The 57,671-nt window shown below is 40.2% G+C and carries 52 protein-coding genes (2 of these 52 cut by a window edge); 33 read left to right on the top strand and 19 right to left on the bottom strand.

Annotated elements, in window-relative coordinates:
- On the bottom strand, positions 1-692 hold the 5' portion of the coding sequence (locus AL038_RS07475) for an LOG family protein (protein WP_083991462.1). It extends 31 nt beyond the left edge of the window; the window shows 692 of its 723 coding nt (coding positions 1-692); it begins with the start codon at positions 690-692; the stop codon falls past the left edge of the window.
- 591 nt (positions 693-1,283) lie between these two features.
- On the opposite strand from AL038_RS07475, the gene AL038_RS07470 reads away from it, so the two are divergent.
- Both AL038_RS07470 and AL038_RS07465 read left to right on the top strand, forming a co-directional pair.
- Positions 1,284-2,354 carry an efflux RND transporter periplasmic adaptor subunit gene (locus AL038_RS07470; RefSeq protein ID WP_062151216.1) on the top strand — a complete coding sequence of 357 codons (1,071 nt, stop codon included), beginning with the start codon at positions 1,284-1,286 and terminating at the stop codon, positions 2,352-2,354.
- 21 nt (positions 2,355-2,375) lie between these two features.
- Positions 2,376-5,507: an efflux RND transporter permease subunit gene (locus tag AL038_RS07465; protein ID WP_062151213.1), complete on the top strand. Its 3,132-nt coding sequence runs from the start codon at positions 2,376-2,378 to the stop codon at positions 5,505-5,507.
- 75 nt (positions 5,508-5,582) lie between these two features.
- Here the strand turns inward: AL038_RS07465 and AL038_RS07460 are convergent, their stop codons facing one another.
- Positions 5,583-6,062 (bottom strand): hypothetical protein, encoded by a 480-nt coding sequence (locus tag AL038_RS07460; RefSeq protein WP_062151209.1) that lies wholly within the window; start codon positions 6,060-6,062, stop codon positions 5,583-5,585.
- A gap of 107 nt (positions 6,063-6,169) precedes the next feature.
- Complete coding sequence (locus AL038_RS07455; protein WP_062151206.1) at positions 6,170-6,658, bottom strand: DUF3592 domain-containing protein; 489 nt, start codon at positions 6,656-6,658, stop codon at positions 6,170-6,172.
- Positions 6,659-6,720: 62 nt separating this feature from the next.
- Between AL038_RS07455 and AL038_RS07450 the strand changes: the two genes are divergently transcribed.
- Positions 6,721-8,673 (top strand): TonB-dependent receptor plug domain-containing protein, encoded by a 1,953-nt coding sequence (locus AL038_RS07450; protein ID WP_062151197.1) that lies wholly within the window; start codon positions 6,721-6,723, stop codon positions 8,671-8,673.
- Positions 8,674-8,733: 60 nt separating this feature from the next.
- Here AL038_RS07450 and AL038_RS07445 read toward each other — a convergent pair whose 3' ends face one another.
- The 4 genes from AL038_RS07445 to mrcB form a co-directional block, all read right to left on the bottom strand.
- Positions 8,734-9,153, bottom strand: coding sequence for an RNA-binding S4 domain-containing protein (locus AL038_RS07445; protein WP_062151194.1), 420 nt, complete (start codon positions 9,151-9,153; stop codon positions 8,734-8,736).
- 21 nt (positions 9,154-9,174) lie between these two features.
- Positions 9,175-10,218 carry a tetratricopeptide repeat protein gene (locus AL038_RS07440; protein WP_062151191.1) on the bottom strand — a complete coding sequence of 348 codons (1,044 nt, stop codon included), beginning with the start codon at positions 10,216-10,218 and terminating at the stop codon, positions 9,175-9,177.
- Between the two features lie 124 nt (positions 10,219-10,342).
- Positions 10,343-10,765 (bottom strand): tetratricopeptide repeat protein, encoded by a 423-nt coding sequence (locus tag AL038_RS07435; protein WP_062151188.1) that lies wholly within the window; start codon positions 10,763-10,765, stop codon positions 10,343-10,345.
- Between the two features lie 223 nt (positions 10,766-10,988).
- Positions 10,989-13,388 (bottom strand): penicillin-binding protein 1B, encoded by a 2,400-nt coding sequence (gene mrcB, locus AL038_RS07430; protein ID WP_062151185.1) that lies wholly within the window; start codon positions 13,386-13,388, stop codon positions 10,989-10,991.
- Positions 13,389-13,800: 412 nt separating this feature from the next.
- Here mrcB and prmA point away from each other — a divergent pair, with 412 nt between their 5' ends.
- Positions 13,801-14,682 carry a 50S ribosomal protein L11 methyltransferase gene (prmA, locus tag AL038_RS07425; RefSeq protein ID WP_062151182.1) on the top strand — a complete coding sequence of 294 codons (882 nt, stop codon included), beginning with the start codon at positions 13,801-13,803 and terminating at the stop codon, positions 14,680-14,682.
- A gap of 147 nt (positions 14,683-14,829) precedes the next feature.
- A complete protein-coding gene (locus tag AL038_RS07420) occupies positions 14,830-15,651 on the top strand; it encodes a zinc-ribbon and DUF3426 domain-containing protein (RefSeq protein ID WP_062151179.1) in 822 nt (273 codons plus the stop codon).
- Positions 15,652-15,782: 131 nt separating this feature from the next.
- Here AL038_RS07420 and ptsP read toward each other — a convergent pair whose 3' ends face one another.
- Together ptsP and AL038_RS07410 are read right to left on the bottom strand one after the other, a co-directional pair.
- Positions 15,783-17,513: a phosphoenolpyruvate--protein phosphotransferase gene (gene ptsP, locus AL038_RS07415; protein ID WP_062151176.1), complete on the bottom strand. Its 1,731-nt coding sequence runs from the start codon at positions 17,511-17,513 to the stop codon at positions 15,783-15,785.
- Positions 17,510-17,779 (bottom strand): HPr family phosphocarrier protein, encoded by a 270-nt coding sequence (locus tag AL038_RS07410; protein ID WP_062151173.1) that lies wholly within the window; start codon positions 17,777-17,779, stop codon positions 17,510-17,512. Before AL038_RS07410 ends, ptsP begins: the two co-directional genes overlap by 4 nt.
- Positions 17,780-18,062: 283 nt before the next feature.
- On the opposite strand from AL038_RS07410, the gene AL038_RS07405 reads away from it, so the two are divergent.
- Together AL038_RS07405 and AL038_RS07400 are read left to right on the top strand one after the other, a co-directional pair.
- Positions 18,063-19,172, top strand: coding sequence for a S49 family peptidase (locus AL038_RS07405; RefSeq protein WP_062151170.1), 1,110 nt, complete (start codon positions 18,063-18,065; stop codon positions 19,170-19,172).
- A gap of 133 nt (positions 19,173-19,305) precedes the next feature.
- Positions 19,306-20,265: an ABC transporter ATP-binding protein gene (locus tag AL038_RS07400; protein ID WP_062151167.1), complete on the top strand. Its 960-nt coding sequence runs from the start codon at positions 19,306-19,308 to the stop codon at positions 20,263-20,265.
- Here AL038_RS07400 and AL038_RS18770 read toward each other — a convergent pair whose 3' ends face one another.
- Positions 20,266-20,400, bottom strand: a complete 135-nt coding sequence (locus AL038_RS18770) for a hypothetical protein (RefSeq protein WP_272898043.1) — start codon at positions 20,398-20,400, stop codon at positions 20,266-20,268.
- Positions 20,401-20,604: 204 nt separating this feature from the next.
- Here AL038_RS18770 and AL038_RS07395 point away from each other — a divergent pair, with 204 nt between their 5' ends.
- The 10 genes from AL038_RS07395 to AL038_RS07350 all read left to right on the top strand — a co-directional run bounded on the left by AL038_RS07395 (position 20,605) and on the right by AL038_RS07350 (position 29,923).
- Entirely contained in the window at positions 20,605-21,333 is a 729-nt protein-coding gene (locus AL038_RS07395; protein WP_236839493.1) for a vWA domain-containing protein, read from the top strand.
- Between the two features lie 6 nt (positions 21,334-21,339).
- Complete coding sequence (locus tag AL038_RS07390; RefSeq protein WP_062151164.1) at positions 21,340-22,161, top strand: protein phosphatase 2C domain-containing protein; 822 nt, start codon at positions 21,340-21,342, stop codon at positions 22,159-22,161.
- 283 nt (positions 22,162-22,444) lie between these two features.
- The gene (locus AL038_RS07385) at positions 22,445-22,720 is read left to right on the top strand and encodes a hypothetical protein (protein WP_066246108.1); all 276 of its coding nucleotides are present in this window, start codon (positions 22,445-22,447) and stop codon (positions 22,718-22,720) included.
- Between the two features lie 43 nt (positions 22,721-22,763).
- Positions 22,764-23,738, top strand: coding sequence for a DUF6976 family protein (locus tag AL038_RS07380; protein WP_062151158.1), 975 nt, complete (start codon positions 22,764-22,766; stop codon positions 23,736-23,738).
- A gap of 76 nt (positions 23,739-23,814) precedes the next feature.
- Positions 23,815-24,555, top strand: coding sequence for a pyrroloquinoline-quinone synthase PqqC (gene pqqC, locus AL038_RS07375; protein ID WP_062151155.1), 741 nt, complete (start codon positions 23,815-23,817; stop codon positions 24,553-24,555).
- A complete protein-coding gene (gene pqqD / locus AL038_RS07370) occupies positions 24,552-24,827 on the top strand; it encodes a pyrroloquinoline quinone biosynthesis peptide chaperone PqqD (protein WP_062151152.1) in 276 nt (91 codons plus the stop codon). Before pqqC ends, pqqD begins: the two co-directional genes overlap by 4 nt.
- Entirely contained in the window at positions 24,805-25,932 is a 1,128-nt protein-coding gene (gene pqqE / locus AL038_RS07365) for a pyrroloquinoline quinone biosynthesis protein PqqE (RefSeq protein WP_062151148.1), read from the top strand. Before pqqD ends, pqqE begins: the two co-directional genes overlap by 23 nt.
- Positions 25,933-26,432: 500 nt before the next feature.
- Positions 26,433-27,077 carry an MBL fold metallo-hydrolase gene (locus tag AL038_RS07360; RefSeq protein ID WP_062151145.1) on the top strand — a complete coding sequence of 215 codons (645 nt, stop codon included), beginning with the start codon at positions 26,433-26,435 and terminating at the stop codon, positions 27,075-27,077.
- A gap of 3 nt (positions 27,078-27,080) precedes the next feature.
- Positions 27,081-28,754 carry a tetratricopeptide repeat-containing sulfotransferase family protein gene (locus AL038_RS07355; RefSeq protein ID WP_062151141.1) on the top strand — a complete coding sequence of 558 codons (1,674 nt, stop codon included), beginning with the start codon at positions 27,081-27,083 and terminating at the stop codon, positions 28,752-28,754.
- A 5-nt stretch (positions 28,755-28,759) separates the two neighbouring features.
- Positions 28,760-29,923 carry a MalY/PatB family protein gene (locus AL038_RS07350; RefSeq protein ID WP_062151139.1) on the top strand — a complete coding sequence of 388 codons (1,164 nt, stop codon included), beginning with the start codon at positions 28,760-28,762 and terminating at the stop codon, positions 29,921-29,923.
- A 603-nt stretch (positions 29,924-30,526) separates the two neighbouring features.
- Here AL038_RS07350 and urtA read toward each other — a convergent pair.
- Together urtA and ispF are read right to left on the bottom strand one after the other, a co-directional pair.
- Complete coding sequence (urtA, locus tag AL038_RS07345) at positions 30,527-31,900, bottom strand: urea ABC transporter substrate-binding protein (protein WP_272898042.1); 1,374 nt, start codon at positions 31,898-31,900, stop codon at positions 30,527-30,529.
- 177 nt (positions 31,901-32,077) lie between these two features.
- Positions 32,078-32,560, bottom strand: a complete 483-nt coding sequence (gene ispF, locus AL038_RS07340) for a 2-C-methyl-D-erythritol 2,4-cyclodiphosphate synthase (protein WP_201800139.1) — start codon at positions 32,558-32,560, stop codon at positions 32,078-32,080.
- A 182-nt stretch (positions 32,561-32,742) separates the two neighbouring features.
- Here ispF and AL038_RS07335 point away from each other — a divergent pair, with 182 nt between their 5' ends.
- From AL038_RS07335 to AL038_RS07260, 16 genes are all read left to right on the top strand, one after another.
- Positions 32,743-32,934, top strand: a complete 192-nt coding sequence (locus tag AL038_RS07335; RefSeq protein WP_161575450.1) for a hypothetical protein — start codon at positions 32,743-32,745, stop codon at positions 32,932-32,934.
- Positions 32,935-32,999: 65 nt separating this feature from the next.
- Positions 33,000-33,950, top strand: coding sequence for a lipoyl synthase (gene lipA, locus AL038_RS07330; protein ID WP_062151129.1), 951 nt, complete (start codon positions 33,000-33,002; stop codon positions 33,948-33,950).
- Between the two features lie 244 nt (positions 33,951-34,194).
- Positions 34,195-35,421, top strand: coding sequence for a BtaA family protein (locus AL038_RS07325; protein ID WP_062151127.1), 1,227 nt, complete (start codon positions 34,195-34,197; stop codon positions 35,419-35,421).
- 52 nt (positions 35,422-35,473) lie between these two features.
- Positions 35,474-36,118, top strand: a complete 645-nt coding sequence (locus AL038_RS07320; RefSeq protein WP_062151124.1) for a class I SAM-dependent methyltransferase — start codon at positions 35,474-35,476, stop codon at positions 36,116-36,118.
- Positions 36,119-36,269: 151 nt separating this feature from the next.
- Positions 36,270-37,298, top strand: a complete 1,029-nt coding sequence (locus tag AL038_RS07315) for a DUF2157 domain-containing protein (protein WP_083991460.1) — start codon at positions 36,270-36,272, stop codon at positions 37,296-37,298.
- A gap of 3 nt (positions 37,299-37,301) precedes the next feature.
- Positions 37,302-38,117, top strand: coding sequence for a bifunctional DNA-formamidopyrimidine glycosylase/DNA-(apurinic or apyrimidinic site) lyase (gene mutM / locus AL038_RS07310; RefSeq protein WP_062151119.1), 816 nt, complete (start codon positions 37,302-37,304; stop codon positions 38,115-38,117).
- Between the two features lie 44 nt (positions 38,118-38,161).
- Positions 38,162-38,857 carry a phosphate regulon transcriptional regulator PhoB gene (gene phoB, locus AL038_RS07305; protein WP_062151115.1) on the top strand — a complete coding sequence of 232 codons (696 nt, stop codon included), beginning with the start codon at positions 38,162-38,164 and terminating at the stop codon, positions 38,855-38,857.
- 434 nt (positions 38,858-39,291) lie between these two features.
- Positions 39,292-39,882, top strand: coding sequence for a TOL_0243 family YfiR-like periplasmic protein (locus tag AL038_RS07300; protein WP_062151113.1), 591 nt, complete (start codon positions 39,292-39,294; stop codon positions 39,880-39,882).
- Positions 39,883-39,887: 5 nt separating this feature from the next.
- Positions 39,888-42,071, top strand: coding sequence for a TonB-dependent receptor plug domain-containing protein (locus AL038_RS07295; protein ID WP_062151110.1), 2,184 nt, complete (start codon positions 39,888-39,890; stop codon positions 42,069-42,071).
- A gap of 118 nt (positions 42,072-42,189) precedes the next feature.
- Positions 42,190-42,903, top strand: a complete 714-nt coding sequence (locus AL038_RS07290; RefSeq protein WP_161575449.1) for a class I SAM-dependent methyltransferase — start codon at positions 42,190-42,192, stop codon at positions 42,901-42,903.
- A gap of 80 nt (positions 42,904-42,983) precedes the next feature.
- On the top strand, positions 42,984-43,709 hold the full coding sequence (locus AL038_RS07285; RefSeq protein ID WP_062151104.1) for an SDR family NAD(P)-dependent oxidoreductase: 726 nt from the start codon (positions 42,984-42,986) through the stop codon (positions 43,707-43,709).
- Between the two features lie 57 nt (positions 43,710-43,766).
- A complete protein-coding gene (locus AL038_RS07280) occupies positions 43,767-45,590 on the top strand; it encodes a thiamine pyrophosphate-binding protein (protein ID WP_062151101.1) in 1,824 nt (607 codons plus the stop codon).
- Positions 45,591-45,736: 146 nt separating this feature from the next.
- The gene (locus AL038_RS07275; RefSeq protein ID WP_062151098.1) at positions 45,737-47,290 is read left to right on the top strand and encodes a SpoIIE family protein phosphatase; all 1,554 of its coding nucleotides are present in this window, start codon (positions 45,737-45,739) and stop codon (positions 47,288-47,290) included.
- 67 nt (positions 47,291-47,357) lie between these two features.
- Positions 47,358-47,987 carry a slr1658 family protein gene (locus AL038_RS07270; protein WP_062151094.1) on the top strand — a complete coding sequence of 210 codons (630 nt, stop codon included), beginning with the start codon at positions 47,358-47,360 and terminating at the stop codon, positions 47,985-47,987.
- A gap of 10 nt (positions 47,988-47,997) precedes the next feature.
- A complete protein-coding gene (locus AL038_RS07265) occupies positions 47,998-48,357 on the top strand; it encodes a slr1659 superfamily regulator (protein WP_236839491.1) in 360 nt (119 codons plus the stop codon).
- A gap of 49 nt (positions 48,358-48,406) precedes the next feature.
- On the top strand, positions 48,407-49,552 hold the full coding sequence (locus AL038_RS07260; protein ID WP_062151088.1) for an ATP-binding protein: 1,146 nt from the start codon (positions 48,407-48,409) through the stop codon (positions 49,550-49,552).
- 227 nt (positions 49,553-49,779) lie between these two features.
- On the opposite strand, the gene AL038_RS07255 is transcribed toward AL038_RS07260, so the two are convergent.
- The 7 genes in view from AL038_RS07255 to AL038_RS07225 are tightly spaced (at most 35 nt apart) and all read right to left on the bottom strand, a layout consistent with a single transcriptional unit that may run on beyond the window.
- Positions 49,780-50,799, bottom strand: coding sequence for an NAD-dependent epimerase (locus AL038_RS07255; protein WP_062151085.1), 1,020 nt, complete (start codon positions 50,797-50,799; stop codon positions 49,780-49,782).
- A 19-nt stretch (positions 50,800-50,818) separates the two neighbouring features.
- A complete protein-coding gene (locus AL038_RS07250) occupies positions 50,819-52,231 on the bottom strand; it encodes an undecaprenyl-phosphate glucose phosphotransferase (RefSeq protein ID WP_062151082.1) in 1,413 nt (470 codons plus the stop codon).
- A gap of 12 nt (positions 52,232-52,243) precedes the next feature.
- Positions 52,244-53,227: a TAXI family TRAP transporter solute-binding subunit gene (locus AL038_RS07245; RefSeq protein ID WP_062151079.1), complete on the bottom strand. Its 984-nt coding sequence runs from the start codon at positions 53,225-53,227 to the stop codon at positions 52,244-52,246.
- A 16-nt stretch (positions 53,228-53,243) separates the two neighbouring features.
- Positions 53,244-53,927, bottom strand: a complete 684-nt coding sequence (locus AL038_RS07240; protein ID WP_062151076.1) for a hypothetical protein — start codon at positions 53,925-53,927, stop codon at positions 53,244-53,246.
- A gap of 35 nt (positions 53,928-53,962) precedes the next feature.
- Positions 53,963-56,230, bottom strand: a complete 2,268-nt coding sequence (locus AL038_RS07235; protein ID WP_062151073.1) for a GumC family protein — start codon at positions 56,228-56,230, stop codon at positions 53,963-53,965.
- 33 nt (positions 56,231-56,263) lie between these two features.
- On the bottom strand, positions 56,264-56,830 hold the full coding sequence (locus AL038_RS07230; RefSeq protein WP_062151070.1) for a polysaccharide biosynthesis/export family protein: 567 nt from the start codon (positions 56,828-56,830) through the stop codon (positions 56,264-56,266).
- Between the two features lie 19 nt (positions 56,831-56,849).
- A protein-coding gene (locus AL038_RS07225; RefSeq protein WP_062151067.1) for an outer membrane beta-barrel protein crosses the window boundary here: on the bottom strand, positions 56,850-57,671 show its 3' portion. Its footprint extends 333 nt past the window's final position; only the last 822 of its 1,155 coding nucleotides appear in the window; its start codon lies beyond the right edge, outside the window; it ends in the stop codon at positions 56,850-56,852.

The following is a 57,671-nucleotide window of genomic DNA, read 5'->3' as shown; positions in this document are numbered from 1 at the left end:
GCATTTTCTGCGCGTTTTTCATAATAATCAAAGATGGTTTTTACAACGGTTTCAGTATCATCTGCAATCGTAATTAACTCTAAATCTTCGGGCGAAATAGTATGGTGTGTTACTAAAACGGTTTGTATCCAGTCTAATAATCCCTGCCAAAATTCACGATATACAAGGATGATAGGAATTCTCGGAATTTTATGCGTTTGTACAAGCGTAAGCACCTCAGCAAGCTCATCTAATGTCCCAAATCCACCCGGTAAAACGACATAAGCTGAAGAATAGCGCACAAACATCACTTTACGCGCAAAAAAATGCCGAAAATTAAGCGCAATATCTTGGTAAGCATTAGCCGATTGTTCATGAGGCAAGGAGATATTTAAACCAATACTGGGCGAGTTTCCTGCAAACGCACCTTTATTCGCAGCTTCCATAATACCCGGTCCACCACCACTGATAATGGCAAACCCCGCATCGGATAATTCTTTGGCAATTTTTTCAGCTAGTTGGCAATAAGGATGTTCAGCAGGAAAACGTGCCGAGCCAAACAGCGTGACGGCTGGAACAACATCTGATAGACGTTCAAAACCCTCAAGAAATTCCGACATAATTTGTAAAATTCGCCATGCTTCGCGTCCTTGAGAGACATCGCTACGATTGCGAAGCGGAGGACGCATTAATGGCGTTGGGCGTTTTGTCATAGTCTATCAATACCTTGCAAGTAAACAGCAATCACTAAATATAAAAATGGACGTATAATTGTGTCATAGTGTCGATAATCACGCCTAATATTTAATCTAATCCCATAATTAATAATGTATTTATCTAAATCAGAATTGACTGAATTGCGCGTAAATTTTCCTTTTTCTTAACTCAACGGCTAATAATTCAATCAAGTTAAACGTTGGCAGTGAATGCAAGACTCAAGGCTATAATTTTTGAGATTGCGCAATGTTAGAGAGCAACATTATCACCCTGATGTGGCGGCGAAAGTATTAATAATGACCGTGAAAAAATTTTATAAATCGAGATTTCTAGGATTATCAAAAATTAAATACAACTTAAAAGCCCTTCGTTTTATCTGTTAAATCACACAAATTCTTATTTTTACAGATTGAATTATTATAATTAATATATATTTACTATCAACTGTTGCATTGTAAAATCTATCCTAGTTAGGACAATAGGTCAATTTGACAAACTGCTTTAAGCAAGCGATAGTCATTCTTCAACTTGACGCTTCGTCATTTTTTATATTTACGCCAAATTTATACGATAGGAAAGTGTTTTGTATGTCTAGTTATCGTTATTTTCTTATAAGTTTGTTGGGGATAAGTGCGCTTATTTCGCCATTTTCTAATGCTCAACAACCGCCTCCTGCTATGCCCGTTGAAGCAACGCCTGTTCAAGTGGATACGGTTATTATTGATGCTACCGCCATAGGTACACTAAAAGCAGAAGAGAGTGTTGTTATCCGTTCAGAACTTGATGGCAGAATTCAAACCTTACATGTTATGGAAGGGCAGACTGTTGAAAAGGGAAAACCACTTGTTGTATTGGATGATTCAGAATATCGCGCTCAATTGGCAGAAAGTGCTGCAACCGTTAATTTAAATGCACTCAATTTTGAACGCTCAAAAGATATGCTTAACAAAAATTTAGGCAGTCGCCAAACTTATGATGAGGCAAAAGCTAAATTGGACGAGTCTCGCGCTCGACAATCATTAATTCAAGTCTCTTTGGATAAAACCCGTATTCCTGCACCATTCAGTGGAATATTAAGCCTCCGTAATATCAGCGAAGGCGCGTATATCAAAGCGGGGGAAGATTTAGTGACCTTAGTCGATATTAATACGATTAAAATCGATTTTCGTGTCTCTGAGCGGTACTTAACCCAAATTAAAAGCGGACAAGCGGTTAATCTACGGGTGGATGCCTACCCTAACGAAGTTTTTCAAGGGCAATTGTACGCATCCGACCCGCGTGTTGATGAGGATACACGAACGATTTTATTACGCGCTCGGGTTGCAAATCCCGCCCGAAAACTATTACCCGGTATGTTTGCCCGTGTGAGCTTGCTATTAGAAGAACGGAAAAATGCCATCGTCATTCCAGAACAAGCGATTGTTCCACAAGGAAATGATAGCTTTGTCTTTAAACTTGTTGATAATAAAGCGCAATTAACTAAAGTCATCTTGGGTAAACGTCGGACGGGTGATGTGGAGGTAGTAGAAGGCTTAACCACCAGTGATGTTGTTGTAACGGATGGACAAATTAAGCTCCGTAATGGTGCTGATGTTCGTGTTATCACCAAGCCTGTCGCCGAAAAACCAACGGCTGCACCTGCTAAACCCGCAAGTTAGTCTGTCTGGAGGGTTGCTTTTATGGTTTTGTCTGCTATTTCTATCCGCCGTCCCGTGTTAGCGACGGTGATGAGTTTAATTATTATTTTAATTGGAATTATTTCTTTTACACATTTATCAGTACGAGAATATCCGAATATTGACGCACCCGTTGTTTCTGTACGAACGGTTTATACAGGGGCAAGCGCGGAAATTATGGAAAGCCAAGTCACTCAGCCAATTGAAGACGCATTGGCGGGGATTGAAGGCATTAAGAAAATTAAATCTGTTAGTAGAGAGCAAGTTAGTGAAATTACTATTGAATTTGTATTAAAACGAGATGCGGACAATGCAGCGAATGACGTGCGCGACCGTGTCGCGCGGGCGCGTTCTGAATTGCCTGATGAAGCCGATGACCCTGTTGTTTCTAAAGTAGAAGCTGATGCACAGGCCGTGATTTGGATTGCTTTTTCCAGCGATAAGCATAGTTCATTGGAATTAAGTGATTATGCTGACCGTTTTATTATTCCGCGCTTACAGGTGTTAGAAGGTGTAGCGAGTGTGATTATTGGTGGCGAAAGACGCTATGCAATGCGGATTTGGTTAGACCGTGACCGTCTCGCAGATTATAGTCTAACCCCACAGGATGTAGAGTCTGCATTGCGCTTGCAAAACGTTGAAGTGCCTTCAGGACGGATTGAAAGCACGCAACGCGAATTTACAGTGCTGACGCAAACAGATTTACGGACAGTTGCAGAATTTAACCAATTAATTATTAAAGAAGTTAATGGCTATCCAATTCGTTTAAGTGATGTCGGTTATGCGGCAGTAGGTCCTGAAGATGAACGGCGGATTGTACGGGTTAATGGTCAGCCCGCTGTAGGCTTAGGCGTGGTTAAACAATCAACAGCAAATACGCTTTCTGTTGCCCAAGCAGTACGGGCAGAATTGCCCTATGTGACGGTTTTAGACGGTATGAAGTTGGAAGTGGTTTTTGACACTTCTATCTTTATTGAAGCCTCTATTGATGCGGTTTATCACACAATGGGCGAGGCTTTTGTGCTGGTTGTGCTGGTTATTTTTGCTTTTTTGCGCTCGTTTCGTGTCACATTTATTCCTTTCGTTACCATTCCTGTCTCGTTAATAGGTGCGTTTATTTTTCTGGATATGTTAGGATTTTCTATTAATATCTTAACGTTATTAGGGTTAGTCTTAGCCATCGGTATTGTGGTGGATGATGCTATCGTTATGCTAGAAAATATTCATCGTCACGTAGAACTTGGCAAACCACCATTGCAAGCCGCCATTGTAGGCAGTCAAGAAATTGGTTTTGCTGTTATTTCTATGACAATTACGCTTGCAGCCGTGTTCGTTCCCTTAACGTTTATGACGGGTAATACGGGGCGATTGTTTACTGAATTTGCCCTGACGGTGTCAGCCGCAGTTATTGTGTCTGGCTTTGTCGCTTTAACGCTCACGCCAATGATGTGTTCTAAAATGTTTAAAAGTCATGAGCATCATGGATTTTTATTCAATATTACAGAACAGTTTTTTGTTGGCATGAATAATGGCTATCGAGCGATTTTAAAAGGTATTTTAAAAGTCCGTTGGTTTATGATAATTATCTTTGGGGTAACTATTTACGGGGCGATTTGGATATATCCTCAAATTAAGCAAGAGCTTGCACCAACAGAAGACCGTAGTATTATGATTGGTGTTCTTAGTGCGCCTGAAGGCTCAACGCTGGAATATACGGATAAATATGCCCGCCAAATCGAGCAGATTTACGCAAAAGTGCCTGAAATTCGTAAATTTTTCGTTGTTGTCGCACCGGGGTTACAAAACCCAAATCCTGTTAATAGTGCATTATCTTTTGTAAGCCTTGTGCCTTGGGGAGAACGGACGCGAAGCCAGCAAAGCATTGTTGGGGAAATTATGCCAAAAATGCTGGGGTTGCCGGGTGTATTGGCTTTCGCGCTCAATCCGCCCTCGTTGGGGCAAAGTTTCCGCAATCCGCCTGTACAATTTATTATTCAGGGGGATTCTTACGAACAGTTGCAAGCTATGTCGGATAGGATGTTAGAAAAAATCCGTGCTTATCCGGGGATGACTAACGTTGATACGGACTTAAAACTCAATAAGCCACAATTAGTTGTGACCATAGACCGTGATAAAGTCGCCGCTGTTGGCGTGGAAGTGGAGGAAGTTGGACGCACGTTAGAAACTTTATTGGGCGGACGGCAAGTAACTCGCTTTAAACGTGAGGGGAAACAATACGATGTTATCGTACAGTTGAACCAAGAAGATAGAACTAAACCAACGGACTTAAGCGCGATTTTCGTGCGGAATAAAAACGGTAAATTAATTCAACTATCTAATTTAGTTAAAGTTACTGAGGCAGTTGCCCCTAAGGAACTTAATCGTTTTGACCGTTTACGCTCAGTTTTAATCAGTGCTAACGTTGCACCTAATTATAGTTTGAAACAAGCCTTAGACTTTTTAAACGAAACGGCTAAGGAAACGTTGGATGCAACCGCAAAAACGGGATTAGATGGACAATCACGGGAATTTATGGAGTCAGGCGAAACGTTAGTGATGACCTTTATTTTAGCCTTAGTCTTTATTTATCTTGTCTTAGCCGCGCAGTTTGAGAGTTTTGTGAGTCCGTTGATTATTATGCTCACTGTGCCATTGGCGATGACGGGGGCGTTGTTCGCGCTGTACTACACGCATGGTACGTTGAATGTGTATAGTCAAATTGGGCTGGTGATGTTAATTGGCTTGATTACACGACATGGGATTTTAATTGTAGAGTTTTCTAACCAATTGCAAGAGCAAGGAAAGTTAGTTAAAGATGCGGTTATTGAGGCAGCAGTATTGCGTTTACGCCCGATTTTAATGACCTCACTTTCTATGATTTTAGGAACATTGCCGCTTGCCATTTCTACAGGAGCAGGTGCAGAAAGCCGTCAACAAATTGGTTGGGTTATTTTAGGCGGTTTGATTTTAGGCACATTCTTGACATTGTTCATTATTCCTGTGGCTTATACCTTGTTAGCAAGACGTTATAATCCAGATAAAGAACATGCCCATAAACAGGGACAACGGAATACAACTTATCCAGCACATTCTATTGTAGAAACAGGTGGATATGGTAATTCAAAACACGATTAATTGTTTATAATTAGAACCTGCTAGGTATTGAAGACCTAGCAGGTTTTTTTTCGATAAACGTTGAGGCAAGACAGATTATCTATAATTATTAAAGCAATATTCAATAAACTGTTGTAATTCTGGCGACATTTCAGTAACAGGGATATTGATATAGCCCGAGCGGGCGTAAATCAGTAGCCATGCGTGTTCAAATTTTAATATTTCATCAAATGCTAACCATCTAAGCTCACTTTTTCCTAAGCAGGATTCTACGGTGACACTGCTTTCATTAAAGGTGATGTCTGCCGTTGGTGTGGACATTTTGGATAGAATAAGTTCACTTTGTCGTAATCGTATCCCGTAAATAATCCCCCATAGTCCAACGCCCATCCATAACCCAAACGCGAACATTTGTAGCGTAAATGAGTGAAACTTGATGGCAAGTAAGGGCATGAGTATTAATGCACAACCAGTGACAATAAGCGTAAATAATCCAATGCGTTGCAACATAAATTGATTAAGTGCATAACGAATGATGGGTCTGTTGTAGTGAACCGTTATTTGATAGGAAATCATGTTTTACTCAAGTTATTAATTAATTGATTTTTTAAAAAAATACGATTTGATATTTTTATATTGTCTCGCAATGGCTATAAATAGGCATATAAATTGCCGTTATAGATTTAAACCGTTTTTGGCTTTGGTTGTCTTCTTAATAAAACGATACCCAGTAATAATAAAACACCGCCAATTATTAAGGGTTCATAATTTTGTATCGTTGCACCTGTTTCTAATACTGCTATTTTTATGTCATCTGGGTTGAAATAGACCGTTACTATTTTGCCAATAGGATATTGTTTATTAACTGCTTCAGCAGCGGATTGTGTAGTTGCTTGGGGAAGAAAATTAACACGATCTGCTTGATAAATACGTCCTTCAATCGTGTATTCATAGCGAATATGAGGGCTGTAAATAATATGTTCCGTTTGGTCACGACTGGTCAATTTTTGGCTAATATCCGATTGAATAATCTTCCCCGTTGTTTCTAACCAGTGGGTGCTATGTTGGGCGTTATTAAATTCATTAGCACCAATAAATAGAAGGCTCATACCCATTATAATGATTAACCAAGCAAAAATTGAAAATAAACTGTTTTTCTGTATGCGTTGCATTTCTGATAATTCCGTAAATTACTGAAAGTCTATTCTAACCCTTTTCGTGAGTTGATAACGTTATGTTTAATCGTTTACCCATTGTTTGCGCCATTGGATTGATACCTCATTTAGTTATTGCTGATGTAAAGAGGGAAGCTATAGAGTTATCACTAGAAGAATTGATAAATCTGAAGGTGCAGGTTGCGACTAAAACGCCAGAGAAATCATTATCTGAGACTCCAAGTGTTGTTACCATTATCACGGCTGAAGAAATTGCGAACAGTGGCGCGCGGGATTTAATGGATGTATTGCGTTTAGTGCCTGGTTTTAATTTAGGGCTGGATGTTAATAATATTGTTGGTATTGGCGTTCGTGGCAGTTGGGCGCATGAAGGTAAGATATTGTTGCTTATTGATGGCGTAGAAATGACTGAACGACGTTTCGGAAATAATCCACTGGGTAATCATTATCCTGTCGCACAGATAAAACGAATAGAAATTATTCGCGGGGCAGGGTCAGTTTTATATGGTGGTTTTGCGGAATTCGGTGTGATTAACATTATTAGTAAAACCGTTGAAGAGTTACGAGGCGTACAAGCAACCGTTACCTATGGCAGAATGGAAGAGGCAACCGCACGCCAAACAGTGAATATTATGGCGGGGGAAACTATTGGTGCAGCTAAGTTTACTGCAATGGGTTATTTAGGACGGGGTAGGCGTAGCGATGGTTTATATGTAGATTCGAATGGTGATAGTTTATCGCTTGCAAATAGTAATGAACTGAACCCTGCTTTTCTTAATCTAGGAATAGAATACAAGCAATTAAGTAGCCGTTTATTAGTAGATAATTATCGGACAACTAACCGTGATTTATTCGGCACGATAGAGCCTTTAACCTGGCAAAATGATTTTCAGACGGTCGCTTGGCAAACACGTTATACACAATCGCTCACCGATAAGCTAACACTCGATAATCGGGTAACTTTATCTCATCAAGATACTTGGAATCAACGTGTTGCAGATGAGTATCAAACCCGTGCAACGGTGGATCGTTTAAGTATTAATCTTAATCCACACTATATTTTTAATGCGCAATTTGCAGTATCTAGCGGTGTAGAATTATTTTATGACCGCAATATTGACCATTCTACAGAATCTCGCTCTTTTTCTAATTATTATAATACGACAGCTTTTTTAGAAGGTGCGTGGCAAGCGGCATGGGGAAATTTAACACTGGGGGCGCGATATGATAAACATAGTGATTTTGGTGCAGATTTATCGCCACGCATTGCTTATACCAAACAATTTGATAAAAAATGGCATATCAAACTTTTGTATAGTGGCGCGTATCGTAGTCCAACGGTAGAAAATGGCTATTTAAATCCTGATATTAAATCAGAAAAAACAAATATATTTGAAACAGAAATGGGGTATGTTTTTAATAAAGATATTGCATTAACAGTCAATCTTTTTAAGATTAACACCAAAGATACCATTGTTTATGACGTTATCCCGAATACTATCACGCAAACTTATTTTAATGCAGAACAATCAGGTTCACAGGGAATAGAAACGGAGCTTCGTTTAGTTAAATCATGGGGTTATGCAACTTTAAACTATTCGTATGCCATACCAACAGATAGCGTTAGCACTTATAAAGCGATAGACCAACAAACAGGGGAAGAAAAAGACTTAAATCTTGCCTTTCCCGCACATAAATTGACGCTGAATGGACATTTTAAATTATCCCCCACATGGTCATTTAATCCCTCATGGTTATTGTTTAGCCATCGTTATGGTTATGCGCGTGTTGATGAGTTAGGCACGCCTATTTTGTATGAATCACCAACAACGCTATTAACCAATGTCTTTTTCCGCTATCAGCCAAACGACACCAAAAACTGGGAAGTCGGTATGGGTGTTTATGACGTATTTGCAGAAAATATGGAATTAATACAGCCCTATAATGGGGGACATTCTCCATTACCCATCACATCACGCGAGTTTTTAGTACAACTTCAATATCAATTTTAATTTGTAGTATTAACGGTAAAACTAGCAAAAAACGGAATAAATTCTATTTTTCTTAAAAATTCAAGTTTTTTTCCTATCATCATCTTGTGTAAAGTGATGAATTAAGCGTCTATCCCGCTTAGTTGGGCGACCTGCTCGTGTTGGGCGGGTTAATAATTCTAAATGATGATGTTCTTGCATCGTTTGACGTTTTTGTAAACTGTCGGCGGTTTCTTCATACAATAACACAGCCTCAGAAGCAGGACGGCGTTGTTTTAATAAGCCTTTAATAATAACCGTACGTTCTGCATAGCCCTGTTGAATACGCAATTCATCACCGATATGTACCTCTTTTGCAGGTTTTGTGCGATGTTGGTTAATATGGACTTTTCCACCGTTAATCGCTTCAATCGCTAAACTACGGGTTTTAAAAAAACGAGCTGCCCATAGCCATTTATCCAAGCGGACTTTATCGTCTGTCTCATCATCTTTATCGTGCATCTGTCTATCCAACAAAACGAATTACATATTATTTAACATAAATTGTGCTTGTGTATTATGCTGTTTAGCGGCTAATTCAAACCATTCTACTGCTTTATCATGACTTTGCCCTACACCATTACCCGTGTAATACAGTTGTCCAATTTGATATTGCGCCTCACTATGTCCTTGTTCAGCCGCTTTTTTAAACCAAGAATAGGCTGATTGTGGATTATTTGTGTGTAAATAGCTTGCGCCTAAATAAAACTGCGCGCTAACACCACCAGCCGTTGCCTCTTGTTGACAGACACTAATAGCCGTCGCAAATTGACGCGCTATATACAAGGCTTCACAGGTTTTTTTATCGGTTGTTGCTATTGTTTCCGATGTTGCGGTATTGGCAGGAACAGAAACCGTTGTAGCTGCTTTTTCAGTCAATGGGACAGGAGCGGAAACAGCCGTTGTTGCTAATGTTGTCTCTGGTGCATTGGCAGGAACAGAAACCGTTGTAGCTGCTTTTTCAGTCAACGGGACAGGAGCGGAAACAGCCGTTGCTGCTAATGTTGTCTCTGGTGTATTGGAAGGAACAGAAACCGTTGTAGCTGCTTTTTCAGTCAACGGGACAGGAGCAGAAATAGCCGTTGTTTCTAACGTCGTCTCTGGTGTATTGGCAGGAACAGAAACCGTTGTAGCTGCTTTTTCAGTCAACGGGACAGGAGCGGAAACAGCCGTTGTTTCTAATGTTGTCTCTGGTATTGCGGTATTCTTAGGCACTGTCGCGGAGAATTTTTCTACAAGAGCAGGGCAGGAGTATTGATAGCTGTTGGTTATTTTTTGTATATTTTCTGCGGTAGGTGGTAACTTAATAATATTATTTGCGACATGTTGACAGCGTTGTTCCCGTTCAATTTTTATTTTAGTAACGGCTTGTTTTCTCAGCTCATCATGTTCATAACGAACAATGTAATCGGTTAGTGGATCAAGGGCTGTCTGCTGAAACACTTGTTGATATTCTTCAAAAAGCATCGCTTGTTGTGTGGAGGGTGTCGGTGCTTCCGTTTCTAAAAGAATTGTTTCTGTTGGCATTCCCTTCGATTCGATCACATTATCACTACAACAAGCCCCCAAGAAACTTAGGCATAGTAGGGTTATCTGATGTTTCATCATTACATCCTTTTTTTATGAAGGCTTAAGACAGATAACACGCTGATTAATTAGCTAATGCACGTGCGCGGTTACGGGCTTCTTTTGTACAATCCACATCACGCAACCCCTCGCAAGCTAAGGCGATAACAATCCAATTACGTACCCGTAACAGTTTGTTTTCAACAGCTAAGGCGTTAGATTTTGCCGCTAAACTTGCCGCACGTGACCAATCTTCTTGTTGCAGGCGAACACCTGCTAAGTTGTGCCATAAAATAGGATTACGGGGGTCAATACGTAATGCACGTTCTAGTAATGCAGCGGCTTGTTCGCTTTGTCCTTCTTCAAAAGATTTTTTCGCTTCCATCAGTAGTTCAACAATCGCTTTTGTAGGGTCTGCTACGCTCAGCAATGCCCCCTGAGCAAAATTTTGTGATGCGACACAAAGCGTTAATACAAGCGTTAAACTAGATATTCGCAAACATTTCATAAAAAACAACCCCTATGATTCAACCAGTCTTTTGTGTTCTTAATTATTGATGAATAATTGTATAACAGCAATCTTTAGGTTGTATTTTTACATGGGGAGCTGTGAATAAATTTATCACTGTGGTGATGTTTTGGTAGTGCTAGATAAAGTAGGAAGGGGTAAGTGATAATGTCATCAGCATTTTTGCCTGTCTGAATTAGGATTCAAACAGGCTTTTGACGTTTTAAGGTGAACGGGTATTAGCAGATAAATCTTCTGTTTCTGTCGCACTACCTGTTTTTATTGTGCCGCCCGTGAGGGGAAGTTGCGGGAGGTTTGTATTATTAATCGTGGTATTATTAGCCATCGTGTTTGTTTCAGTATGATTGGTAATGAAAGGCACTAACAATGCGCCAGATGCACCGCGATTGCTCCAATTCCCTGCTGAATCTACCCATCGCCATTCGACATGATTGGGTGTTATCGGTGCGAGTGAGCGTGTGTTGGCAGATTGAATAAATTCACTCCAAATTCGCATCGCACCTGAAGAACCACTCAGTCCCATCGGTTTGTTATCATCACGTCCTATCCATGTTACTGTCATCAATTCGCTATCAAAACCCACAAACCAACTATCGCGTAATTCGTTTGTTGTCCCTGTTTTTCCTGCAACAATTAATTCTTTAGGGAGCGTTTTTGCGACTTGTCGCCCTGTTCCTTCGCGGACGGCATTTTGTAGCGCGTAGTTAAGTAAGAACACAGGAGCGGAATCAAAACGTTGTTCGACCGAAAGTGCATAGCGTTGTAAGGGTTTTGCATCGTGGGTTAAGACATTGCGAATTGAACGCAGTGGCACGCGAAAACCGCTACTCGCAAGGGTTTGGTACATTTGAGCAACTTCTAATGGCGTTAAGGCGACACTGCCCAGCAACATCGACGGATAAACGGTAAAATCTCGTTCTACCCCCATGCGTCGCAAGGTGTTGCGGATTTTTTCCAGTCCTAACTCCATCCCTAAATGCACGGTTGCTAAATTCAGCGAATTTGCCAATGCAAAATGTAATGGCACACGCCCACGCACGCGAAAATCATAGTTTTTAGGTGTCCACACTTGTCCTGTTTTACGGTCACGCCATTCATACGGTGTGTCGTTTAACATGCTTGTGAGTGAATAAGCACGGGTATCTTCTAAGGCAGTTAAATAAACCGCAACTTTTACTAAAGAACCTATTTGTCGACGCGCATCTAAAGGACGGTTAAACCCTGCAAAATCTGTTTTTTTACCATTGACAAGGGCTAATATCTCACCGCCTTCGCTACTGGTTACTACCATCGCCCCTTCTAACTCACCAAAACGGCGGTTAGTTTTTGCCAGTTTTTTAATCCCATCAACCATTGCTTTTTCAGCAAGATTTTGAATAAATGGGTCTAATGTTGTAAAAACTTGTAAGCCTTCATTGCGTAAATCTTCTTCTCGATAATCTTCACGCAGTTGACGACGAACTAGCTCTAAAAAAGCAGGGTAAGGAAAAACAGTGCCTTGCGCTTCATCCGTAATTTCTAAGGGTGAGCCTTTTGCTTGTTGTGCATCCGCTTGGGTAATCACACCGCGTTCTGCCATTAAGTCTAAAACCAGATTGCGTCTAACAACGGCTCTGTCGGGATGTTTACGCGGATTATAAAGTGATGCAGCCCTTACTAAACTGACTAATAAGGCAATTTCAGGTAATTTGAGCTGTTCTACAGGTTTATTAAAATAAAAAGACGAGGCAACCCCCATTCCGTGAATGGAACGATTACCATCTTGTCCTAAATAAACTTCATTAACATAGGCTTCTAAAATTTGTGCTTTGCTGTAATGCCATTCTAATAACAATGCCATAACCGCTTCATTCATTTTGCGGTCAAAAGTACGTTCAGCATTTAAGTACAAGTTTTTGACTAACTGCTGAGTAATGGTGCTTCCCCCTTGCACCCAGTCGCCCGCCTTTGCGTTTGCAACCATTGCCCGCATAATCCCGCGTATGCTCAAGCCGTTATGTTCAAAAAAGGTTCGGTCTTCAACGGCAACCAATCCTTTGACCAGTAGCGGCGGTAATTCATCATATTTCACAAGAACACGGTCTTCATTCTGTGTTGGATAAATCTTGCCGATCATTTTCGGCTCTAAACGTGCTAACGCAATGCTTTTCTTGGTACTCTCATCACGAATCCACTCTACTTTATTGTCTTTAAGAAAACGAATTCGCATTTTTTGTGCAGGTTCATTTGCATCCCAAAATTGGAAAGCCCGCGTCATAATGCTAATATCCGTCCCTACTCGATAAAACTGCCCTGACTCGTTCATATCCGTCGATTCTTTATAACCAATCGCCTTGAGTTCATCGACCAAACTATCAGGATTAAGTGTCATCCCTGCATAAATTTCAACAGGGCTTGCATATACTCTGGCGGGCAATGCCCAACTATGTCCGTCAAACTCTTCTCGCACTTTAACATCCAACCAACTGATATAAAACGCGGTTGGAATAAATACAAGAATCAGCACTAACCAACGCCAGCGAAAGCGAAAATTCCGATTTTGGGGGATGAAAGTGGTAGGACGACGACGATAAGTAGTTTTTTTCTTTCGTATGCGTGTCATTTAGTTATCCACTTTAAAAACAAAAATTTATAATCACAATGTTAAATTTAGTTTAAGTAAGTCATTCTTGACTGTTGATAATATTAGGCTTCCCTAAGCATACACTATAAGCAGTCAAAATGTTAAGCGTTCCTGTTGATTTTTTTATTCAAAAAATAACTTTTATTTCAATGAGATAAAATAGGCTTCTTAAAGTGATTTATTAAGTTTAATATTGCAACGCAATATAAGCCTTTCATGAATAAAGTAGAATTAATAAAAATAATGCCACTAAATTAATAATACTGAGTGACGTAAAGCAATATCGATAATGCAAGAGCATGTCTAGTGTGTATTGCATTAGCTGATTAATTCGTTATTTTGCAGATTATATGCCGTCCTTTTCCATTAGCCCTTTATACGAAATAAAACAATGTCTTGGTTACAATTATTAATTAATACTCCCGCAGAACAAGTTGACGCTATTTCTGACAGTTTGACCGAACTTGGCGCGTTATCTGTCACATGGCAAGATGCCGCAGATGAGCCTGTTTATGAACCGCCGTTAAATACAACGCCTATTTGGCAAACAACCCGTATTGTTGCGTTATTTGAAGAAGACACAGACCCAGAAAGTCTTTTATTACAACTTCATGCAATTTTACCCACTGATATTTCTTTATCTTATGAATTGCAACGTTTAGCCGACCAAGAATGGACACGGGTATGGATGAGTGATTTTCATCCTATGTGTTTTGGACAACGTTTATGGATTTGTCCTAGTTGGACACCGCCCCCAAACCCTGATGCCATTAATATTTTGCTTGACCCCGGTTTAGCGTTTGGCACAGGAACGCACGCAACAACCGCCTTGTGTTTAGAATGGTTAGACCAACAAGGTGATTTAACAGGGAAAACCGTGATTGATTATGGGTGTGGTTCGGGCATTCTCGCTATTGCTGCCGCTAAATTGGGCGCGTGCGAAAATTGGGCGGTTGATATAGACCCTCAAGCCTTGCTCGCAACCCGTGATAATGCAGCGCAAAATGGGGTTGCCGCTACGATTCATACTTGCTTACCCGAGGCGTTTAGCCCACTACAAGCAGATATTTTACTTGCCAATATTTTGGCGAACCCTTTGGTGAGTTTAGCAAGCACTTTTGCGAAATTCGTTAAATCAGGTGCGCCCATTGTGTTGTCAGGTATTTTGCAAGAACAAGCCGAGATGGTAAAAACCGCTTATGCTGTTTATTTTGACCAATTGAGCATTACTGAAAAAGCAGGTTGGGTTCGAATCGTTGGTTATAAACGCTAAAGACTACTTGCAAAGGAAATGCGGATAGCACACTTTAAATGCTGTTATCCGTCTTTTTACGCATAATTAAAACCCGTCAGAATCAGAATTCTTAGCATGTAAAGACAAGCATATTGTAAACCGTTGTAAAAAGTCTAACAGACTATCATGGCGAATTTATTCGTTATGATACGATTTATTCAATGGGTTATCTGCTTTACACTAGCACTTATTTATCCACTGTTTGAGAGCATTTCTATGTACACGCAATGTCCGCATTGTCAAACAATTTTCCGCCTCAACACTGCACATTTAAACGTTGCTCAAGGATACGTAAAATGTGTTAATTGCCAACATACCTTTGATGCCTCGAAAAACTTAATGAAAGAAATTCCAAAAGACTTAAAAAATAAAGCAATAACAGTAGTACCAGAGGCTTTAACAGAAGATGACATCAGTGAAGAAGAATTAGCTGAAATCGTGCAAGAAACCAAAAAAAGCCAGTTAGGTTCGGTTTTAAAATGGTCATTTGTTAGCTTATTACTGATGGGGCTGTTGGCGTTACAATATGTATGGTTTATGTACCCTGATATTATTTTGCAAAACGCGCAGTTACGTCCTTTGCTGTCACAAGCTTGTGAAATAGCAGGCTGTGAATTACCTGTTACTCGCAATGTTGACCTGATTCACATGCAAGAACGGGTTGTACAGATTCATCCTGATTCGCCTGATATGTTGCAAGTCAACGCAACATTTGTGAATGATGCAACATTTCCTCAGCCTTACCCCATATTAGAATTGACCTTTGAAGACCGACATGGACAGCCCATTGCACAACGGCGATTTACTCCAACAGAGTATTTAGGCGTTGATATAAAAGAAAAAATGCAAGCTGGTGCAATTGTTCATGTGCGCTTTGATTTGATAGATATGTCGTATGTGATTGAAGGGAATAGTGTGATGGAAGGTTATCACTTTGAATTTTTATAAATAAAGCGGAAATACCCAGCGTTTGGATTGACAGAATGAGCAGACACAAAAAAGCATTTATCATTCTGTAAATCTTAAAAACGCTGGTATAAACCATATTGATACGACAACAGTATAAATAAGTAATGATTCTAACGGTTAATATATTCTAACAATTCCACTATATCGACATGGGCAGTTAAACGAAGTAGCTTATTCGCACTGCGGGAGAGTCCTGTCATATCACTATTGATAATAATTTGTTTAATCTCTAATAAAGATTCTGGATTAACGCTAAACGACCGCAACCCCAAGCCCAATAATAGGCGAACATAACGGCTATCACTCGCCATTTCACCACACATACTAATAGACCTTTCGCTTTTGTGGGCAGCATCAATACTCATTTTAATAAGACGCAACACCGCAGGATGTAACGGGTCATAGAGATAATTGACGCTATCATCAACGCGGTCTATTGCCAACGTATATTGGATTAAATCATTTGTACCAATTGAAAAAAAATCAGAATACGGCGCGTACAAATCAATACAAGCCGCCACCGCAGGCACCTCAACCATTGCGCCAATTTGCATCGCCTGATCAAACCTAACGGCTTTGTGAGCCAACTCATTCTGTACTTCATTAACTAAACCACGAACTTGCAATAATTCTTGTATGCCAGAAATCATAGGGATCATCATGCGCACTTGTCCAAAAGCAGAAGCGCGAATAATCGCCCGCAATTGGGTTTTAAACATTTTTAAATCTTTTAAACATAAACGAATCGCCCGCAAACCTAAGGCGGGATTCGTTGCAGTAGAAATTTCTTGATAACGAACTTGTTTGTCTGCCCCTAAATCCAACGTGCGAATGGTCACGGGCGCGCTTTTTGCCGCCTGCAATACCCGTAAATAAGCATCAAAATGCTCTTCCTCTGTTGGCGGAGTGGGGCGATTCATATATAAAAACTCTGTACGGTACAAGCCCACACCCTCGCCACCAACCCGCCGCACGGCTGTCATATCTTCAGGAAATTCTATATTCGCTTGTAATAAAATCGGCGTACCATCTTTTGTCATTGTCGGGGCATTTTTTAGTTTACCCAAAGAAGCACGATAGCGTTTTTCATCACGTTGGCGATTACGGTAATAACGCAAAGCACGCTCATCAGGATCAGCAATCAACATTCCATGAATGCCATCAATAATGAGCGTTTCCCCATGTTGGATATAAGCACGGGCGCGACGTAGCCCAACAATGGCAGGAATCCCCAAACTTCGCGCTAAAATAGCCGTGTGTGATGTTGTCCCGCCAGACTCTGTTGCGAATGCAACCACACCGCGATGTTGCATTAATGCCGTATCTGCTGGACTTAAATCATCAGATAAAACAATTGCTTGTGCTAGACTTTCCGTAGATAAGTCTTCGGCTAAATCAGGATAACCCCGCAATACCCGCTGAATCCGATTAATCACCTGCGCTACATCATCTTTACGCGATTTTAAATACGGATCATCCATTTCATCAAAAACCTGAATCAGATAATCATGATGGAGCTTTAACGCCCATTCGGCATTACATTGCCGTTCACGAATCAACCGAATGGGTGATTCGATAAATACGGCATCTTCTAACATTAACAAATGCGTATCAATAAAAGCGGCGACATCTGTAGCGGTATGTTTAGAAACATATTGCCGAATTTTCTGCAACTGTTCGCGGGCAACATCCACCGCGCCTTCAAAACGTGAAACCTCCTCCTCCAGACTTTGCACGGACAAGGTATATTCACCAACCTCAATATGATCACGATTGATAATATGTACTTTGCCAATTGCAATGCCCTTAGAAACACCAATGCCATGTAGCGTTAAGCTCACTCCGACTCTCCAAAGCGACTTTCAATTAAATCAGCTAACTCTGCCATAGCGATTTCCTCATCAATGCCTGAAACCGTTATATCTACCTGTGTTCCCTTCGCAGCAGCTAACATCATGACACCCATGATACTTTTACCATTCACTTCACGTTGTTGACGCTTAATCTTTATGTCACTGTCAAAAGCAGATGCGAGTTTAACCAATTTCGCCGCTGCCCGTGCATGAAGTCCTAATTTATTCACAATTGTGAAAGTTTGTTTTAACACGGTTATTTGTTTCTCACTCCTTGTCTTAATTTAATAATAGCCAACTTTACGCAATACAGATTGCGCGTTTTGTCACGAAAACAAGCATTGCATTTTGACATTTTGTATAACTATTGAGCAACCAACGTATTTATCTAACTTCCCTAACTTAGCAAAAAAACCGTAAATCTATCGTTTCAATCCTTAAGTGCGAATGGTTTTCTATAAACCACGATATAATGCGGCATCACCCCTTAAAAACAGGGAAGGTATTTTTTATTATCGTTGCTATGGAGAATTATTAATGTCAATTATCATGGGCGCGTTTCGCCTTGTAGGACAAGTTGTTATTGCTTTATTGAGCCTCATTATTTTGTTCGTACTTGCCGTTTTATTTTTTGTCAGCTTGGGTGCGGGGCTTGGAACAGGACTAAAAAATAGCGAATTTTCTGATTTAGAAAGTGCAACACCGCAATATACTTATATTTCAGGTAGTCAACAAAGTAAACAATATTTATTAAAGTTATCTGTCAACGGTGTAATTTTAGGCAGTCCAACAACAAATTTGGATTCGTTCTCTTTTCTCAGTTCAGGCGTTACCTACGGTTATCAAATTCAAGAAGCACTGGAAGCCGCCGCAAAAAATCCTAATATAAAAGGGATATTACTGCACTTTCAAACACCCGGTGGGACAATCTACGGTTCTCGCGCTATTTTTGAAGGCGTTAAAACCTACCAAAAAGCCACTAATAACCCCGTATTAGCCTATATTGAAGGTTTTTCTGCCTCTGGTGGCGTAATGGCAATGGTTGGCGCGAATGAAATTTATGCCGATTATGGCAGTATGATAGGCAGTATTGGTGTATTAGGCGTTTCCTTAACGTACTTTAATAAACCTGTCGCGACCGATGGGGGATTGATGGGTGGGGGAATGGTGACACAGGGTGGAATTGAACAATATCAAATATTTGCTGGACGTGGTAAAGATTTAGGTAATCCTTTTCGTCGTCCAACAGAAGAAGAACTCAAAAACCTACAAGCTGGTGTAGAAACGGAATACAACAACTTTGTCCACCATGTGGCGGAAAATCGCAAAATTGATGAAACTGTCATTCGTGACAAAATGGGCGCGCAAATTTTTAGTAATGATTTAGCAAAGCAATACGGCTTAATCGATGGGACACTCAGTCGGCAACAAGCAATTGAAAAATTAGCTGAATTAGCGCATGTTCAAGACGATTATCAACTGGTTTACCCACAATCATCTACAGATAGTTGGTTAGGACAATTATTAGCGTGGTCAACAGGTCATGCACCGCAAGTAACAACCAGCAATCCACAACAACAACTTTGTGCCACCATTTTACATGTTCCTTTGGTTTATCACGGTAATATAAACAAAGTATGTCAATAATTAAGTAAAGATGTGCGACGGATACCACGGTTTAGAGCCATGTTATCCGTTTTTACAAACAGTCTGAATCAGCGTTTTCAGGATTGCCAGACAAAATTCTGCACGCCGTATTTTAAAAACCGAGCAAACCGCCATGAATGCTGATAAAACCTTGTTATCCGTAGAAAAACTCTCGCGTTACTATGGCGATTTATGTGCGGTTAAAAATATCAGTTTTACGGCACAACAGGGACAAATTCTAGGGTTTTTAGGGATTAATGGGGCGGGCAAATCGACCACGATGCAACTGCTGACAGGAACGCTTGCCCCCAGTTTTGGAAAGGTTACGATAGGCGGTTATGATTTATTAGAAAACCCGATACAAGCCAAAAGATTAATCGGTTATTTACCTGAAAATCCACCGTTATATCGAGAAATGCGCGTTAGTGAATTTCTCTATTTTTGTGCAAAACTTCGTCGTGTACCACAAGCACAAATCGCACAAGCATTAGAAACTGTCGTCGAACAATGTGGATTGGCTACCGTTTATTATCGCCTAATTGCACAACTATCTAAAGGATATCAACAGCGTGTTGGTATTGCACAAGCCATTTTACATAATCCCGCACTCATTGTTTTAGACGAACCAACGACAGGGCTAGACCCTGTTCAAATTCAAGATATTCGTCAACTGATTAAAAAATTAGGCGAAACGCATTGCGTTATTTTGTCCACACACATTTTGCCTGAAGTGCAGGCCATGTGCAGTCATGTGCAAATCATTCATCAAGGGGAATTAATTCTAACAGAGACTATTGCGGGTTTATTAGCACGAATACAAACCCATTATTTACAAGTAGCATTACGCTTTCCACCGCCACTACAAAAACTAGAAACCTTGAAAGGGGTTATAAATGTAACCCGTTTAGATGAAAATTACTTTAAACTACAATATGATAAATCGTACAACCCAGCCGAATCTTTAGCAATACACGCGGTACAAGAACAATGGGGTTTATATGAATTAATTCCTGAAAAACAAACCTTAGAACAGATTTTTACACATCTTACTGGCGGTCAGGATGGTCAAACCAAACCGCAAATAACCATTTAGTTAAAACAAAACATTAACACCCATACTCACAACCATTCCAAACGCATACACGGTCGCGCCTACCCATATAACAGCCCCGAACGCTAAAATCAGTAATATTTGATAAGCCGTTAAGAGTACAAACAGGCGATACATGGCTATTCTCCTCATCATGTAACAGATACCTTATTTAAAGTTATGCAAACACTATACCGCACTAAAATTTTATAACATTATGCTTTACATATAAAAATCTACAAAACATTTGTCGTGATTAAGACATTATAGTGTATAACCCTGTAAACGATGTAAATCGTGTAAAATTGAAGCCAATTTATCATTTATGATTAGGAAAAAATAATGATGTCCCCAGTAATTCCTGTTCCAGAAGGGGAAGTTGCAAAACGCCCTTTACATTTTTTTTGGTTGACTGATTATTCAGGGTCTATGAGTGGCAAAAAAATTGCCGTTTTAAATCAAGCTATTCGTGAAGCCTTACCTGAAATTCGTAAAGCCTTAATCAATCATCCTCAAGTACAAATTATGATGCGGGCAATTAAATTTTCTGATACGGCAGCGTGGCATGTAGGCCCTACACCTGTATCATTAGAACAATTTTCATGGCCAGAATTAGGCGTTGCAGGGCTAACTGCGACCGCGCAAGCCATTCATTTACTGGCAGATGAATTACAGTTAGAAAAAATGCCACGTCGCGGATTGCCCCCTGTTTGCTTATTGGTTTCTGATGGTTTTTGTACAGATACAGAGGAAGAATATTTACAAGCCATTAGAGCATTAGACAGTCAACCATGGGGTAAAAAAGCAGTGCGCCTTGCCATTGCTATTGGTGATGAAACAGATTATGACGAAGAGCAATTATTAAAGTTTGTCAGCCATCGAGAAATTGGTGTGTTAAAAGCCCATAACCCAGCAGAATTATTAGAATATATTAAATGGGCAAGTATCACCGCCTCAATTGGTGCATCACAAGGTAAAAGTAAAGGCAGCCATACACCAGACGCTGTTGGAAACGTGGTATTAACGCCACCACCACAACCTATTTTAAGTGCCAGTGAAGATGTGTTTTGACTGCCTATGTTAGCGCATCACACACTTGGGTGGACTATCGCCGCTTGTCAACGCGGTGCATCACACATACAGCATAATTTACCCTGTCAAGATGCCTTTGCTATTCGCACAGAAAGCATCAAAGGGAAACCATGTATTGCATTAGCGGTTGCTGATGGGCATGGCGACAAAAAACATGATTTAAGTCAGTATGGCGCACAATTTGCTGTAACACTAGCCGTAGAACAGTTGTTACACTTTTTTCAACATTTTTATATAGAGCAAGGTAGCTTGCCCTTGTTGATTAAAAATTTTCGGCAAGACTTTCCGCGTCGTTTAGTCCGCTTATGGCGAAATACCGTAACAACGGACGTGAAACGGCGTTTTCCTTTATCAGCTAGTCTTGATTTACAAACACAAATAAAACGTTATGGTTCAACTGTTCTGGTTGCGTTAGTTTTGCCCGAATTATTGTTATTAGGACAATTGGGTGATGGCGACATCTTACGACTGGCTACGGATGGCACAACAGCCCGTCCTTTTCAGGAAGATGCACATTTATTGGGAAATGCAACCTTCTCTCTAATCTCTACTGATGCGGATAAATATTGGCAAACACGTGCTATAGAACGGCAAGCGGGCGAATCCTTACTATTAGCGACGGATGGCTTAATTAATGCCTTTGCTGATGAGCAACAATTTCAAGCGTTTGCGCAAAGTTTACTTGCACGGGTTACACAGTTTGGTGTAGAGGCTGTTGAACAAGCCTTGCCACAGTGGTTAGACCACTATTCTGCCCAAGGAAGCGGAGACGATATCACGGTGATTATTTTTAGTGGCAATCGGTAGTCATCTTTTATCAACGGGTATTAATACAGACAGCTATACTTAACAAAAGTATTTATAAATCACAAAAAAGCATAGCTATCGTGTCAGTGCTTGGATTGTCTCATTAAACAATCCTTTTACTATTCCACATTGGAAAAAATTTGTACGCCTGCTATTCTGCATTTCCCTTTGTCTCATAGGGAAGATTTATTAAAATGTCTTGGACCATTCGAAAAGTCTAATACACACTAATAAAAAAATTAATATTGCAGAATTGCAGTTAGCGCAAGAGGGAGGTGCGTTCATGGTACCTGACAAGTCAGAACCACTCTGGCGGTTATTGGTAACGGGTCAAAAGAATTATAAATGCCAAGTTGTTCCTGCTAGCATGATGTTAGCACGGGTAATTCGAGCTACACAGCTAGATGACTCAACAGAAAATATTGATAAATGTGTGAGTGAAATTCATTCTTTTTTCACCCGCTATGAACCTATCTTAGAACAAGATATTCTGGCCATTTTTGGAGGGCATATAAAACCGATAAAAAACAATGGTAGTGATGGTCAAGCCAATAAATAACAAAAAAATACCGTCATAACAACGATAAAACAAGGGGGATTCAATGTTAATTACCGTAGAGCAAGCCATACAAGCTATTCAAGCGGGAAAAACACTGTTTTTGGCAGGCGATGAAGATTTACTCCGTCAACTACCACGCGGTAAGTGGATTGGTGGCAGTATCCCTTACTTTATGAGCGAAGCAGGAGGACTATGTACAGCAACCCAGTTGTTTGCGACAGAAGCCCCGCCTATGGTACAAGCAATAGATATACGCGAGTACGATAAGAATACGCTAGAAAATATTCCGCACGATGCGCCAGAAAATGGCTTTACCTTATTAATTATTCCAAGCTTTAGCTCGGCACATATCGCCTATGCCCACAACGCCCCAAATTATCCCAGTCTGTTTCTTAAACCCATTATCGGCTGGATTGCAGGCGTACATTTAGAGCGATTTGGCGAACTCATGCCAACCGTGTTTAATGGTGAAACAGGGGCAATTTCCAACCAACACGCAATAGCCATGCACCTCAGTTTACCCACCAACTACATGGCATTAATCCATATTCTTAACCTTTTTAAACCCAGTGGTGATGACGTTATCACGTTTGACAATGAAGGGTTTATGGTTAAAGAATGCCTTGTTAATGGCAAAAAATGGCGTTTTGCTGAATACTTACTCCACAAAAAAGCAGATATTCGCTACCCTTTAGTTGCTGATTACTGCGGCGCGCTCGTCAACGTTAGCTTTCAAGGCGTGGATAGAGAAACGGGAATGGTACATTTATACGCACCTGTTTTTAAAAATGTTCCCTATAAACTCGCACATCCTTTAACCGATTATATTGGCGCGTTCTATAATGCGTTTCCAAAAGATGCACAGCCTGTTTTTGCCTGCAACTGCATTTTAAACTACCTCTATTCCGAACTAGAAGGCAAAATAACCATGCCGATTACAGGTCCTATGACATTCGGCGAAATCGCCTATCAACTACTTAACCAAACACTGGTTTACTTAGAAATCAAACAAGTTTAATCCCCAATAACAGCAGATACGAGCTTATTCGCACAATGCCCGCAATACATCATTTTTAACCCCAAAGGAACTCACGATGTCACAAATTGAAGACCGCTTACCGTGGAGCAAAGAAGCCTTTACCGAAAAACTCCGCGCGAAAGGCGCGTATTACCACATCCACCACCCCTTCCACATTGCAATGAACAGTGGAAAATGTACTAAAGAACAAGTACAAGGCTGGGTTGCCAACCGTTTTTATTACCAAATCAGCATCCCTGTTAAAGATGCCAATGTCATGGCAAACTGTCCTGACCGTGAAATTCGGCGCGGTTGGGTACAACGCATACTTGACCATGATGGACAAGGCGACAGCGAAGGTGGAATTGAAGCATGGATACGATTAGGCGAAGCCTGCGGCATGAAACGCGATGACATTACCTCGCTCAAATACGTATTACCCGGTGTACGCTTTGCTGTTGATGCCTATGTTAATTTTGCCCGTCGCGCCCCATGGCAAGAAGCCGTTTGCTCTTCCCTAACCGAACTATTCGCCCCAGAAATTCACCAAAAACGCCTAGATAATTGGCCCCAGTATTACAACTGGATAGATAAAGAAGGCTACTTCTATTTTCGCAAGCGTTTAACCGAAGCACGCCGCGACGTAGAACAAGGTCTAAAAGTCACCCTAGACTACTTCACCACCCGCGAACAGCAAGAACGCGCACTAACCATTCTCCAATTTAAACTAGACGTACTATGGACAATGCTCGATGCAATGCACCTTGCCTACGTTGCTGACATGCCCCCCTATTTCAACATCCCAACACAACCATGATTGAGAACCACCACATCATCAACATCGCCCCCTTACACCGCTTTCAATGGGAAGAAGCACAACAATGCTTTGTGATTCTCTACCCCGAAGGCATGGTACAACTTAATCCGACAGCGGGCGAAATCTTACGGCGATGTGACGGACAACGCTGTGTAACAGACATCGTGCGCGATTTACAAAACACCTTCCCCGAAGGTGGCAACGCGATTGCGGCAGATGTTAGCGATTTTTTAGAGGCAGCACAAGAACATGGCTGGATTAGCATCAAATAACTCAAAACCCCTATGGTTACTCGCAGAACTGACTTATGCCTGTCCTTTACAATGTCCGTACTGCTCTAATCCATTGGATTTTGCCAAAACAAAAAATGAATTAAACACCGAAGAATGGTTAAAAGTGTTTCGAGAAGCACGTGCAATGGGTGCAACCCAACTAGGATTTTCTGGCGGTGAACCCCTCGTTCGTCAAGACTTAGAAATTCTGATTCGAGAAGCACGTGCTATGGGCTACTACACCAACCTGATAACCTCAGGCGTTGGCATGAATGCTGAACGGGTAAAAGCCTTTAAAGAAGCAGGGTTAGACCACATTCAAGTCAGTTTTCAAGCAAGTTCTGAAGAACTGAATGACTTTATTGCAGGTACTGATGCGTTTCAACACAAACTTGCTATGGCGCGAGAAGTGAAAAAAAACGGCTACCCAATGGTGCTTTGTTTCGTCTTACACCGACAAAATATTGAACAGATTGAACAAGTCATTCAACTTGCTGTAGAATTACAAGCAGATTACGTAGAGCTTGCGACAACACAATATTACGGTTGGGCGTGGGTTAATCGTGACTACCTATTACCCACACTAGAACAACTGCAAACTGCCGAAGCAATCGCCCACGAGTATCAAGCCAAACTCAAAGGCAAAATGAAACTTTATTACGTAGTCCCTGACTATTACGAAAAACGACCCAAACCCTGTATGAACGGCTGGGGTGCAGTGTTCCTCACTATTACACCCGACGGCTTAGCCTTACCCTGCCATGCAGCGCGACAACTGCCCAATTTAACCTTTCCAAACGTGCGGGAACATAGCGTTGATTGGATTTGGAATGAATCGCCTGCATTCAACCGTTTTCGTGGGGATGATTGGATGCAAGAACCCTGTCGCTCCTGCCCCGAAAAAGGCAAAGATTTTGGCGGATGCCGTTGTCAAGCCTATTTATTTACAGGCGACCCAACCAATACCGACCCAGTGTGCAGCTTATCCCCACAACATGAAAAAATCATGCAAGTCATCGCATCACGCACACAAATAGACAGCCAAACCGCGCCGATAGTATTTCGCAATCCACGCAACTCGCGAGAACTGAGCAAAACAGGCTAGAACAACATTAGTTAAGTTCGCAATGGTCATAAAAAGGACCGTGCTAAATAGAAAAGGATAAACACAATCGTTGTCTAAATTAATCTGAGTTCGGGATAAGAAATAGGGAAAAATTAATAAATTTAATTGGTTTATCTCGTTCCCACGCTGGAGCGTGGGAACGAGAATTTCTTATCCCGAACTCAGGTTAAATTAGGATTTTCAGCGTTAGCCGATATAAACGTGATAGTGTTGATAATACAGCTTATCTGCTAATCCTGAGAATCCCGATTCAGACAGCTTCTCATCAAGTAAATAACTTTAGCACCACCAAAAGAAATAACTAAATTGCACAAACCGTTTACAATATTACGTTGCTACTACACTGTATTACCCATATATTCTAGTAAATAGCATTGGTCGAGAATAAATCCAAATAATCCCACCGTAAAAAAGCATGTCATACTGCACAAGCCATCAATCTTGTTTTTCCACTCAAATAACACGGAGAGATTTTATCCATGTTGCAATACGTTATTATTTCCGTAACCCCTTATTTACAAAACTGTACTTTACTATGGTGTGATAAAACAAAAGAAGGAATGGTTGTGGACCCCGGTGGCGATGTTGCGCGGATTTTATCCGCTGTACAAAAACAAGGGGTTACTCTCAAAGGAATCTTATTAACGCATGGACATTTAGACCATGTTGGCGGTTCTGTCGAATTAGCCAAACAATTAGAAATACCCATTATTGGACCACATAAAGCCGATAAATTTTGGCTAGATGCCCTCTTTGAACAAAGTCGCGCTTTTGGTTTTCCACCGCATGAACCTTTTCTCCCACAACGCTGGCTCATTGCAGGTGATACCATCAATTTTGGCGAAATTACCCTAGAAGTACGCCATTGCCCCGGACACACACCCGGACACATTGTCTTTTTTAATGCCGAAAGCCGTTTAGTGCTTGTCGGTGACGTATTATTTAAAGGCTCTGTCGGACGAACAGATTTTCCGCAAGGAAATCATAAAACATTGATTAGCTCTATTAAATCGCAATTATGGACGTTAGGCGATGCCGTTACTTTTATCCCGGGACATGGAGAAAATTCAACCATCGGTGAAGAACGTCGCACCAATCCCTTTGTTGATGAACATTTACTATAACTTATGAAATCCGCTAAACAACTGGTAAAACTATTAAATAGTGCCTTAGAACATCAACGGGAAGGGCAACTAACCCAAGCAGAAAAACTTTTTCGGCTCGCGTTAAAACTCGCCCCACAACAGCCAGAAACATTGCACGCACTTGGACTATTAAAACATCAACAAGGACAAACAGCCGAGGCGATTAAATTACTAAAAAAAACCATCGCCCTTAAACCTGATGAAGCGACGTATCACAACAACTTAGGCAATTTATTCAATGCACAAGGTGATATTAACAGTGCGATGACGGCATATCGCAAAGCCTTATTGCACAAACCGACGCATTTGAATGCCTTGTGTAATTTAGGAAAATTGCTTGATGCGCAAGATGAGCATGACAGTGCAATTCACTGTTTTCGCCAAGCCGTTAAACTCGCGCCAACAGACGCAGACGTATGGAATCAATTAGGGACTTGTTTGCTAGAAGACTGGCGATATAACCATAGCGCGGAAGCCATAGATTGCTATAAAAAAGCCTTGCAATATCAACCAGATTATGCTGATGCGTGGAATAATTTAGGCATTGCTTACATGGATATGGGCGACAATCCCGCTGCAATCGATTGTTACCGACAAGCACTACAAATTGCACCAAACTATGCACGTGCCTATGAAAATTTAGCGCGGGCGAAAAAGTTTAGCATTGCCGACCAATCGGATATTCAAGCGATTGAAAAATTGCTAGAAAATAGCAAATTAGATGATAACTCACGCATGTATTTGCACAGCGCGTTGGGCAAAATTTACGACGATTTAAACCAATTTGAACAAGCCTTTCAGCATTATCAACACAGTAATGCGATAAAACAGCAATCCGTCGTTTTTGATTACCAAGCACATAGTGCGTGGATAGATGAAATTATTCAGCTATTTAATGCCGATTTTTTTCAACAACCTGCAACAGGTAATCCCAGCACTACGCCAATATTTATCGTTGGCATGATGCGCTCAGGAACAAGTTTAGTTGAACAAATTCTCGCCAGCCATCCACAAGTCTATGGCGCGGGAGAACTCAATTATTTACCACAGCTTGCACAACAATTACCGAATATTTTAAAGGTAAATACACCTTTTCCCGCCTGCGTCTCCGCGTTGACTGCCGACGTTTTGCGGCCCCTTGCGGACAAACTTTTACAACAATTACAAGCCTATAAACCAGATGCGCGGAAAGTCACCGATAAATTACCCGCGAATTTTCTCTATTTAGGCTTGATTGCCCGTTTATTTCCCAATGCGATAATTATTCATTGTCAACGTGAACCACTAGATACCTGCTTATCTATTTATTTTCAACGCTTTAGTCAAAATCATCCTTACGCATACAATTTAAATAATATTGCCCATTATTATCGTGACTATCAACGACTAATGGCACACTGGCAAACAGTTTTACCCGTAAAAATTCATACAGTTTGTTACGAAGAACTACTGGTAAATCAAGAAGATATTAGTCGTCAACTCATTGCAGCATGTGGCATAGAATGGGATGAACGTTGTTTGCACTATCACCAAACCGCCCGCACCGTGCGCACAGCAAGCCATTGGCAAGTCAGGCAACCTGTGTATAAAAGCTCGATGGCGCGTTGGAAACACTACGAAGCATATTTAACCGATATAAAGAAAATTTTGGAGTAATACGCATGTCTTCACCGTTTGATAATGTGGTAAATCGCCAACACACGGACAGTATTAAATGGCAAAAATATGGTGCAGACATATTGCCGATGTGGGTTGCCGACATGGATTTCCCCTCGCCTGAACCTGTTTTAAATGCCCTACAACAACGTGTTGCACATGGTGTTTTTGGCTATGGGGCAGAATCCCAAACGTTATTAACGGTAATCATTGAACGATTAGCACGTTTGTACAACTGGCAAGTAAGCCCTGAAGAAATCATCTTATTACCGGGCTTAGTCAGCGGGCTGAATATTGTTTGTCGTGCTATTGGTGAGGTCGGCGATGCCGTATTAACACAAACCCCTGTTTATCCGCCATTTTTATCCGCACCTACTAATCAACAACGTGAATTACAAACGGTTGCGTTACAAGCCAGTCAAACAAAACAATTTTTAAATTATACAATAGACTACGATGCACTAAAGCAAGCCATTACACCGCGTACACGCTTGTTTTTACTTTGTCATCCACATAATCCTGTTGGGCGACTGTTTACACCTGAAGAATTGACCCAATTGGCAGAAATTTGTTTAGAAAACAAGCTTGTTATTTGCTCAGACGAAATTCATTGTGATTTATTGCTAGATGGGCGCACTCACACCCCGCTTGCCTCACTGTCCCCTGCGATAGCCGAGCAGTGCATTACTTTTATGGCGGCGAGTAAAACCTTTAATATTGCTGGGTTAGGCTGTAGCTTTGCGGTTATTCAAAATCCACAACTGCGCCAACAGTTTAAACGTGCAATGCAAGGCATTGTGCCTGAAGTGAATATTTTAGGCATTACGGCAAGTATCGCCGCCTATCAACACGGCGAATCTTGGCTAGAAGATTTATTAGCCTATTTAAGCCATAACAGCCGTTTTATCAGCTACTTTGCAACGCAATATTTGCCCAATATCAATTTAACTGCGCCTGAAGCAACCTTTTTAGGTTGGTTGGATTGTCGTGCGTTACCCATAGAAGACCCTTTTCAATTTTTCCTAAGCCATGCAAAAGTTGCATTTAATGATGGCGCAACCTTTGGTGCAGGTGGAAAAGGGTTTGTTCGGATTAATTTTGGCTGTCCCCGTGAACAGTTGGTAATGGGATTGAATCGGTTGCGGGAAGCGGTCGCATTATTGAAGTAAATGCAATAACGATTATTTATCTGCTGAATCAATCTGTATGAACAATACGGCTGCAATACGGCTGGAAGCAGTGTTATCCATATTATTTTGTGCATGAAGTTTATTGTCTTTCATTATTATTTAATTCTGAAAGTTCTGATTCAGATGGTTTGCTCGTTACCAAGCTCTGCTTGGTAATGCCTGCCTTGCAAGCTCCGCTTGCCGAGTACAAGCGGGCTTATTAAGCGTGGGGCGTTCAAGTACCCGCCAAGCAGAGCTTGGTAACGAGCAATACTTTTTTACGGAAATCTGTTGAATAGGTCATTTCTTATTCTCTTTTTAAAATACGGTTACTATAGCTAACGCAACTTAAAAAGCAGCTTAATGTAGGGTGGAATAGCGTAGCGTATTCCACCATAAAACGCCAAAAATAGCTGAGTTTATGCAGAAAGCTTGCACTGTTGTGGAATACGGCTTGCGCCTATTCCACCCTACAATAATTATTTTAAAGTGCGTTAGCTATAGATTTAATTCTGAAAATCCTGATTCAGATGGTTTTTAAAACGAAAAAAAAACCTGACAACTTTATCTGTCAGGTTTTTAATTAAATATTACGGCAATAAATTATTTAAACCGTGGTGCAGTGCAATTACCGCAAACCCAAGGATAGGTCCAGTCAGCAGTTTTCTTTGCACTATCAGGAAGGTAGGGACTCCATGCATCCGCACGGATTGTACCATCGGTTTTCCACACAACGTTAAATTGTCCTTTATCCGTGATTTCCCCAATAAATACAGGTTTGTGCAAATGGTGATTTTTTGCATCCATTTGTACTTCAAAACCAGAGGGAGATATAACTTTTTGATACCCTAATGCTTGACGTACCGCATTAACATCGGTTGTTCCCGCTTGCTCAACCGCTTGTTTCCACATATTAATACCGATATAAGTGGCTTCCATTGGGTCATTGGTAACACGACTTTCCGCACCCGCTAATTTTTTCTCTTTGGCATACGCTTGCCATTTAGCAATAAACTCTTTGTTTTGCGGTGTATCTAAAGACATAAAGTAGTTCCAAGCCGCTAAGTGTCCTACAAGCGGTTTGGTGTCTATGCCGCGTAATTCTTCTTCACCCACAGAGAATGCAACAACAGGCACATCTTCTGCTTTTAAACCTTGATTTCCCAACTCTTTATAAAATGGAACGTTAGAGTCACCATTGATAGTGGAAATAACGGCAGTGGGTTTCCCTGTCGCAAAGGTTTTAATTTTGGCAACGATGGTTTGATAATCACTATGTCCGAACGGGGTATATTCTTCCATGATGTCCGTATCGGTAATGCCTTTTTTATTAAGGAAGGCACGTAAAATTTTGTTGGTTGTACGCGGATAAACGTAGTCAGTCCCCAGTAATACAAAACGTTTCGCGCCACCACCATCAGCACTCATTAAATACTCAACGGCTGGAATGGCTTGTTGATTAGGAGCTGCACCTGTGTAAAACACATTGTAGGAAGATTCTTCCCCTTCATACTGCACAGGATAGAATAACAAACCATTTAACTCTTCAAATACAGGTAATACAGATTTACGTGAAACAGATGTCCAGCAACCGAACACAACAGCAACTTTTTCTTTTTGAATCAATTCACGGGCTTTTTCTGCAAACAAAGGCCAGTCAGATGCAGGGTCGACAACAACGGGTTCTAGCTGTTTGCCTAAAACGCCCCCTTTCTTGTTAATTTCTTCAATCGTCATCAGTGCCATGTCTTTTAACGAAGTTTCACTGATGGCCATTGTGCCAGAAAGGGAGTGCAGAATGCCGACTTTGATAGTGTCAGCGGCGAGAGTGAATTGGCTGGCAAGGAGTGTCGCACCAGCGGTTAAACTGAGTAATGCAGTTTTGCTAAAGGCGTGTAGCACGGTTTTTTTCATGTAGTTTTCTCCTGTAGCGAGAGGAATGCGTCGATAGGTATCGACTGCACTTGTTACGGGCAATACTTATGCCACGATACGAAAATATCTGAGTGTTTTAATTAACTAAGTTTTTTCTATGTCCTTAAAATTATTCAGCATAATAACGCACTTTTTTGGTGAGGTATTCGGCTTTATAGCACTAAAAAAACGCATTAAAGCAAATTACCTTGTCATTCTCTGCTATTTCTAACGTTTACGCTACGCTTGAATTGCCGTTACAATGCAAAATACTTGAATGCCCAAACCCCGCCCAAAATCGGTTAGTCCTTCGCCTGTTGTCGCTGTAATCCCTACGTCAGTCGTTGTTATTTGTAATAATGCGGCAATCTGTTGTTTCATTTCTGGAATACGGGGCGTTATTTTTGGGGTTCGACACTCGATGCTAATGGAAATATGGCAAATTTGCCAACCGTGCAAATATTTTAATGCCTCTTGCAAATATACACGGCTATCGGTAATGCCTTGTTGTAAGCATAAGTCATCACTGATTTTTCCTAAAATATTAACCCCTGTGATGCCTGAAATACCATTAGTAATTGCATGTAACACTACGTCAGCATCACTATTACCCGCTAATCCTAATTCATCAGGAAAAACAACCCCACCCAATAACAATGTTTTTTGCTCGTCGGCTAATACAAAACGATGGCTGTCTTGCCCTAACCCAGTTTTAATACGCATGTTGAATTTAACCCTCTTGCCACAATAAAAAGTTTTTTATTTTAGCCTGAATTAACCTGATAATAACGTGCAGAGTCTGCCAAACTTATTGTTAAGCACATTTTTTATTGAGGCGAATATTTATGGAAATGATGTACATATTATTTTTTTTACTAGTATCTATAGGTGTTTTAACGATTTTTTTGTATAAACGTAAAGTTCAACGCTTAGAACAAGAGCGACGCGAAAAGGAAATGTGGTTAATGCAAGAAATCGCCATTCAACAAGTAAAAAAGAAAAAAGCGGAGGATGCACAAAAAGCAACGGTTCAATCCGCTACGCCCCCCGAAAAACCGACAGCCAAATCAGTTCCTAATAAAAAACCCTCTATATAGTGATGTTATTTATCACTAAAAATGGTTGTCTAATTTTTAATCACCTCATGTAGATAGAGAAATTTATGGATAATCCATCCAAATCTGTTGAAATTGGTAAGCATCAACGCGGTGCGGATAAAACTGCACGTATTCCCATTAAAGTTGTTCCCGCTGAACCGCAACGTAAACCAGAATGGATACGCATTCGTGTGCCAAGTGGCTCAGCCGTGCGCGATTTAAAGGATAAACTCCGTACACATCAATTGCATACTGTCTGTGAAGAAGCCTCTTGCCCTAATTTAAACGAGTGTTTTTCAGGCGGAACAGCAACTTTTATGATTATGGGTGATATTTGCACTCGTCGCTGTCCTTTTTGTGATGTTGCGCATGGTCGTCCTGAACCATTGGATGAAAATGAGCCGATAAATTTAGCCCATACAATTGCTGATATGGGACTGAATTATGTGGTGATTACATCCGTTGACCGTGATGATTTACGCGACGGGGGAGCTGGGCATTTTGTAGCATGTATTAGCGCGATTCGAGAATTATCGCCAAAAACACGCATTGAGGTATTAGTCCCTGATTTTCGCGGACGGCTAGAAAAAGCCTTAGAAATTCTGCATCAAGCCCCTCCTGATGTCTTTAATCATAATTTAGAAACCGTTCCTCGTTTATATAAACAAGCACGTCCGGGAGCAGATTATGCGTGGTCATTAAACCTTATTAAACAGTATAAAGCGCAACATCCTGATGTATTAACAAAATCAGGCTTGATGTTAGGGCTAGGAGAAACGCTAGAAGAAGTACAGGCGGTCATGGCGGATTTACGCACGCATGATTGCGATATGTTGACATTAGGGCAATATTTGCAACCTAGCCAACATCATTTAGCATTACAACGCTATGTTACTCCTCAAGAATTTAAAGAATTGGGAGAAACAGCCAAACAAATGGGCTTTAAACAAGTTGCTAGTGCGCCATTGGTACGTTCTTCTTATCATGCGGATAAACAAGCAGAAGGAACTTTTTAACGTTTTATAATTTAGAACCATCAGAATAAATTCTCCCCCGTTTGCGGGGGATACAAAACGCAATTATTTTATATCGCTATCTACCTAAAATTAGAAAGGTTTTTGTTCATCTTACAGCAGATAAATTGAGTAGTGCTAAACAGATTGGTTTACTCCAGAATATTTAAAATACCTGTCATCAAAGCGTCATTTAGATTGATTAGTATCGTTAAGATCATACAAACACCGTGACGGGAAAGAAAACATGAGTGCAGTGTCTGCTGAGTTACTAAAAACGGCGGTTCATCAAAATGAATTAATGAGTCGTCAAGGCATATTAGAGCGTTTATTCAGTTTTTGGTTTAATGGCTTTGTTTACAATCAGATATGGGAAGATCCCAACGTTGATTTACAAGCCTTACAACTAACATCAGATAGCCGCATTCTCACAATTGCCTCTGGTGGTTGTAATATTTTAAATTATTTGATTGAACGCCCTGCAGCCATTGTTGCAGTGGACTTGAATCAATATCACATGCACCTAACTCGTTTTAAATTAGCTGCATTGGCTAATTTACCAAAATACGATGATTTTTATGACTTTTTCGGTTATGGCAATCGTCCTGATAATGTAGAAAAATACAAAACCCACATCAAACCACATTTAGACCCAGAAGCCATTGCTTTTTGGGAAAATAAGACGTTTTTAACGAAATCCTCCGCGCGAATTAATTTTTTTACAAAAGGCTTATATCGTCAAGCCCGCTTTGGTTATTTCATGCGCTTTTTGCACAGATTATCCAAAATTGCGGGTTATGATTTAGGCAAAATTTTGCACGCTAATTCTGTCGCTGACCAAGAAAAAATCTTTGCAGAAGAAATCGCCCCTTTATTTGATTATTGGGTTGTAAAATTAATCGGCAATTTTTCCTTTGCAGTCTTTAGCTTAGGGATTCCTCCACAGCAGTATGATTATATGAAAGAGGAATCACAAGGCAATTTAGTCAATCTATACCGTGAGCGTGTAAGACGTTTATCTTGCCAATTTCCAATAGAAAATAATTACTTTGCATGGCAAGCCTTTAGCTCAAGCTATGACCATAAACAACGGGTTGCATTGCCTGATTATTTGAAAGCTGAACATTTTGATGTTTTGAAAGAAAATGTACATCGTGTTGAAACCCATGTGACTTCATTAATGGGTTGCCTGCGTAAACAGCCGAATGCCAGTTTAGACCGTTTCGTTTTTCTTGATTCACAAGATTGGATGACACCAGAAGCCTTAACCGAATTGTGGCAAGAAATCGCACGGGTTGGTAAAGAAGGCACGCGCATTATTTTCCGCACCGCGTCTCCCGAATCACCTATTGAAAAGGCATTGCCTGCGTCTTTACGCTCCCGTTTTGTTTATGAAGAAGAACGTTCTAAAGAGCTGTTTAAACAAGACCGCTCGGCGATTTATGGCGGTTTCCATATTTATTCATTTGCTTAGTGCATCAGTTGGGGCGTATCCATTCGCCCCAATTTGAAAGAGGATTGAAAATATGGACCAAGTGCAAGCAATGGATCAGATGTATCGTTATCAACGGTATATCTATGATATAACTCGTAAATATTATTTATTTGGACGCGATACGCTCATTCGTGAAATGCCTGTACAGGCAGGTGAAACGGTGTTAGAAATGGGTTGTGGTACAGCACGAAATTTGTTGCTCCTCGCAAAGCGTTATCCTAATGCACAGTTTTATGGTTTAGATGCGTCTAACGAAATGCTGGTTACGGCGCAGCAAAAAGTAGAGAAAAACACTGACGCAAAAAATATTCATCTAGTTCAAGCTTTAGCGGAAGAGTTGGATTATAACAAGCTGTTTAATATAGATAAGCCGTTTGATAAAATCTTTTTTTCTTATGCGTTATCCATGATTCCGCCTTGGCAAAAAGCCTTACAAGCGGCATTACAGAATTTAAAAACGGGTGGCGAGTTACATATCGTTGATTTTTCTGACCAACGTGATTTACCCCGCTGGTTTCAATATGTGCTAACTCGTTGGCTTGATTTGTTTGGCGTACATTATCCACCTGATTTATTGCCTTATTTAGAAAATATGGAAAAACAAGAGCTTGGCACGCTAACCACACGCGGGTTGGGCGGACATTATGCGTTTTTAGCGCGTTTTAAGAAAAAATAAACTGCTGTTTGTTACGTTAGTAAACAGATAACGCTGCTCAAGGCGGTGTTGTCTGTGATGTATTGCAATCTACAAAGCAAATTGTGAATCAAACCATTCCTTGTTACGCTTAGACCTAATTTCCCTTAATGCTTAAAAAAATAGGTCTTCGATGATGCAAGTTTCCCAACAAGACATTCAAGATGCGGTTAAACAAGGCATTCTCGATGCAACACAAGCAACGTCCTTGTGGCAGTTTTTAACCAGTCGACAAACACAACCCCAATTTAATATGGCAAATATTGCCTATTTTTTGGGTGCGTTTCTGGTACTGTGTGCGATGACGTGGTTTTTATCTGAGGCATGGCAACTATTTGGCAGTCTTGGCATTATTGGCATTGCGACGGTGTACGCTTTACTGTTTATCTTGCTCGGGAGTATTTGTTGGCAAAAGCCCCAACAACGGGTAGCAGGTGGGTTACTGTTTACCTTAGCTGTTTGTATGACACCGCTTGCCGTTTTTGGCGTTCAACTGTTGCTAGAACAACAAGAAAATATAAGCTTTTTGTTCCCACAACGTGGCATTTGGATGGCCATTGGCACTATCATTGTTGGCGTTATTACACTGAAGTTTGTGCCATTCCCATTCCTAACAGCTCCCATTGCTTTTGCTTGTTGGTTTTTATCCATAGAACTGATACCGACTATTTTTGGTGGTGAAGCCGCCTTTAGTTGGCAAGTTGAACGAGCGATTACCTTGTATTTTGGCGTTATTATGTTGTTGGGAAGTTATTTAGTTGACCGCCGTACTCGTGAAGATTACGCCTTTTGGGGATATTTATTTGGCATGTTAGCGTTTTGGGTCAGTGTTACGTTGATATTGATGGATACTGAACAGGAATTACAACGGGTGCTTTATCTCATTGTCAATCTTAGTTTACTTATTCTATCAGTATTATTACAACGCAAGGTATTTGTGATTTTTGGGGCATTAGGTATTTTGATTTATGTGGGACATTTATCTTATCGCGTGTTTGCCGACTCGATGCTATTTCCTTTTATTTTAACCTTGATAGGCTTAAGTGTGATTTTTTTAGGCGTGCAATATCAACGGTATGTAACCTATTTTAACGAGGTCATACAACAAAAATTGCCGCGTTCTCTAAAATATTTACTTCCTCAACAACGCATACGTCATTAAATCATGCCCGAATTACCTGAAGTTGAAACCACTCGCCGAGGCATCGCGCAGCACTTAGAAGGGCGCACTGTTACCGCTATTGATGTTCGTGAATCGCGCTTGCGTTGGGCAGTGCCGTCAGACCTTGCAACACATCTATTAGGACAGCCCCTGCAACATATTCAACGACGAGGTAAATATTTACTGTTTGCATATCCAACGGGACATTTAATTATTCATTTGGGCATGTCGGGCAGTTTACGCATTGTCTCTCCTGATACCCCACTGAAAAAACACGACCATGTTTTAATCCAGTTTGGACAAACGTTTAGCCTGCGTTATCACGACCCGCGTCGTTTTGGTTGTGTGTTATGGACAAGTGAACCTGTTTTACAGCATCCATTGCTTGCAAGTTTGGGCGTTGAACCTTTAGAAAATGAATTTACGGGCAAGTACTTACAACAAAAAGCAGGTAAAAAACAGCTTGCCGTCAAAACCTTTATTATGAATAGCCATGTTGTAGTTGGGGTAGGCAACATTTATGCGAGTGAATCCCTGTTTTTAGCAGGCATTCACCCGACTCGCGCGGCGGGCGAGATTACGTTAACCCGTTATGAGCAGCTTGCCAGTACGATACGCGAAGTATTAACTGCTTCAATCGCAATGGGAGGGACAACCTTACGTGATTTTGTTAATACCCAAGGTGAACCGGGTTATTTTAGCCAAACCTTGCGGGTTTATGACCGTGCCACGCAAGCCTGTGTAACCTGTAACACACCAATTGAACGTATCATACTTGGACAACGAGCAACGTATTATTGTCCGCATTGTCAGACATAACACTTGTCACCTTTTCTTATTCATTAACCTGTGTAACCTTTAAAATGTCAGAGCAACCTATTCTTATTGTTGAAGATGAAGCCCCTATTCGGGAAATGTTAAACCTTGCCCTGAGTAAAGCGGGGTTTATCGTCACAGAAGCGGCTGATGTCCGTCAAGCACAGACCTTAATTTTTAACCAACTACCTAAATTGATTTTATTAGATTGGATGTTACCTAATAAAGTTAGCGGTATAGAATTTGCGCGCCAACTAAAAAAAGAACCACAAACGCAAGAAATTCCTATTATTATGCTAACGGCTCGTGGTGAAGAAAGCGATAAAATTCGGGGGTTAGAAGTGGGTGCGGATGACTATGTTACCAAGCCTTTTTCGCCACGAGAATTAGTTGCGCGGATTAAAGCGGTGTTACGACGTGCTTCTACCCATTCGGAAGGTGAACAGCTTGCGGTTAATGAATTACGCCTAGACCCTAATGAACATCGCGTAACAATTGCAGGGCAAGAAGTACAAATGGGCCCTACAGAATTTCGCTTGCTTTACTTTTTTATGCGCCATCCTGAACGGGTTTATAGCCGTAGCCAAGTATTAGACCAAGTATGGGGTGGAAATGTTTATATTGAAGAACGAACTGTCGACGTTCATATTCGCCGTTTACGGAAAGCGTTAGCTGATCATAATTATGATTATTTAATTCAAACCGTGCGCGGAGTAGGTTATCGATTTTCGACGCGCGAATAAATCTAATATTATGTTTAATTAGGTGTTATATAGAAGGGCGAATGAATTCGCCCTTTTTTTGTATCCGCAATAAACCTTTTGCAAAAGCAGCATGGATACCACTAAAAGCGGTATTATCCGTTGTCATTTTTCCTAAGATACTTTTACAAGAAATCTAATATGTCCATTGTTTTCTAATTTAAGCGCGCAATCGGCAGATATTATCAATATTATTGATTGATAATATTCCCCAAAATTGTCCATTATATTTTTAGCCAATCCCAAAAAAATTTAATATACAGTATATTACACATTGTGCTTTAGAGTAACCATATCGCGGTTGTAACAAATCGTTATAAAAAAAATTCTCAAAAAGCTATTAGTCCACTAATATTGTTGTTAAAAAAACTTTATAGTAAACTTTCCTTACATTTTCATGTTTAGGTGAAGCCACTATGTCGACATTATTAGGGAGAATAGTGATATTCGCCCTCATCACGTTACTCTACCAGCCAGTTGCTTACGCACTGTCAGCTGCGGAAGAATACGAAATTAAAGCAACCTTTTTATATAAACTAGGCAGCTTTCTGTATTATCCTCCAACAACCCTATCAGATAACAAAAATCAATCTTTTTATATTTGTATCTTAGGACGCGACCCCTTTCAACAAAATATTGATATTGTAGTTGAAAATCAAACAGTACACGGACATGCTATTAAGGTAAAGCGGTTGCAACAAGTACAAGAAGCAAATTCGTGTCATGTATTATTTATTAGTGATTCGGAACAAGCACGGCTAAAAACGATTTTGCAAGCACTCCAACGGCTGCCCATTTTAACTGTGAGTGATATGGCGAATTTTGTTGAACAAGGTGGAATGCTCAAATTTTACAATGAAGATAATAAAGTCCGCCTAGCCTTAGATTCAACAATAATCAATGCGGTTGCCATTAAGCCGAGTGCGAATCTTTTGAGAGTTGCAACAGATATAAGTGCTGATAACTCGAAACTGAAAGCGGTTAATCAGCAAAGAGGGGCGGAGTAACTAACATGAATAAGATAACAATTTATCTATGCACAGCTTGCTTAGTGTTGTTAGCGTTAGACCTACATGCCGCAACTGATGATGAAATAGCCAAAAGAGCGCGTTTGGCACAATTACGTGATTTAGATTTAGCTGAATTGTCTGAAGTGGAAATTAAGTTGGATGATGCTTTTGATATTTTTGGTGGTTTAGTCAAAGCAAAGACAACCAGCATTGCTACAGGAGCAAAACAGGTAACGGACCGCGCACCTGCAGTTACAACCGTTATTACATCACAAGACCTTGAGGCAATGGGTGCAAGAACGCTCGATGATGCTTTACGTAGTGTTCCGGGCATACAGGTTTCATACAACTATTTTAATATCCCTGTTTATAGTGTTCGCGGAATTTCCGTAGCGGGAGACCATGATTCAGGTTTATTGGTTTTAGTTAATGGTATTCGACTTAACGATTCACACCGTGGTTCTAAAGGATTATATTGGAGCGGTTTTCCTATTAGTACAGTTTCTCGTATTGAAATTATTCGTGGTCCTGGTTCTGCTGTTTATGGGGCTGATGCGCTTGCTGGGGTAATTAATATCATCACTAAAACGGCTGATGATATTGATGGAACAGAAGTGGGTGTACGACTTGGCAGTTATAACACGCAAGACACTTGGGTAACACATGGTAGTGAGTGGAATGGTTTTAAAATCGCGGCAATGGCTGAATTTACTAAAACAGATGGACATCAAGGTACAGTAGAAAGTGATGCACAAACTGTATTTGACGGTATGTTTGGCACACACGCATCTTTAGCACCAGGCGAGTATGGGTCAGAAATTACGACCTATGACACTCATATTGATATTAGTAAACAGCGTTGGCAATTAAGGGCAGGTTTGCATAAGGGAGAGGATATGGGGGCTGGAACAGGCATTGCGCAAGCACTTGGTTCAGATCAACCTATGTCTGAACAAAGAATCAATGCTGATCTGACTTATCACGACCCTAAATTTACCAAAAATTGGGACGTTCAAACACAGTTGAGTTATTTGAATACGCATTTTGAGGCAGAGTTTTATATCTTTCCTATAGGTGCATTCGGTGGTACTTATCCAATAGGATATTTGGGTCGTCCATCAGCGTCAGAAAATCAAACACAATTAGCATTATCTGGATTTTATCATGGCATTGATGACCATTCGATACGTGTTGGTGTCGGTTACGCTAACTATGACCAATATGAAGTAAAAGAGGTAAAAAACTATGGTACTAATCCCTTTACAGGCGAAGATGTGTCACCAACTACTCTTGTGGATGTGAGTGATACATCCGCTTCATTTATACCAGAAGTATCACGGACTGATGGGTATCTTTTTATACAGGATGCGTGGACAATCAATCCTGAATGGGAACTGACAACAGGTGTGCGTTACGATGAATACTCTGATTTTGGTTCAACTGTTAATCCACGTGTTGGTTTAGTCTGGCAGGTACGTTCTGATTTAACAACCAAGCTACTATATGGCAAGGCTTTTCGTGCGCCTTCTTTTCAAAACTTATATAACCGAAACAACCCAGCTCTTCTTGGCAACCCAGATTTAAAACCTGAAAAAAGTGAAACATGGGAATTAGCCTTTGATTATCGTGCGTTAGAAAGTCTGCATTTAGCTTTTAACCTATATCAATATAATATTAAGGATAAAATCACACTTATTGCTATTGGTGATACTGAATTGCAATATGCAAATGCGACCGATTGGAAAGGGCAAGGATTTGAATTCGAAGCGCGTTGGAAAACCAGCATTAAGTCTAGCTTGCTTTTTAATTATAGTTATCAAAACGCTAAAGATGAAGCAAATAACGTCTTGAATAATGCACCTGAACAGATGGCTTATTTACGCGCAGATTATCTGCTTGGTTCTACATGGTATGTAGATACCCAAGTTAATTGGAACAATGGATGGGTACGCGGGCTAAATGATCCACGCCCTGCATTAAACGGCTATACAACGGTAGATTTAACGATTCGTCGCAAAGATATTCGAGCGGGCAATACTAACGTTGCATTTGGTATTCGTAATCTATTTGACGAAGATGTTCGTTATCCTTCTCCTGAACCTAGCAGTGGTTCAGTTGTTAATGTGCCTAACGACTTGCCTGGTGCTGGACGATTCTATTTTATAGAGTTTCGGTATAAATACTGAAATAGTTATGTTTTGTCATGATATTAGGACTCTTGTAGATGCTTAAATTTACGAGAGTTCTCCTAAAAAAGTACCTCAATATTACAGGTTAAATATATAACTGGTGGAGATGGAAAACGTGGAAGATATTAAAAGTGTAGAAGACTATTTTGGTACTATGGATGTTTGGAGTATTTATCATCGTGTTGTCACTGCTAATAACCTATCACATCGTGAAATATACACTGATGTAGCTCGTGTTTTAAGTGAATTAGAGGATGAATTCTCTTTTTTGGACTTGGGCTGTGGGGATGCTACTTATTCGGCACCCATATTAGTGAATCTACCCATAACGTATTATTGTGGAGTTGATCTTTCTGCAACAGCACTGGAATTGGCAGAGAAAAATCTTAGTCTGTTAGCCTGCCCTGTAGAATTGCATAAAATAGATTTGTTGCAAGCACTGCAAAATACCAAACGTCAGTATGATGTTATTTTTTCTAGTTTTGCAATACATCATTTGTCTTATGAAGAAAAAAGCTACTTTTTTCAATCCGTTATTAAACGCCTTAGTAAAAATGGAATATTACTATTGGTTGACGCGATGAGAGAAGAAAATGAAGACCTCCCAACTTATTTACAACGGTATTGCTATCACATAAGGAATGAATGGCAAGGTATAAGACCAGAGGAAAAAGAGCTAGTTTGTTGTCATGTAATGGAAAATGATTTTGTAGAAACAGCCAGTACACTTGAGTTTATGGCAAAGCAAGCAGGGTTTTCTAGCTGTCAGAACGTCAGTAAATATTCGGCACATCAAGTAATTGTTTTGAAAAATCACTTGGGTTTATAGATGTTGTTCACTCAAGCTAGAATTATCGTATCAATGGATAATGTGATGTACCATCACATTTTGAGTAGAAGTGTAATTTAATGAAAAAAATAGCACTAGTGACAGGTGGTAATTCAGGAATTGGTCATGCAACTGCGAAGCTTTTAAAAGAAAAAGGCTATGACGTTTTTATTTCTGGTCGTGATGCAAATAGACTTCAAAAAACGGCTAATGAACTGGGTGTAACATCTTTGTTTGCTGATATGTCTAAACCTGAAGACTTACAAAAATTAGCAATTCCTTTTTTAGAAACTGGCTTAGATGTACTTGTTTGTAATGCGGGAGTTGCGAAACCTATACCCATTCCTGACATCAAATGGACAGACTTTTTTGAGTCCTTTAGCACGAATGTTTGGGGTCCTATTTTTTTAATAAAGGAATTACTCCCTGCATTAGAAAAACGACAGGGAAACATCAGTATCGTTTCATCGGTTGTTGCGCAAACAATGGAAAAATCTAACTTATGTTTATATGCTGCAACAAAAGGTGCAGTCAATGCCTTTGTGTGTAATATGGTTACAGAATTGACACCCAAGGGGATACGTATCAATGCGGTTGCACCAGGGCCTATTGATACACCTATGTTTGATAAGGCAGGTAGTAGTCCAGAGGCGGCAACAGAATTTAAAAGATTGTTAGCTAGTGAAATTCCGTTGGGACGTATTGGAAAACCTGAAGAGGTTGCACATGTTATCGTTGCACAACTTGAGGCGACTTATGTAACAGGTAGTATATGGACCGTTGACGGCGGTGTGAGTGTTGTTTAATTTATAACGTATATAATTTTTTACTTCTATTCAGATGCACTAGAGAAACACCAAACCATGCCAACTTTAGCCGATTTAGCTGTTAGATATCTCAAAAAAATTGGAGTTCAATATGTCTTTGGAATTCCTGGAGGAGCGATTGCGCCTTTGTATGATGCTTTAGCGCGTGGTCAGCTTAAAGGAGCTGATTGGCCAAAAGCAATTGTTGCTCGGCATGAAACAGGGGCCGCATTTATGGCGGATGGTTATGCTCGTGAAACAGGTAAACTCGGCGTTTGCTGCGCGACAACAGGTCCAGGTACGACTAATTTAATCACGGGCGTTGCTTCGGCTTATTTGAGCCATACGCCTATGTTGGTTATTACGGCACAAACAATCTTATCTAATTTTGGCAAAGGCTCATTTCAAGAGTCATCTCCTGATGGGTTGGATACACAATCAATGTTCGATCAGTGTACTAATTACAGTAGCATTATTTCTCACCCTGATCAGTTTGAAGGTAAGTTGCTAGACGCGATTACAGCGGCTTTACGTCATCCTCAAGGTCCTGCACATTTGAGTGTTCCTATTGATGTATTTAAGTTTGTAGTTAGTAATGATATTGAAAGTGAAGAGTACGAAACGGAAAAACAATATGAGTTTGATGGCAGATTAGTTTTACTGGCTAATTTGTTGGATTCTACATTTATTGATGAGAGTGCATTAGATAGACTTTTTAATCGGTTAATTGACTTGCTCAAGAAGCAGAAGAAAATTGTGTTTTTGATTGGTAGCGATTGTGAAGGTGCTATTGACCAAATAGTTAAACTATCTGAATTATTGAACGCACTAATGGTGACAACACCCGAAGGTAAAACGTGGATAAATTCAAATCATCCGTTGTATCGTGGCGTATTTGGGTTTGCAGGACATTTGAGTGCGCGTAAGGCACTGGCTGATAAGTCAGTTGGTTTAATATTAGCGATTGGAACGAGTTTGGGTGAGTGGTCAACAGATGGTTGGGATAAATTATTGATGAATAATAAATTAGTGCATGTTCATCATACACCAAAATATTTTTCCCGCTCTTATATGGCTTGTTTACATGTCTGTGGGCGATTGACAGCTATCTTTAATAAGTTACATCATAGACTAGAGAAACACATCACGACGCATCAGATTGCGTTACCTAAAGTGGGGGGAGAACCATCAAATGTGTTGTCTTGCGATATAGAACGTCGCACACTGGGGCAGGCTTGTGCGCCACGTCATATTGAGATTAACGCACCTGAAAAATATAGACAATATCCCGACGCAATTACATTACCAATTAAGCCTCAACGATTGATGTGTGAGTTGACTTTAAATTTTCCATCAGAAACCCGTTTTTTGGCGGATACAGGCAATAGTTTCGCGTGGACAACGCATTATTTATTTCCAAAAGTAGAGGGGCGTTATCAGGTATCAATGGCTTTTGGGAGTATGGGTTGGGCAATTGGTGCGTCGATAGGAACGGCATTAGCAACGCCCAGTAAATTGGTAGTCTGTATTACTGGCGATGGTAGTTATTTAATGAGTGGGCAAGAAATCACTGTTGCTGTAGAACAGCAATTAACCATCGTGTTTGTCATTTTAAATGATCAAGCACTGGGTATGGTGATGCATGGACAACGCTTAACGGGGGCTGAAATGATAGGATTCAAATTACCGCCCGTAGATTTCGCGATGATGGCAAGGGCAGTAGGCGCACAGGCTTATACGATTCGCACCCTGAATGATATGCAACAATTGGACTATAAAGCTATTGCAACACATAATGGTCCAACATTGCTAGATATTCATATTGATTCGAAAGAAGTGCCACCCATGGAAATGCGTGTGCGTGCATTGAATAAATCGTAGAATATACAAGAAATATTTAAAATATCGGTCGTGTTGATCAATTTCCTTATTTATTTATCTCTTAAGCCCCTCTTGTTTATCTCTCCTCAGTTCAAAGCATTGTTTCTTGTTTTACACTTTATTCATTACGTTAGGAATATTTCACAATGAGAGCATTGCTGAACAATCTTTCAATTCGAGGAAAACTCAGTGCTATTATTCTGGTTGTTAGTCTTTTTTTATTATTACTTACCTCCATTGGATTAATTATTAATGAATATAAATCATTGGAGAAAAATCTTGAAACAGATTTGTTTGCGTTAGCCACGATTATTAATAGCAATAGCACGTCAGGACTTGCATTTAATGATGACCATTTAGTCGTTGATGTGTTGTCTTCGCTTGCTGTAAAAACTAATATTACAGAAGCACATGTTTTTACAATGGAAGGTAAATTATTTGCAAGCTACTACCGAAAGGATGCTAAACATGTTGAAGGTATTAATAATAATTTTATCCAACGTTATTTTGCAGATACCCAAAATAGGTCATTGATGAATTTAGCAGAACTGCAAGACAGTTTTACTGCACATGATAACCACGTTAATGTCTTCTCAAAAATAATCCAAGAACGAAATCCTATTGGAATTCTTTTCATACAGTCTGATTTAACAGGATTTCAACAACGTTTATACTTATATATCGTCACCGTGTTTGGTGTAATGTTCATCTCTCTTATTCTTACCTCATTACTTGCAGGCTATTTACAAAATATTATTACACAACCTGTTTATAATCTATTACATGTGATGACAACGGTGACACGCGAAAAAAACTACACCTTACGTGCTCCAAAAACAGTGAATGACGAAATTGGCAAATTAATTGATGGCTTTAACGAGATGTTGGCAAATATTGCCGCACGCGACCAAGAAATTCGTATTCTTAATAAACAATTGACCGAAGAAAATAGCCGCATGGGGGCAGAACTGGATATTACGCGCCGGTTACAACAAATGGTCTTACCAACAACCAATGAATTGCAACAGGTTGAAGGATTAGATATTGCGGGCTTTATGGAACCTGCAGACGAGGTTGGTGGCGATTATTATGATGTATTACAACATGATGGACGGGTAAAAATTGGAATTGGCGATGTAACAGGACATGGTCTAGAAAGTGGCGTGGTTATGCTAATGGTGCAAATGGCAGTACGTACATTGCTCACTAATAATGTGACCGACCCTAAAGCCTTTTTAGCTATTCTTAACCGCGCCGTGTTTGACAATGTACACCGTATGCAGTCCGACAAAAATTTAACCCTTACTCTGCTCGATTATGAAGCGGGTGTATTGCGTTTTGTAGGACAACACGAAGATATCTTACTTGTCAGGCAAAATGGTAAAGTAGAATGTATTGATACCCTCAATTTGGGATTTATGGTCGGTTTAGTACGTGAAATTAGTGATTTTCTCGTATCAGAAGAACTAAACCTTGCGATTGGTGAAGGGATTGTGCTTTATACCGATGGGATTACAGAAGCGCGAGATGATGAGGGTAATCTTTTCGGACTAGAACGTCTTTGTGATGTTATACAAGCGCATTGGCAACTATCCGCCAAGAAAATTCAACAAGCCATTATTTCAGACGTATTACGTCATATTAACGGCTATAAAATAGCTGACGATATTACTCTGTTGGTAATAAAACGTATGGCGTAAAATGTTGAATAAAGACACAGGTAAAAAATGGTTATTAAACTTAGGCTAGATAAAGAGAGCATGTTTTATGGGAAATAACAACGCATCACCCAGTAGAATTTTTGGAACGTTTTTTGAGGAGTTACCAGAATATATAGAGTATTTAACCATCGGCTTTTCTCCGACTTATGCACCACTAAAAAAACGCTGGGAAAATAACGGATTGTCTGCCGATTTTATTGCTGATTATTTCCGCGTATTTTATGTCAGCAAACAAGAAACCTATCTGGAATCTGTGGACGAGCTGCTTGTCGCTAATTTGCGTGATTCTGTAAAATATGTTGCAAACGAATTGTTAGAAAATGCAATGAAATTTCAAGATGAATCCATTCCCTTCAGAAAGAATACCGCTTGTATTGCCCTATCACTGCATACCGATAAAATCATCTTCAGCGTTAAAAACAGTTCAACTGCCCAACAAGCAGCTATATTTCAACAATATATTGAGCAATTATTAGCCTGCAATCCAGAAGAACTTTATGTGCAAACCATGCGTGACAGTGCAAAAGCAGAAAATGCAAACCATTCAGGCTTAGGATTACTTAGTATGATTTGTGACCATGCCGCAACACTAGGCTGGAAGTTCCAACCACACGCGACTGATCCTAATATTGTCACTGTTACAACAATGGTGACACTAGATGCAGACCAACCATAAAAAGGATATTATGATGAACGAAATCAAAGATGATAAATATACTGTGACTTATCACCCCGACGATGCCAGCGTCATATTTGGCGGTTCACTGATGCTTAATGGCGCACCTGCTTATGAACCTATTTTAAACCTACTCAAAGATGCAGCAGAAACGCAAGAACCAAATCCGCTAACACTGGATATTCGTTGCCTACAATTTATCAATAGCTCAGGCATCAACATGATGACGAAATTTGTTATGTATATCAGTGAGATTAAAGAATTAAAACTCAATGTTACCTTACTGAGTTCACAACATGTTGCGTGGCAAAGAAAATTATCCACCAATTTGCAACGTTTAATGCCACACTTACTGGAAAAATTAGAGTAATTAATAAACCTCACCACAATACCTACTTTATATCAAGGATGTTCTCATCATGTTTGGCGACTTTTCTGCAAGTAATCCTCCATTATTTAAACAACTAGCAGAATTGCAAAACCAGCTCGACGAGTCAAATGCAGAAAAATTACAACTCGAATCTCAACTAAATGCACTAAAAGCACAACAATTATCTTTACTAAGAGAACTTAAAGAACAGCAGTTAGTCACGGCAGAAATAACACAATTACGACAACAAGTAGATATTCTCGCTAAAAATAAAAAAAAGCTGGAAATATCCTTAGATGTTATTACTGAACATGCTGATTTATTTGAAATGCAATTAGTTGATGCACAAAACAGTTTAGAACAAAAAGTAACTGAACGTACCCAAGAGCTGGAAGAGAAAAATAATCAATTACAAGCTGAAATTCAAGAACGTTCACGAATAGAAACCGAGCTGCTCCATGCTAAAGAATCTGCGGATGTGGCGAGAATTTCTGCTGAAATGGCAAATCAGGCAAAAAGTATCTTTCTTGCCAAAATGAGCCACGAATTACGTACTCCATTAAATGCCATTTTAGGCTATGGTGAGCTTTTACAAGAAGACTTAACCGATATGGGACTTGCAGAATTTAGCAACGAGCTACACCAAATTCAACGGGCGGGAGAGCATTTACTTTCATTAGTCAGTGATATTTTGGATGTTTCTAAAATTGAAACCGAAACGTTAGCACTCTCGCTTACCGAATTTACCGTTAATGATATGGTGAATAATGTCGTATCTCTTATCCGCCCAACCTTGAAGGGTAATATCTTAGAAGTAAGATGCTTTAATAAAGTAGGCACAATGCGCGCTGATGCAACACGTGTACAACAAATCCTACAAAATTTACTTTCCAATGCGATAAAATTTACCAAACAAGGACGAATCTGTTTTGCCGTCAAACTCAGGGCAGACTACGTTTATTTTCGGGTAAAAGACACAGGCATTGGTATTCCTGCGGAAAAATTATCTAGTATTTTTGAGGCGTTTAACCAAGTAGATAATTCCTACACTCGCCAATACGACGGTTCTGGTATCGGTTTAACGCTGTGTAAACAACTGTGTCAGGCAATGAATGGCGAAGTCTATGTAAAAAGCATACTAGGTCAAGGCAGTGCTTTCACTGTACAATTACCTCGTTATCCAGAAAATGACTGAACGGAATAATCCTAAATAAATAGTAAATCTCTTGCAACAGTTTATTAGGCAAGAAGTTTTTTAATAATAAAATGCTAAGGATAAGTCTTTTTCTTAATGTGAGACTGTCTTAATTAGAATTGACTGGATTATCAAGGCTATTATTTTTTATCCCGCTTAAATCGCCAAATCCTGATTTAGTTAATTATTGTGTTTATTATTTTATGTTCAGCACTTATGTTTATTCTCTATACGGTTTCTGCATAAAAACCCTGATACCACGCAACAAACCGTTGTAACCCTTCGGCTATCTTAGTTTGTGGTTTATAAGCAAAATCATGGATTAAATCATCAATATCTGCGTAAGTGATAACAACATCTCCCGCCTGCATAGGCAAGTAGTTTTTCTTAGCGGTTTTTCCCAAAATTTGCTCTAAGACTTGAATAAAATCCAGCAATTTAACGGGTTGATTATTTCCAATATTGTATAAGCGATAGGGGATAGTAGCGGTTGTTTGTTCAGGCGGATGGTCTAAAACGCGCATTAATCCCTCGATAATATCCGCAATATAAGTAAAATCCCGTTGCATATTACCATTATTATAAATATTAATGGGTTGTCCTGCTAAGATAGCTTGGGTAAAGGAAAAATAAGCCATGTCAGGTCTGCCCCATTCACCATAAACAGTAAAAAAACGCAGTCCCGTTGTTGGTAACTGGTAGAGGTGAGAATAAGTATGCGCCATGAGTTCATTGGCTTTTTTACTGGCTGCATATAAACTGGCAGGGTGGTCGGTATTATCTTGAGTAGAAAAGGGAATTTTGCTATTAAGTCCATAAACACTGGAGCTACTGGCATAAACTAGATGTTGCACGGGATGATGGCGACAGGCTTCTAACAGATTCATAAACCCAACAATATTACTACTTATATAACTACTTGGGTTTTCTAAGGAATAACGTACACCCGCTTGTGCAGCAAGATTCACAACGATGTCGAATTTTTCTTGGGTAAACAGGATTTGCAGTGCGGCATTATCTTCTAAATTAAGTTGGATAAAGCGATAATTGGGTGCAAGTGTGCTAGCGACAAACGTATTATACGATGGGTTTTGAATGCCTGTTGCATTCAGCCGTCCTTGTTTTAGACGAATATCATAGTAATCATTGAGGTTATCCAAACCAACAATGTCATCACCGTGCGTGATTAAACGGGAAACGAGATGAAAGCCAATAAAGCCTGCTGCGCCTGTCACTAATATTTTCAAGAGATAATATCCTGTACGGTTAGTAGGCGTTTTTGTTAAGAAAGCCTTTATAAATGGTCGCAAAAATAATTTCTAAGTCTAACCAAACTGACCAGTTGCGGATGTATTCTAAATCGTACTCTACCCGTTTTGCCATTTTTTCTAAGGTGTCTGTTTCACCACGCCAGCCATTGATTTGCGCCCAGCCTGTAATTCCGGGTTTTACTTTGTGACGTAACATGTAGCGGGGAATCAGTTTGCGGTATTGTTCATTATGCGCAACAGCATGTGGGCGAGGGCCTACAATGGACATACGTCCTTGTAAGACATTAATAAACTGTGGTAGTTCGTCTAGTGATGTCCGACGTAAAAAACCACCCAACGCGGTAATACGTGGGTCATTACGTTGCGCTTGGGTGACTTGTTCGCCATTTTCACAAACATGCATAGTGCGAAATTTCCAAACTTCAATGACTTCACCATTTAATCCATAGCGATATTGTTTAAAGAGAATTTCACCTTTAGAGGTAAATCTGATTAAACAGGCAATGACAAGCATGGGTATGCTGATTAGTGTCAGGATAAAACTGGCTAATAGCATGTCTTCTAGGCGTTTTATCCATGCACCATAGCCTGAAAAGGGGGTTTCATAAATGCTAACCGCAGAAAAATCGCCAAAATTAACAAGTCGCGCATGAAGCATTTCTAGCATGAATAAGTCTGGAAGGAGGATATAAACAGAAGCGGTTGCATCTGCAAAAGCGGTTACTAACTCTTGTATGCGGGTCTCAGCTTTCATAGGAAGTGCAATATAAACAAGGTCGATTGCACCTGTTCTGGCAAGTTCTAAGGCAACATCTGGCGTGCCTAAACAATTTATTGTGGTGTTGATTATCAGCGGCTGTTCTGTTACGGGTTTAAAGTCGTCACAAAAACCGTATAAGCGTATGCCTGTTTCTGGACGTTCTAATAATGTTTTAGCAAACTCTATTCCTAGCGTGTCAGCACCAATAATAATCGCAGTTCTGCCATTTCTACCTGATTCGCGTAAATAGCCAAGTAATGAGCGTAATGTTAAACGCCATAAACTCAAAATAATGGGAACAAAAACCAGCCATGTAAGAATAACCGAGCGTGAAAGGTAGTCTGAGGCTTTGAAGGTAAACCCTAAAATAAGAAGAATGCCTGTTACCAAAAACCAAATACGCCAAATAATTTGAATTTCGCCAACCAGCGCACCGCCCCGCCATGAATGATAAAGATTATTGAATTCAGCAATAAAAAAAAATAGCCCCATTGCAAGCAAGGTGGTGGACAAGTAGTAGCTATGTTCCCAAAAAACATTCCATTGCCAAGCAAGAAGCCACAGCGTCCCACCTATCCAAAGTGCATCCACAAGACGAAATAAAACAGCCAGTTTCGCATGATGGGGACGAATTAAACCACCTGCCATAATAAGCGTTCCTTACTTAATCCAACCTTGTTCGCGGTAGTATTTTGCAGCACCCGCATGAAGAGGGGCAGTATTCCCTAACATCATTTTTGCGGGGGTTAAATTGGCAAAAACAGGGTGGAGTTTTTTTCCTTCAGCAAAGCTAGAAAAAACCGTTTTCACGACTTCATACACGATGTCATCTGGAACATCTGTACTGGTAACAAGGGTTGCTTTGGTACTAAAACTAGATATATCATTTGGATGACGTTCATAAGTATTGCCTGCAATGATGGCTGTGTGGTAATCCTTTTGTTTTGCAATAAATTGTTCAACTGCATTACCACTGACGTTTAGAATGGTCGCTTCATCACAGTATTTCTCTGATAATTCCCGTTGTCGACCCGTATCTATTGCTTGACGGACAGAAACACTAGGGTGTCCTGTCATATAAACAAATGCATCAATTTGGTTATGACAAAGCGCGTCAGCTTGGTCAACATCACGAATTGCAAACGCTTGAAACATGGTGTTATCCCAACCAAAAGCTTGCATAAGATTTTCCATAGAAGCGCGTTGTCCTGAGCCCGCTTCTCCAATGTTAATGCGTTTACCTTTTAAGTCATCTAAGGTTTTAACATTTGCATCTGCTCTGACAACAACCGTGAAGACTTCGTCAAAAATGGAAAAAACTGAGCGTAAATTTTTATATTTTTCATAAGCTTGTGTTTGCCAATCAGCTTCAGTAAAACCAAATTGAAGTTTCCCTTCGGCAACTTTTTCCAAATTTTCTATTCCACCCGCCGTTAGTTCTACCGTGCAGCGTAAGTGATGTGTTGCAAATTTTTCATTTAATCCACTACATAAAAATCCCCCTGTTGGAAAGTAGAGATTAATCACACTGCCTGAGCCAACATGAATATAGCGAGTGTCCTCCGCTGCAAATAAGGAAGGACTGGTCAATAGGCTGAGACTTAAGCCCAGATAAATGAGAAGAGAACGAATAGGCGATTGCATTTTCAGATAACTCCGCTTATGAACAGGTACTGGCTAGTAAAGGGGTATTGGATTGTCGATTTTGACAAATAGTTGCACGACGATGATAACGTTGAATAAGTGTTGACATTTGATTAAAGGGCATACTCAACCCACGTTCAATCATGTATATAACAGTCAACTGTGAGGAAGCGGGCAGGCGATGCCAGTTAATTAACCCTGTTTCTACAATATCTTGTTGAATAAGTGGTTCCCATTTTCCCAGTGAGGCAGTATTGTCTAACGCCTGAAAAAATTGCTTATCATATTGACGTAAATAATATTTTAAGAGTGTAATATTATTCCATGTGTAGGCGGAACTCGGTCTAGTACGAACAGATTGTAAAAAATAATTCAAGGCTTGCGTTTGTAAATCTTCATAGAGTGAGAGGGAATCATAGGTAACGAAACGCAGTTGCCAATGGCTTAATTGTGCTTGTAATTCTAGTAGGTCTGGCGCATTTGGTGTTAAAAAAGCAAGTTGTTGGGTTTTCTGTTGAACAATTGTCCAACGGTCTTGCGTTAAATGGGTGGGTGATTTTGTCCACTGGCGCATTTCTTGGCGCACTTGACGGGTTAAAGCATCCGCAATTCCCCAACACCCTGCATAATAAATAAGGATAATTAAGCCAAGAATAAAACACGTATTCATGAGTTTAATAAGTATTTGAGAATATCGCATTTTATTCTATATTCCTTTGACGTACTGCAACACACTCAACTGGCAACAATTTTTTTCGTAGCAGACGAACCGTATGTGCCGTAATAATCGCTATAACCGCCATAGTAGCCGTATTTAGTACCATAATATCGTGACAGTTCTTTAGGAATAACCTGATTAAGCACAACACCTATAGGCGTTTTATTAATAAGCATTAAACGTCTAATATCCCCTCTAATCAACTGATAAGGGGTAAAGTCTGCTTTAGTCACATAAATAACGGCACTAGCAACTTTTGCAATCATGAGCGCGTCACTCACAGCATGTATAGGCGCACTGTCGATAACAACATATTTATATTGCTTTTCCAGCTCTTTTAATACTTCTGCAAAATGTTGTGATGATAACAGCTCTAACGGATTGGGGGGCAGCATACCACTAGGGATAAGGTCTATATCCACCCCTTCCAAACGATGAATACATTCCGTAAATGGTTTCGTTCCCGCAACCATTTCAGACAAACCGGGTGCGTTGTCAGTCAGTCCAAAGCCTTTACCAACAGAAGGACGACGCATATCTGCATCAATCAACACGGTTTTATCTAATTGCCCCAAGGCAAAGGCTTGATTAGTTGCAAAGGTGGTTTTTCCTTCAGCGGGTAAGGATGAAGTGACGAGTAATGTTTTATGGGGATTATCCACATTTGATAGCATGATACCCGTTCGCATACTGCGAATAGATTCTGCAAAGTAGGAGTGTTCTTCCTCCACAAAGACAAATAAAGGTCTTTGTTTACTTTTACGATTGGTTAATCTTGGCAGAATACCCAGCAGTGACATGCCTAACTTTTGTTCCACATCGTCACCATGTTTTAAGGTATTGTTCAAATGCTCTAGTAAAAAGGCGAGGAAAATAGAGAAAAGTAACCCTGCAATCATCGCAACCGCAACTAATTTGAGTTTTTTCGGTTTATAAGCTGTTGTCGGTGTAACAGCGGCATCCACGATTCGCCCAATGGTTTTTTGTTCCGTTTGAGTGACACCTGTTTCTTTAAACCGTGCCAGAAACATATCATACAGTTGGCGGTTGGCTTCAACATCACGTTGGCGTACACCTAAATCATATTGTTTACGATTGATACTTTGAATCTCGCCTTCTTTTTGGCGCATACTACGATCTAGGGTTGCAACATTCGCCCGATCTACTTCGTATTGCTTTGTAACACTATCAATAATTCGTTGTACCGCACGGGCTAAATTGGCTCGGTTAGTTTCCAACTCCGTTTTAACTGCAATCATTTCAGGATGTTGGCTGCCATAGCGTTTCCCTAATTCTGAGGCTTTTTGTTCTAAGCCTACTTCTGTTGACTTTAAACTACCGACTAGGGGATCAGCAAACACGGCGGGAATGGTTACTAACACGTCTAATGGTTTGCCTTTAGCCCGTTGAATTTGCTCATACATATTACTGGTTTCTGCCAGTTTGCGCCGAGCTGACCCTAAATCTAAACTAATCTGTGAGAGTTCTTGTGATGCAACGCTTTTTACACCTGCAACATCAACCAGTTTTTGACTCTCCGTAAAGCCTTGCAAATTCTTTTCTGAGTCTTCTAATTTGCCACGCAAACCATCTAGCCGCTCTGTCAGCCAAACAGTTGCTTTTTGAGTCATTTGTAACCGTGATTCTAGGTCATTTTCTACATAAACTTCGGCTAAAGTATTGGGTATTGCACTGGCTAATTCTGGGTCGGGTGAATCATAGGCTATAGCAACGATTTGACTGCCTTTAGTATCTTGGATAACTAAATAACCTTTTGAAGGTAATCGAGGCGGCTCTAAGGCATTTGTTGGTGGCACAGGGGTTGTGCTGATTCCCCAATCGCTTAACCATGTTTGCCAATCCAGTGGCATTCCAAAAAGACTGGGTATTTTTCTAGGTTGTGGCTGGAATTTTTCGGGAAATTGTTTTTGTATGCGTGCGACGGTTTCTTCCCAGACTTGCATAGAACTGAGAATGTCTATCTGCGTTTTCATCTGATCATTTCTGACACTAAATTCTTGAACAGAAACAATGTTGGGGGATTCTACATTAATTAAAAATGTTGTGGTCGCTGTATAAATAGGCTGTAAAGTGTAACTAATTAACCATGCTAATAATCCAATTAATAGGGTTAAACGCAGAATACGCCATTTGTAGCGATTAATAATATTGAGATAAACTCGTAAATCAACCTCGTTTTCATCAACACTGTTAGTAAACTCACTGGATGTAAGCTGTTTTTGGGTGAAGTTCATAAACCGAATGGTGTTATTAACTAACACCATGCCTTCCTTGAAGTTGTAAAAAACGATAGGTAACTAGAAGAAGCTCTCTTCTACGGTGATAATATCACCTGGTTGTATGTAAGTATGTAATTCTGCTTGAATAGGTTTATTCCCCTCACGCAAAATATAAATCTTGCGTCGCGAAGCACGCTCGGTAAAACCACCTGCTAGAGACGCGGCTTTTAAAATGGTTAAACCGGGAGAGAACGCATATCCACCGGGTGTTTTTACTTCACCATTAATAAAAAACTTACGGTATTCCATGCTAGAAACCGTGACTTTAGGCGTAACGAGGTATTTGCCTTCAACCAAACGAGTTGCGATTAATTTTTCTAACTCACCAATGGTTAAACCAGATGCTTGTAATTCGCCAAGTAGCGGATAAGAAACTGTTCCTGCATCACTTAGCCGATAATTACCGCTCAGGCTTTCCTCACCAAATACCGTGATTGTAATTTGATCACCACTCGCCAGTTGATAACCAGATAAATCCGCAATACCTGTTGGGTTTATAGGGATTTCTTTAGAGTAATCGTCACCACCACATGCTGTCAGCAATAAACAAAGGCTGACCAGCATTAAAAACTGTTTAATACACATTTGCTTTCTCAATACCTAATTAAAAGCTAGAAAATAACGTCAAGGATACTACTCGTTGATCATAGTCTTCATCAGGATAATTAGAGGTGAAATTCACAATATTAATGCCACTGCGCAAACTTAACCACCGACGCATCTGATAATTGAGGTTAAGATACACGCTGTTTTTATCATCATTTCTATCGGTTCCCCCAAAACTAATATCAGCATAATCATACCCTGCTGTAGAAGACAGTCGCGTATTCCACGCATAAGTCCATGCCAAGCCCAGCGCATTGGTTAAGGTATAATCGCCAAAACCTTTATTTTCCCCAGTCATTCTTGAGGCAACGACATCAAAAAGTGAGTAAGTTCTTGGTCGCCAATTCAGTATAGCTTGTAGATATGTGCCTGTATAATCTGACATAGTGTCATCCTCCATATCTCTATTACTGTATCCAAAATTGACTGTTCCTGTGGTTTTAGCTGTTGCAAACCAGCTTGCGCCTAAGCCATAACGATACTCTTTACTGTCAAAACGGGAGCTAGTTTTATATGTGTTATCAGTGATATCAAGATTCACAAAAACATAGGTTTTTGGTTGTACACGATAATGAAATGCCCCACCAAATCCTAAACTATCCCTATCGGTTAATGCCGCAACGCGCGATTCATCATAACGAACAGTCGCATAATTAGCTTTTATTTCAATGCGTCCTTTTGCACCGGGGCTACCATAACTGAGATTTCCGCCTAATGTTGTTGTATCCCACTTGTTAGGGTCACCTGCTTCATCAAAATCGGTTGTTCCACGGGGGTCAAAATCTTTTCGATGACCCGCTGTAAGCGTTGCATGAAATTT

It is taken from the genome of Beggiatoa leptomitoformis, assembly GCF_001305575.3.
GTDB classification, from domain to species: domain Bacteria; phylum Pseudomonadota; class Gammaproteobacteria; order Beggiatoales; family Beggiatoaceae; genus Beggiatoa; species Beggiatoa leptomitoformis.
Note: the sequence above shows the minus strand (reverse complement) of the source record. Positions and strands in the feature narration are given on the sequence as shown.

What these genes read in the sequence shown, in the direction of transcription:
- AL038_RS07315 (WP_083991460.1), top strand. Translation starts at nt 36,270, where the DNA reads ATGATGCAAGTTTCCCAACAAGACATTCAAGATGCGGTTAAACAAGGC.
- phoB (WP_062151115.1), top strand. Translation starts at nt 38,162, where the DNA reads ATGTCAGAGCAACCTATTCTTATTGTTGAAGATGAAGCCCCTATTCGG.
- AL038_RS07260 (WP_062151088.1), top strand. Translation starts at nt 48,407, where the DNA reads ATGTTTGGCGACTTTTCTGCAAGTAATCCTCCATTATTTAAACAACTA.
- AL038_RS07390 (WP_062151164.1), top strand. Translation starts at nt 21,340, where the DNA reads ATGTTAGCGCATCACACACTTGGGTGGACTATCGCCGCTTGTCAACGC.
- mrcB (WP_062151185.1), bottom strand. Translation starts at nt 13,388, where the DNA reads ATGACACGCATACGAAAGAAAAAAACTACTTATCGTCGTCGTCCTACC.
- ispF (WP_201800139.1), bottom strand. Translation starts at nt 32,560, where the DNA reads ATGCGTATTAAAACTGGGTTAGGGCAAGACAGCCATCGTTTTGTATTA.
- AL038_RS07285 (WP_062151104.1), top strand. Translation starts at nt 42,984, where the DNA reads ATGAAAAAAATAGCACTAGTGACAGGTGGTAATTCAGGAATTGGTCAT.
- AL038_RS07440 (WP_062151191.1), bottom strand. Translation starts at nt 10,218, where the DNA reads ATGCCAACAGAAACAATTCTTTTAGAAACGGAAGCACCGACACCCTCC.
- AL038_RS07320 (WP_062151124.1), top strand. Translation starts at nt 35,474, where the DNA reads ATGGACCAAGTGCAAGCAATGGATCAGATGTATCGTTATCAACGGTAT.
- mutM (WP_062151119.1), top strand. Translation starts at nt 37,302, where the DNA reads ATGCCCGAATTACCTGAAGTTGAAACCACTCGCCGAGGCATCGCGCAG.
- AL038_RS07395 (WP_236839493.1), top strand. Translation starts at nt 20,605, where the DNA reads ATGATGTCCCCAGTAATTCCTGTTCCAGAAGGGGAAGTTGCAAAACGC.
- pqqD (WP_062151152.1), top strand. Translation starts at nt 24,552, where the DNA reads ATGATTGAGAACCACCACATCATCAACATCGCCCCCTTACACCGCTTT.
- AL038_RS07250 (WP_062151082.1), bottom strand. Translation starts at nt 52,231, where the DNA reads ATGGCAGGTGGTTTAATTCGTCCCCATCATGCGAAACTGGCTGTTTTA.
- AL038_RS07240 (WP_062151076.1), bottom strand. Translation starts at nt 53,927, where the DNA reads ATGCGATATTCTCAAATACTTATTAAACTCATGAATACGTGTTTTATT.
- AL038_RS07235 (WP_062151073.1), bottom strand. Translation starts at nt 56,230, where the DNA reads ATGGTGTTAGTTAATAACACCATTCGGTTTATGAACTTCACCCAAAAA.
- AL038_RS07465 (WP_062151213.1), top strand. Translation starts at nt 2,376, where the DNA reads ATGGTTTTGTCTGCTATTTCTATCCGCCGTCCCGTGTTAGCGACGGTG.
- AL038_RS07270 (WP_062151094.1), top strand. Translation starts at nt 47,358, where the DNA reads ATGGGAAATAACAACGCATCACCCAGTAGAATTTTTGGAACGTTTTTT.
- AL038_RS07275 (WP_062151098.1), top strand. Translation starts at nt 45,737, where the DNA reads ATGAGAGCATTGCTGAACAATCTTTCAATTCGAGGAAAACTCAGTGCT.
- lipA (WP_062151129.1), top strand. Translation starts at nt 33,000, where the DNA reads ATGGATAATCCATCCAAATCTGTTGAAATTGGTAAGCATCAACGCGGT.
- AL038_RS07380 (WP_062151158.1), top strand. Translation starts at nt 22,764, where the DNA reads ATGTTAATTACCGTAGAGCAAGCCATACAAGCTATTCAAGCGGGAAAA.
- AL038_RS07280 (WP_062151101.1), top strand. Translation starts at nt 43,767, where the DNA reads ATGCCAACTTTAGCCGATTTAGCTGTTAGATATCTCAAAAAAATTGGA.
- AL038_RS07265 (WP_236839491.1), top strand. Translation starts at nt 47,998, where the DNA reads ATGATGAACGAAATCAAAGATGATAAATATACTGTGACTTATCACCCC.
- AL038_RS07405 (WP_062151170.1), top strand. Translation starts at nt 18,063, where the DNA reads ATGTCAATTATCATGGGCGCGTTTCGCCTTGTAGGACAAGTTGTTATT.
- AL038_RS07300 (WP_062151113.1), top strand. Translation starts at nt 39,292, where the DNA reads ATGTCGACATTATTAGGGAGAATAGTGATATTCGCCCTCATCACGTTA.
- AL038_RS07355 (WP_062151141.1), top strand. Translation starts at nt 27,081, where the DNA reads ATGAAATCCGCTAAACAACTGGTAAAACTATTAAATAGTGCCTTAGAA.
- AL038_RS07385 (WP_066246108.1), top strand. Translation starts at nt 22,445, where the DNA reads ATGGTACCTGACAAGTCAGAACCACTCTGGCGGTTATTGGTAACGGGT.
- AL038_RS07470 (WP_062151216.1), top strand. Translation starts at nt 1,284, where the DNA reads ATGTCTAGTTATCGTTATTTTCTTATAAGTTTGTTGGGGATAAGTGCG.
- AL038_RS07325 (WP_062151127.1), top strand. Translation starts at nt 34,195, where the DNA reads ATGAGTGCAGTGTCTGCTGAGTTACTAAAAACGGCGGTTCATCAAAAT.
- AL038_RS07420 (WP_062151179.1), top strand. Translation starts at nt 14,830, where the DNA reads ATGGCGAATTTATTCGTTATGATACGATTTATTCAATGGGTTATCTGC.
- AL038_RS07230 (WP_062151070.1), bottom strand. Translation starts at nt 56,830, where the DNA reads ATGTGTATTAAACAGTTTTTAATGCTGGTCAGCCTTTGTTTATTGCTG.
- AL038_RS07360 (WP_062151145.1), top strand. Translation starts at nt 26,433, where the DNA reads ATGTTGCAATACGTTATTATTTCCGTAACCCCTTATTTACAAAACTGT.
- pqqE (WP_062151148.1), top strand. Translation starts at nt 24,805, where the DNA reads ATGGCTGGATTAGCATCAAATAACTCAAAACCCCTATGGTTACTCGCA.
- AL038_RS07460 (WP_062151209.1), bottom strand. Translation starts at nt 6,062, where the DNA reads ATGATTTCCTATCAAATAACGGTTCACTACAACAGACCCATCATTCGT.
- prmA (WP_062151182.1), top strand. Translation starts at nt 13,801, where the DNA reads ATGTCTTGGTTACAATTATTAATTAATACTCCCGCAGAACAAGTTGAC.
- AL038_RS07445 (WP_062151194.1), bottom strand. Translation starts at nt 9,153, where the DNA reads ATGCACGATAAAGATGATGAGACAGACGATAAAGTCCGCTTGGATAAA.
- AL038_RS07400 (WP_062151167.1), top strand. Translation starts at nt 19,306, where the DNA reads ATGAATGCTGATAAAACCTTGTTATCCGTAGAAAAACTCTCGCGTTAC.
- AL038_RS07245 (WP_062151079.1), bottom strand. Translation starts at nt 53,227, where the DNA reads ATGCAATCGCCTATTCGTTCTCTTCTCATTTATCTGGGCTTAAGTCTC.
- AL038_RS18770 (WP_272898043.1), bottom strand. Translation starts at nt 20,400, where the DNA reads ATGTATCGCCTGTTTGTACTCTTAACGGCTTATCAAATATTACTGATT.
- AL038_RS07450 (WP_062151197.1), top strand. Translation starts at nt 6,721, where the DNA reads ATGTTTAATCGTTTACCCATTGTTTGCGCCATTGGATTGATACCTCAT.
- AL038_RS07295 (WP_062151110.1), top strand. Translation starts at nt 39,888, where the DNA reads ATGAATAAGATAACAATTTATCTATGCACAGCTTGCTTAGTGTTGTTA.
- AL038_RS07435 (WP_062151188.1), bottom strand. Translation starts at nt 10,765, where the DNA reads ATGAAATGTTTGCGAATATCTAGTTTAACGCTTGTATTAACGCTTTGT.
- pqqC (WP_062151155.1), top strand. Translation starts at nt 23,815, where the DNA reads ATGTCACAAATTGAAGACCGCTTACCGTGGAGCAAAGAAGCCTTTACC.
- AL038_RS07455 (WP_062151206.1), bottom strand. Translation starts at nt 6,658, where the DNA reads ATGCAACGCATACAGAAAAACAGTTTATTTTCAATTTTTGCTTGGTTA.
- AL038_RS07350 (WP_062151139.1), top strand. Translation starts at nt 28,760, where the DNA reads ATGTCTTCACCGTTTGATAATGTGGTAAATCGCCAACACACGGACAGT.